The sequence below is a fragment of the Thalassotalea sp. G20_0 genome, assembly GCF_017744175.1.
GTDB lineage: Bacteria > Pseudomonadota > Gammaproteobacteria > Pseudomonadales > Endozoicomonadaceae > Endozoicomonas.
In genome coordinates this window covers 57,672-115,342 of sequence record NZ_JAGHQV010000010.1, presented here as the reverse complement: position 1 = coordinate 115,342, position 57,671 = coordinate 57,672, and the positions used below count along the sequence as shown (strand labels likewise).

Annotated in this window: 42 protein-coding genes; 22 read left to right on the top strand and 20 right to left on the bottom strand. The window is 48.7% G+C overall.

Going from position 1 to position 57,671, the window contains the following annotated elements:
* Positions 1–990: 990 nt before the first annotated feature.
* Positions 991–1,386: a hypothetical protein gene (locus J7438_RS08460; protein ID WP_209276204.1), complete on the bottom strand. Its 396-nt coding sequence runs from the start codon at positions 1,384–1,386 to the stop codon at positions 991–993.
* Between the two features lie 297 nt (positions 1,387–1,683).
* Between J7438_RS08460 and J7438_RS08455 the strand changes: the two genes are divergently transcribed.
* On the top strand, positions 1,684–1,899 hold the full coding sequence (locus tag J7438_RS08455) for a DUF4116 domain-containing protein (protein ID WP_209276203.1): 216 nt from the start codon (positions 1,684–1,686) through the stop codon (positions 1,897–1,899).
* Between the two features lie 1,361 nt (positions 1,900–3,260).
* Here J7438_RS08455 and J7438_RS08450 read toward each other — a convergent pair.
* From J7438_RS08450 to nagE, 6 genes are all read right to left on the bottom strand, one after another.
* Positions 3,261–3,644, bottom strand: a complete 384-nt coding sequence (locus J7438_RS08450) for a hypothetical protein (protein ID WP_209276202.1) — start codon at positions 3,642–3,644, stop codon at positions 3,261–3,263.
* Between the two features lie 394 nt (positions 3,645–4,038).
* A complete protein-coding gene (locus tag J7438_RS08445) occupies positions 4,039–4,887 on the bottom strand; it encodes a dimethyl sulfoxide reductase anchor subunit family protein (RefSeq protein ID WP_209200680.1) in 849 nt (282 codons plus the stop codon).
* Positions 4,888–4,889: 2 nt separating this feature from the next.
* Positions 4,890–5,525: a DMSO/selenate family reductase complex B subunit gene (locus tag J7438_RS08440; RefSeq protein ID WP_286196471.1), complete on the bottom strand. Its 636-nt coding sequence runs from the start codon at positions 5,523–5,525 to the stop codon at positions 4,890–4,892.
* Between the two features lie 15 nt (positions 5,526–5,540).
* Positions 5,541–8,033, bottom strand: a complete 2,493-nt coding sequence (locus tag J7438_RS08435; RefSeq protein ID WP_286196470.1) for a DMSO/selenate family reductase complex A subunit — start codon at positions 8,031–8,033, stop codon at positions 5,541–5,543.
* A 230-nt stretch (positions 8,034–8,263) separates the two neighbouring features.
* Positions 8,264–10,843, bottom strand: a complete 2,580-nt coding sequence (ptsP, locus tag J7438_RS08430) for a phosphoenolpyruvate--protein phosphotransferase (protein WP_209276201.1) — start codon at positions 10,841–10,843, stop codon at positions 8,264–8,266.
* On the bottom strand, positions 10,840–12,615 hold the full coding sequence (gene nagE / locus J7438_RS08425; protein ID WP_209276200.1) for an N-acetylglucosamine-specific PTS transporter subunit IIBC: 1,776 nt from the start codon (positions 12,613–12,615) through the stop codon (positions 10,840–10,842). Before nagE ends, ptsP begins: the two co-directional genes overlap by 4 nt.
* 244 nt (positions 12,616–12,859) lie before the next feature.
* Here nagE and nagB point away from each other — a divergent pair, with 244 nt between their 5' ends.
* The 5 genes from nagB to J7438_RS08400 all read left to right on the top strand — a co-directional run bounded on the left by nagB (position 12,860) and on the right by J7438_RS08400 (position 18,232).
* The gene (nagB, locus tag J7438_RS08420) at positions 12,860–13,660 is read left to right on the top strand and encodes a glucosamine-6-phosphate deaminase (RefSeq protein ID WP_209200675.1); all 801 of its coding nucleotides are present in this window, start codon (positions 12,860–12,862) and stop codon (positions 13,658–13,660) included.
* Between the two features lies 1 nt (position 13,661).
* Positions 13,662–14,852, top strand: coding sequence for an N-acetylglucosamine-6-phosphate deacetylase (nagA, locus tag J7438_RS08415; protein ID WP_209276199.1), 1,191 nt, complete (start codon positions 13,662–13,664; stop codon positions 14,850–14,852).
* Positions 14,849–16,066 (top strand): ROK family protein, encoded by a 1,218-nt coding sequence (locus J7438_RS08410; protein WP_209276198.1) that lies wholly within the window; start codon positions 14,849–14,851, stop codon positions 16,064–16,066. Before nagA ends, J7438_RS08410 begins: the two co-directional genes overlap by 4 nt.
* Before the next feature lie 256 nt (positions 16,067–16,322).
* Positions 16,323–16,739, top strand: a complete 417-nt coding sequence (locus tag J7438_RS08405; protein WP_209276197.1) for a hypothetical protein — start codon at positions 16,323–16,325, stop codon at positions 16,737–16,739.
* Positions 16,740–17,020: 281 nt separating this feature from the next.
* Entirely contained in the window at positions 17,021–18,232 is a 1,212-nt protein-coding gene (locus J7438_RS08400) for an ankyrin repeat domain-containing protein (protein WP_209276196.1), read from the top strand.
* Between the two features lie 94 nt (positions 18,233–18,326).
* Here the strand turns inward: J7438_RS08400 and J7438_RS08395 are convergent, their stop codons facing one another.
* Entirely contained in the window at positions 18,327–18,758 is a 432-nt protein-coding gene (locus J7438_RS08395) for a hypothetical protein (RefSeq protein WP_209276195.1), read from the bottom strand.
* Between the two features lie 247 nt (positions 18,759–19,005).
* Here J7438_RS08395 and J7438_RS08390 point away from each other — a divergent pair, with 247 nt between their 5' ends.
* Positions 19,006–20,259, top strand: coding sequence for a sterol desaturase family protein (locus J7438_RS08390; protein WP_209276194.1), 1,254 nt, complete (start codon positions 19,006–19,008; stop codon positions 20,257–20,259).
* 180 nt (positions 20,260–20,439) lie between these two features.
* Complete coding sequence (locus J7438_RS08385; RefSeq protein ID WP_209276193.1) at positions 20,440–20,934, top strand: hypothetical protein; 495 nt, start codon at positions 20,440–20,442, stop codon at positions 20,932–20,934.
* Here J7438_RS08385 and J7438_RS08380 read toward each other — a convergent pair.
* Complete coding sequence (locus J7438_RS08380) at positions 20,929–21,657, bottom strand: hypothetical protein (protein ID WP_209200667.1); 729 nt, start codon at positions 21,655–21,657, stop codon at positions 20,929–20,931. The genes J7438_RS08385 and J7438_RS08380 overlap by 6 nt on opposite strands.
* A gap of 38 nt (positions 21,658–21,695) precedes the next feature.
* Positions 21,696–23,834 (bottom strand): dihydrolipoyl dehydrogenase family protein, encoded by a 2,139-nt coding sequence (locus J7438_RS08375; protein ID WP_209276192.1) that lies wholly within the window; start codon positions 23,832–23,834, stop codon positions 21,696–21,698.
* Positions 23,835–24,008: 174 nt separating this feature from the next.
* On the opposite strand from J7438_RS08375, the gene hemB reads away from it, so the two are divergent.
* Together hemB and ppk1 are read left to right on the top strand one after the other, a co-directional pair.
* On the top strand, positions 24,009–25,016 hold the full coding sequence (hemB, locus tag J7438_RS08370; protein WP_209276191.1) for a porphobilinogen synthase: 1,008 nt from the start codon (positions 24,009–24,011) through the stop codon (positions 25,014–25,016).
* Between the two features lie 222 nt (positions 25,017–25,238).
* Positions 25,239–27,428: a polyphosphate kinase 1 gene (gene ppk1 / locus J7438_RS08365; protein ID WP_286196469.1), complete on the top strand. Its 2,190-nt coding sequence runs from the start codon at positions 25,239–25,241 to the stop codon at positions 27,426–27,428.
* Positions 27,429–27,561: 133 nt separating this feature from the next.
* Here ppk1 and J7438_RS08360 read toward each other — a convergent pair whose 3' ends face one another.
* Positions 27,562–28,365 carry a carbon-nitrogen hydrolase family protein gene (locus J7438_RS08360; protein WP_209276190.1) on the bottom strand — a complete coding sequence of 268 codons (804 nt, stop codon included), beginning with the start codon at positions 28,363–28,365 and terminating at the stop codon, positions 27,562–27,564.
* 83 nt (positions 28,366–28,448) lie between these two features.
* Here J7438_RS08360 and J7438_RS08355 point away from each other — a divergent pair, with 83 nt between their 5' ends.
* Together J7438_RS08355 and J7438_RS08350 are read left to right on the top strand one after the other, a co-directional pair.
* Entirely contained in the window at positions 28,449–29,234 is a 786-nt protein-coding gene (locus J7438_RS08355) for an NRDE family protein (protein WP_209276189.1), read from the top strand.
* A gap of 41 nt (positions 29,235–29,275) precedes the next feature.
* Positions 29,276–29,701: a DUF2541 family protein gene (locus J7438_RS08350; protein ID WP_209200661.1), complete on the top strand. Its 426-nt coding sequence runs from the start codon at positions 29,276–29,278 to the stop codon at positions 29,699–29,701.
* Positions 29,702–29,805: 104 nt separating this feature from the next.
* On the opposite strand, the gene ruvX is transcribed toward J7438_RS08350, so the two are convergent.
* The 4 genes from ruvX to gshB all read right to left on the bottom strand — a co-directional run bounded on the left by ruvX (position 29,806) and on the right by gshB (position 32,927).
* Positions 29,806–30,255 carry a Holliday junction resolvase RuvX gene (gene ruvX / locus J7438_RS08345; protein ID WP_101748125.1) on the bottom strand — a complete coding sequence of 150 codons (450 nt, stop codon included), beginning with the start codon at positions 30,253–30,255 and terminating at the stop codon, positions 29,806–29,808.
* 18 nt (positions 30,256–30,273) lie between these two features.
* Positions 30,274–30,846 (bottom strand): YqgE/AlgH family protein, encoded by a 573-nt coding sequence (locus J7438_RS08340; protein WP_209200659.1) that lies wholly within the window; start codon positions 30,844–30,846, stop codon positions 30,274–30,276.
* A 70-nt stretch (positions 30,847–30,916) separates the two neighbouring features.
* Positions 30,917–31,807 carry an energy transducer TonB gene (locus J7438_RS08335; RefSeq protein WP_209200658.1) on the bottom strand — a complete coding sequence of 297 codons (891 nt, stop codon included), beginning with the start codon at positions 31,805–31,807 and terminating at the stop codon, positions 30,917–30,919.
* A gap of 160 nt (positions 31,808–31,967) precedes the next feature.
* On the bottom strand, positions 31,968–32,927 hold the full coding sequence (gene gshB / locus J7438_RS08330) for a glutathione synthase (protein WP_209276188.1): 960 nt from the start codon (positions 32,925–32,927) through the stop codon (positions 31,968–31,970).
* Between the two features lie 171 nt (positions 32,928–33,098).
* On the opposite strand from gshB, the gene J7438_RS08325 reads away from it, so the two are divergent.
* The 6 genes from J7438_RS08325 (at position 33,099) to traF (ending at position 39,691) form a co-directional block, all read left to right on the top strand.
* A complete protein-coding gene (locus J7438_RS08325; protein WP_209276187.1) occupies positions 33,099–33,710 on the top strand; it encodes a hypothetical protein in 612 nt (203 codons plus the stop codon).
* A 77-nt stretch (positions 33,711–33,787) separates the two neighbouring features.
* Positions 33,788–35,398 (top strand): AMP-binding protein, encoded by a 1,611-nt coding sequence (locus J7438_RS08320; RefSeq protein ID WP_209276186.1) that lies wholly within the window; start codon positions 33,788–33,790, stop codon positions 35,396–35,398.
* The gene (locus J7438_RS08315) at positions 35,398–36,204 is read left to right on the top strand and encodes a hypothetical protein (RefSeq protein ID WP_209276185.1); all 807 of its coding nucleotides are present in this window, start codon (positions 35,398–35,400) and stop codon (positions 36,202–36,204) included. The genes J7438_RS08320 and J7438_RS08315 overlap by 1 nt, the downstream gene beginning before the upstream one ends.
* 4 nt (positions 36,205–36,208) lie before the next feature.
* Positions 36,209–37,480: an aminotransferase class I/II-fold pyridoxal phosphate-dependent enzyme gene (locus J7438_RS08310; protein ID WP_209276184.1), complete on the top strand. Its 1,272-nt coding sequence runs from the start codon at positions 36,209–36,211 to the stop codon at positions 37,478–37,480.
* Positions 37,470–38,324, top strand: a complete 855-nt coding sequence (locus J7438_RS08305) for a DMT family transporter (RefSeq protein WP_209276183.1) — start codon at positions 37,470–37,472, stop codon at positions 38,322–38,324. Before J7438_RS08310 ends, J7438_RS08305 begins: the two co-directional genes overlap by 11 nt.
* Positions 38,325–38,530: 206 nt before the next feature.
* Positions 38,531–39,691: a conjugal transfer protein TraF gene (gene traF / locus J7438_RS08300; RefSeq protein WP_209276182.1), complete on the top strand. Its 1,161-nt coding sequence runs from the start codon at positions 38,531–38,533 to the stop codon at positions 39,689–39,691.
* Positions 39,692–39,804: 113 nt separating this feature from the next.
* Here the strand turns inward: traF and J7438_RS08295 are convergent, their stop codons facing one another.
* Positions 39,805–43,155, bottom strand: coding sequence for a SidE phosphodiesterase domain-containing protein (locus J7438_RS08295; RefSeq protein ID WP_209276181.1), 3,351 nt, complete (start codon positions 43,153–43,155; stop codon positions 39,805–39,807).
* A 421-nt stretch (positions 43,156–43,576) separates the two neighbouring features.
* Here J7438_RS08295 and J7438_RS08290 point away from each other — a divergent pair, with 421 nt between their 5' ends.
* A complete protein-coding gene (locus J7438_RS08290; RefSeq protein WP_209276180.1) occupies positions 43,577–44,656 on the top strand; it encodes a hypothetical protein in 1,080 nt (359 codons plus the stop codon).
* Positions 44,657–44,708: 52 nt separating this feature from the next.
* On the opposite strand, the gene asd is transcribed toward J7438_RS08290, so the two are convergent.
* The 3 genes from asd to J7438_RS08275 all read right to left on the bottom strand — a co-directional run bounded on the left by asd (position 44,709) and on the right by J7438_RS08275 (position 48,422).
* Entirely contained in the window at positions 44,709–45,587 is an 879-nt protein-coding gene (gene asd / locus J7438_RS08285; RefSeq protein ID WP_503003893.1) for an archaetidylserine decarboxylase, read from the bottom strand.
* Between the two features lie 233 nt (positions 45,588–45,820).
* Positions 45,821–46,654 carry a sulfurtransferase gene (locus tag J7438_RS08280; RefSeq protein ID WP_101749016.1) on the bottom strand — a complete coding sequence of 278 codons (834 nt, stop codon included), beginning with the start codon at positions 46,652–46,654 and terminating at the stop codon, positions 45,821–45,823.
* A 145-nt stretch (positions 46,655–46,799) separates the two neighbouring features.
* Positions 46,800–48,422 carry a hypothetical protein gene (locus J7438_RS08275; protein ID WP_209276178.1) on the bottom strand — a complete coding sequence of 541 codons (1,623 nt, stop codon included), beginning with the start codon at positions 48,420–48,422 and terminating at the stop codon, positions 46,800–46,802.
* Positions 48,423–48,830: 408 nt separating this feature from the next.
* On the opposite strand from J7438_RS08275, the gene J7438_RS08270 reads away from it, so the two are divergent.
* Entirely contained in the window at positions 48,831–49,586 is a 756-nt protein-coding gene (locus J7438_RS08270; protein WP_209276177.1) for a hypothetical protein, read from the top strand.
* 159 nt (positions 49,587–49,745) lie between these two features.
* Here the strand turns inward: J7438_RS08270 and J7438_RS08265 are convergent, their stop codons facing one another.
* Complete coding sequence (locus tag J7438_RS08265; RefSeq protein WP_209276176.1) at positions 49,746–50,969, bottom strand: ADP-ribosylglycohydrolase family protein; 1,224 nt, start codon at positions 50,967–50,969, stop codon at positions 49,746–49,748.
* A gap of 504 nt (positions 50,970–51,473) precedes the next feature.
* On the opposite strand from J7438_RS08265, the gene J7438_RS08260 reads away from it, so the two are divergent.
* Entirely contained in the window at positions 51,474–56,543 is a 5,070-nt protein-coding gene (locus J7438_RS08260) for a SidE phosphodiesterase domain-containing protein (protein WP_209276175.1), read from the top strand.
* Between the two features lie 143 nt (positions 56,544–56,686).
* Positions 56,687–57,493 carry a hypothetical protein gene (locus tag J7438_RS08255; protein ID WP_209276174.1) on the top strand — a complete coding sequence of 269 codons (807 nt, stop codon included), beginning with the start codon at positions 56,687–56,689 and terminating at the stop codon, positions 57,491–57,493.
* Positions 57,494–57,671: the final 178 nt, after the last annotated feature.

Sequence of the window (57,671 nt, the reverse complement as noted above, 5' to 3'; positions counted from 1 at the left end):
CTCGAGTCCCTCACCGCCATACCCTGTAAAACCCTGAGTTCATGGTGCATGGCGGTTAGTTCGGGTGTGCATGGTGCAGGCAATTCCCGGGGGGCATTACACGGCTATTTTATCCATTGGTTCCTTTTCATCTGGAGTTACTGCCCATTCGACAGTTGTTAGTACAGGAGCCTGAGAAATAATCAAGGGCATCCCGGGCTGTTTGGGCTGTTGTGTGATCACTCTGGAGCCAATGGGAGGTGGACAACGAGTACAACCAGTAAATAACAAGTTGTCACAGACCACGGCTGTAGCCATAGTTGAAAGGCCTGAAATAACCCCTCCTGCCCCGAATTCCAGAGCGCTGAGAAGAGCTGGACCGAGAGGTCCTTTCGCCGCACAAAGCAGACCACAAAAACAACCTATCGCTCCACCTGCACCAGCACCAATCTTGTATGCAAGGTGAGTGTCAGGGGGGTATAAGCAATCTTTAGTAGCAGCACATTGGCCTAATGAGATCATATTTTTTACCTTTTCAGAAATTTATCAGGATTCTTCACTGCTTAGACCTCACTTTTTCTAAAAAGTTTTTGCAAATTCTCTTAATCTGTAAATTAATTCCCTACTCTGTAACCACAATTCCTGTACGATAGAACTACAAGCACCGCAATACCACGAAAAGACTGCCAGTATGTCGTCAGATTCACTCGTGTGGATAGAAGCTATGGTCTTGTGCTGTCAGACTATGAGCAACGGAAGTTCAGGGAATTAGAAGAGCAGAAATGTCGCGGATAATTCATGCTATTTATCTGTCGTTTAATCCCGCCATTGTTTAACTGCCTGTGGGTAAATGAGGTTGTCTAAAAATCCTGAACAACACTTCACGAAGGTCAATTCCCATGCGCACCCACAGGGGATAACAGCCGACTCGAGTCACCACCGCCATACCCCATGAAACTCAGAAATCATGGTGCATGGTGCTGGCAATTCCCGAGGGGGGCATAACACGGTTTAGTTATTGATTGATCCAACTTCACCTTGAATTTCTGTCGGTACGCCAGTTACTTCAGGAGCATGAGAGATAACCAAGGGCGAACCGGGCTGTTGTGTGATCACCTTGGGGTCAATGGAAGGTTGGAGAGCAATTCGACGCTCTCCTAAATTGCAACAGGTAACGACTCCACACATTGCTGCAAGGCCTATAACACCTCCTGCTGCCCCGCCCCCAAAAGCGCCGAGACAAAAATGACCGATAGAATAACCGGCAGTTTCTACCACACTGGAACAGGCACCAAACCCACCACCAATAGCACCTACCGTTGCACATCCAATGGAAGAAAATAAGTATGGTTTTTCAGTGCCGGGGGGGCAGAAAAAACTTTTAGCAGTTGAGCATGATACGTCCATAAAAATTACCTCTATAAAAGTTTATCGGAATATTTCACTTTAATAGACTTCATTTTTACTAAAAAGTTTCAACACTGTTCTTAAGGTGTACGTTACTTATCTACCCCGCCCAACAAAAATGATACGAAAGCACTAAATTTACCTCAGCACCAGGAAAAAACGGCAAAGTAAATATTGCAAAAACCTTGTGATTTTCGTGCTTATTATTACGTTAGTTCCAAAAATAGTTCCTGTTTCTTCCAGTAAATATGGCTGTCTTCTTCCTGTGCCAGTGGCGCACTTCAGGATTGTCCGGAAGTGGTCAAACTTGCCCTGCAACAAAATCCGCTGGCGCTGGAGTTTGCCAGTGACAAATGCCGTAATGATCCAGAACTGGTCAATATCGCCTTGCAGAACAATGGTAATGCCCTGCGGTACGTTGGTGATTCTTTACAAAACAAACCCGAAATCATTAAGGTAGCCATAGATAGTATCGGGCCTGTTGCGGTGAGGTATATTCAACAATTCAGTTAATTTAACAGAGCCTCTCATACCAATGCCGCCTTCTGAATATGAGATGGAATAAGCCATTTTGGGCAGCAGGGCAAGGCGGAATGACGAATAATAGCAGGGCTACTTGTGCCTTGGGAGGCAGTCCGGGAATAGCGCCCGTCTAGGCGACCCCGTAGCGAGGACGACAGAAAATTGAGGATAAAAATTCGGTTTTGTGAGGTGAATAGCGGTGCTATTTGCCGAACAAAAGCGGAAGTGCCGCGGATAACTCATGCCATGTGCTTATCGTTTAATCTCACCATCGCTTAACTGCCTGTGGATAAGTGAGATTGTCGTAAAATCCTGAACAACACTCCCTGAAGGTCTGTTCCCATGCACACCCACAGGGCATAAAAGCCGACTCGAGTCCCTCACCTCCATACCCTGTAAAACTCAGAGATCATGGTGCATGGCGGTTAGTTCGGGTGTGCATGGTGCAGGCAATTCCCGGAGGCATTTCACGGATGTTTTATTGACTGGTTCCTTTTCACCTGGAGTTTCTGTCCATTCGACAGTTAGTACAGGAGCCTGAGAGATAATCGAGGGCAACCCGGGCTGTTGTGTGATCACGTTGGAGTCAATGGTAGGTTGACAAAGAATACACTCAGTAATTAAGTGGCAACAGGCCACGCATGTGGCCACTGATGAAAGGCCTGAAACAACTCCTGCTGCCGTGCCTCCAAAAGCGCCGAGAATAAATGTACCGAGAGGTTCTCTCGCCGCACAGACCATACCACCAAAACAACCTACCACTCCACCTGCACCAGCACCCCACTTGTATGCAAGGTGATTTTCGGGGGGGCATAAACAATCTTTAGTAGTAGCACATGGGCCTGAAGAGTTCATATTTTTACCTTTTAAGGAATTTATTAGATTTTTTCACTCTGATTGGACATCATTTTTTCTAAAAAGTTTCTGTAACTTCTCTTAATCTGTAAATATTAATTCCCTACTCTGTAACTGTAATCACGATTCTTGTACGATAGTATTACTAGCACCGCAATACCAAGAAAAGACTGCCAGTATGTCGTCAGATTCACTCGTGTGGATAGAAGCTATGGTCTTGTGCTGTCAGACTATGAGCAACGGAAGTTCAGGGAATTAGAAGAGCAGAAATGTCGCGGATAATTCATGCTATTTATCTGTCGTTTAATCCCGCCATTGTTTAACTGTCTGTGGGTAAATGAGGTTGTCTCAAAATCCTGAACAACACTCCCCGAAGGTCTGTTCCCATGCGTACCCACAGGGGATAACAGCCGACTCGAGTCACCACCGCCATTCCCCATGAAACTCAGAAATCATGGTGCATGGTGCTGGCAATTCCCGGGGAGGCATAACACGGTTTAGTTATTGATTGATCCAACTTCACCTTGAATTTCTGTCGGTACGACAGTTACTCCAGGAGCATGAGAGATAATCAAGGGCGAACCGGGCTGTTGTGTGATCACCTTGGGGTCAATGGAAGATTGGAGATCGATTTTACGCTCTAATACATGGCAATAGGCAACGACTCCACCCATTGCTGCAAGGCCTACAGCACCTCCTGCTACCGCCCCCCCAGCAGCACCGAGACAAAAATAAGCGAAATCTTTTGACACCGTAGCACAGGTACAAAACCCACCTAGAAAATAACCTTCCGTTGCACATCCTGCGCAAGACAATGCGTAAAGTCCTTTACTGCCGGGGGGGCAGAAAAAACTTTTAGCAGTTGAGCATGATACGTCCATAAAAATTACCTCTATAAAAGTTTATCGAAATATTTCGCTTTAATAGACTTCATTTTTACTAAAAAGTTTCAACAACTGTTCTTAAGGTGTACGTTACTTATCTACCCCGCCCGACAAAAATGATACGAAAGTACTAAATTTACCTCAGCACCAGGAAAAAACGACAAAGTAAATATTGCAAAAACCTTGTGATTTTCGTGCTTTTTATTACGTTAGTTCCAAAAATAGTTCCTGTTTCTTCCAGTGAAATATGGGCGTCTTCTTCCTGACTATCCTGAGTAGCTATGACCAGGGCCTGATCAGGCAAAGCTGGTAATAGCTGTTGTGCGTTCACGAGTCCGTAGTTTTTGAATAGTTCCTCCTTTTATTTATGAAGGAGGAACTTTGTACTTATTTACATGCCACTGGCAAACATATGCAGGTCATAGAAGAAGATACGACCACACAGTTCAGCCGTGAGCACCAGGACGGTACTCACCCCTGCCAGACCTGCCGCTGAGTTATTACCACGAGTGGCAGCCATCACCCAAACGCCCAGACCAGCAAACAGCAGACCGAGACGGGCCAGCATCAGACGACCGTGGTAGTCAAACAGACCCAGCGGGTTAGCAGGCAGGTCAACCTGACCCAGCCAGAACAGGTACAGCGGGTATCCCACCAGCACCAGACCCAGGGTGATAAAACCCAGGGTGGCCAGTGCACGATCAGCGTTTTTCTGGAATGCACCCAAAGAGGCCGACTGACTTCTCAGCATCAGTGCCGCCGCAGGGATACCCACCACAAAAGCAGTCATAACAAACTGGAAGATGGTCCAGCCGCTGTTCCAGGCGGGCACCGTGGCCAGGGTGTAAACATTGGCAATGGCCAGCAGTAACAGAATGCCCAGAACCATGGCTCCGGCCAGTACCAGCTTCTGCAACTTTGCCAGGATACCGAAGTGCACCATGGCCGCATAAGTGAAGACAGCACCACCAAACAGCGCAGTGGTGATGATCTCAACACTCAGCGCCGACAGATGCTCCAGACCAAAGATCACGTTTATGGCACGCAACGGCTGCCCCAGGTGAGTCATGGCCGCAGCGCCGGAGACACCCAGCAGCACCAGAACCACCATCAGCAGTTTATTCAACAGCTGCTGACGGTTGGCATCGCTGTTCGCCATCAGCAGGCAGGCCAGTACCAGGAACAGGCCAACGGTGCCCTGTGCCAGCACCGTAAAAAATACCAGTGGCAACTCATGCATGGTTATACCTCCCGTGTGTTCATAATGCGTCCGATTTTGTCGCCGGAAGGTTTGGCATGACGGCTCGCCTTCATCACCAGCGACGGTTCAGTCAGAGAAGAGTCCGGCAGTGGCGCGATATCCGCTTCCGTGCCGTATTTGGCACGCAGTTCTTCGATCAGACCAAAATCCAGGGCACGCAGCGGGCAGGATTCGATACAGATCGGCTGCTTGCCCTGCTCAACACGGTCGAAACAGCCATCACACTTGGTCATGACTTTCTTCTCGGCATCAAACTGCGGTGCACCGTAGGGGCAGGCCATTTCACAGTAACGGCAGCCAATACAGACATCAGCATTGACAACCACCAGACCATCCTTGTCACGCTTGTGCATGGCACCGGTTGGGCAGGCCTTGGCACAGGCGGGTTTGGCACAGTGGTTGCAGCTGATGGAGGTGTAATAGGCAAACACGTCCTGGGCATAAGTGCCGTCTTCGTTCTGAAACCAGCTACCACCGCCGTATTCATAAACCCGGCGCCAGTTCACGCCGACTTTCAGGTCATTCTTATCTTTGCACGACAATTGACAGGTTTTGCAGCCCGTACACTTGGCCGTGTCGACGTAAAATCCCAGTTGTTTTATCGAGGGTTGCTTCATCGAACTTTATTCCTGTTATGCCTTGGCAATTTCAACCAGATTACTGTGCTGGGGATTGCCCTTGGCCAATGGTGACGGGCGCTGGGTGGTCAGGGTATTCATACACGCGCCACGGTCCACGCCGCTGCGGTCTGGTGCGTACCAGCTGCCCTGCCCCATGGCGACCACGCCAGGCATAATGCGCTCGGTCACTTTCGCGGCAACACGGATCTCGCCGCGGTCATTCCAGACCTTCAGCATGTCGCCGTCTTTTATCTTGCGCTTGTGGGCATCAACCGGGTTGATCCACACTTCCTGGCGGTTGGTTTCCCGCAGCACATCGACGTTGCCATAAGTGGAGTGAGTACGGGCTTTAAAGTGGAAACCAAACATCTGCAGCGGATACTGTTCAGTGTGGTCTGCCTCATGCCCCTCCCAGGAAGAAACGTATTCAGGCAGTGCCCGAATAATATCGCTCTCCCCCAGTGTCCAGCTGGAGGCAATATTTGCCAGGCGTTCAGAATAGATCTCAATTTTACCGGAGGGGGTATCCAGTGGATGCTTTTCAGGGTTTTCCCGGAACTCACGGAATTGAACATGAGGTTCACCGGGGTTCTTCTGCTTGACAATGCCCTGCTCACGGAAGGCCTGAAAGTCCAAGTCCACCAGTGTCGGATTCATTCTCTGGGATTCTGCATAAATATGACGCAACCAGGCTTCCTGGTCCCGACCTTCGGTGAACTGCGCTTCTACCCCAAGACGTTTGGCAATACCTGTACACATGTCGTAGACCGAACGGCATTCATACAACGGCTCAACCGCAGTATCACAGAAAATGGTGTAACCCATATTGCCGCAGAACCCGTTAGGGGCGAAATCCGGTTGTTCAGCCGCAGTCAAATCAGGCAGCAGAATATCCGCATAGCGTGCACTGGGCGTCATGTGGTTGTCGATCACCACAATCATTTCACACTGGCTGTCATCCTGAAGAATGTCATGGGTGCGATTGGTGTCCGAATGCTGGTTGATGATGCAGTTACCCGCATAGTTCCAGATAAACTTGATGGGCTGGGTCAGCTTTTCGGCACCACGAATACCGGCGGTCAACGCGGTCATTTCATCATGACGGTAAATGGCATCCGTCCAGAGGAACATGGGAATAGAGGTTGATACCGGGTTGGTCAGTGTCGGAAAGACCGCAAAGGGCATGGAGTAGCTGCCTTCACGGGCACCGGTACCACCACCGGGAATACCCACATTACCGGTCATCACCGCCAGCATACAGATCGCCCGGCTGGCCTGCTCACCATTGGCGGTGCGCTGCAGACCCCAGCCCTGCATAATGTTGCAGGGTTTGGTCATGGCAATTTCACGGGCCAGACGGATGATGGTGTCTGCCGGGACACCGGTTATTTTTGCCGCCCATTGCGGGGTCTTTTCAACACCATCATCGCCTTTGCCCAGAATATAGGATTTCCAGGAAGCGCCTTTCGGTGCGCTGGCTGGCAGTGAGTTTTCATCGTAGCCGATGGTGTACTTGCCAAGGAATTCATTATCCACCAGATTTTCGCTAATCATCACCCACGCCATACCGGCTACCAGTGCGGCATCGGTACCTGGTCGCAGAGGAACCCATTCATCATTGGCACCCAGGACCGTATCGGTCATGCGCGGATCAAAGGTGATCATACGTGCGTTACTGCGTTGTCGGGCTTCGGACAGCTGATAAACAATACCGGCACCACTCATACGGGTTTCAGCCGGGTTGTTGCCAAAGTTGACCACCAGCCTGGTATTAACAACATCTGACGTGCAGTTATTATCCACCCAGCTGCCGCCGTACAAATACGGTAAACTCACGGCAATCTGAGCCGTACTGTAATCACCATAGTGGTTAAGATAACCGCCCCAGCAGTTCATCAAGCGGGCGATCGGTGTGGCGGCTGGCGGCCAGGATTTGGACACCGTGCCTCCCAGCGTACCAGTACAATAGTTGAGATAGATGGCTTCATTGCCATACTCTTTTTTGATGCGCTTCAGGTTATCAGCGATGGTGTCAAACGCTTCATCCCAGCTGATGCGCTCAAATCGACCTTCACCACGCTTACCCACACGCTTCATCGGATATTTCAGACGGTCAGGATTGTAGACGCGCTTGCGGAAGGAACGGCCACGGAGACAGGCGCGAACCTGGTGGTCACCATAGGTATCGTCACCGGTGTTATCGGTTTCGGTATGAATGATCACACCGTCTTTTACCTGATGGCGCAGTGCACAGCGGGAGCCGCAGTTGACCGTACAGGCAGACCAGACTGACTTGATCTCTTCATCAGCACGTTTGGCCTCTGTCGCATAAGCTTTCACCGGCAGTGTGTGCGCAGCAACCACTGCCGCACTGCCCGCAGCGGTTCCCCACTTCATAAACGTTCTTCGCTTCACCCTGGAAGCAAGCACTTTATCCACAATTTCTTTCATTGATATCGCCAACCCATGATAAATACCGGTCGTGATCACAGACTGCTCAGACAATTATCAGATTCTGCTTTCCCTGCAGACATAAAGGTGTGAACAAAAAGTGCCGCCAACCAAATGGTGGGCATGATAATTGGACAGTAATTAACCGGCAGATGACCTGAATCAAGACCTTGTGATTTATAGGACAACTACGTATCAGCACAGGAAAACTACATATTTCAGACAGCAATAAAAAAGCCCCATGGCCAAAACCAGGGGGCTGTCAGCAAGATGATCGTCTGCGATCAGGCAGTCAAACGTCTTACGTCTTCTACTGAATCCAGAGTCAGCGCTTCACGGGCCAGGCTCTGGCACTGCTTATAGTTCAGGCTGCGAACACGGGCCTTAACCACCGGAATGGCAGGGACACTGATGGACAGTTCCTGAACGCCCAGACCCACCAGAATGGGCACTGCATTCGGGTCACTGGCCAGGCTGCCACAGATCCCCGTCCACTTGCCTTCTTTGTTGGCTGCTTTCACCGTCATATCGATCAGGCGCAATACCGCAGGGTGAAGACCATCGACCCGTGCCGCCAGTTTTGGATGACCACGGTCAACGGCCAGGGTGTACTGGGTCAGGTCATTGGTACCGATAGAGAAGAAGTCCACCTCTCTGGCGAAATGATCGGCCAGCAGTGCAGCGGACGGCACCTCAATCATAATACCCACTTCAACGGTGACACCCGTCGTCTCCTGCTCTTCCAGCACCAGCTTTTTCACGGCACGGAATTCATCCAGGGAGCTGATCATCGGGAACATGATACGGGCGTGACCGGCATGAGCCGCCTTCAGGATTGCACGAACCTGCTTGCGCAGCATGGCCGGACGGTTAATACCGATACGCACGCCACGTTCACCCAGGAATGGGTTCTCCTCTTTTGGCAGGGGCAGATAAGCCAGAGGCTTGTCACCACCGACGTCCAGAGTACGGATAATGACCGGACGATCTTTACCCATAGCATCCAGAATACCTTCGTAGGCTTTTATCTGCTCATCCATGGTGGGTTCGGTAGCACGCTCCATATAGAGGAACTCGGAACGCAGCAGACCTACCGCTTCAGCACCCATTTTGACCGCTTTTTCCGCATCGTCCTGGTTGGCGATATTGGCAGCGATCTCAACATGGTGGCCATCCAGAGTCACTGCAGGCTGGTCAGCCACTTGCAGCGCCGCTGCATGCTCAGCCGCCGCACGCTCCTGGCGGGCAACGGTTCTGTCGATCTCTTCCTGAGTAGGATTAACCAGCATGTAACCCTTGTTGGTGTTCAGGATAACATCGGTACCGTTCTCGTACTGACGAACACTGCCCGGTACGTTGACCAGGTAAGGAATACCCAGGGAACCGGCCAGAATCGCCGCATGGGAAGTCGCGCCACCATGCAGGGTCACGATACCAATCACGCGCTTGCGATCCAGAGTCACCACTTCGGAAGGGGTAATATCTTCCAGACAGAGAATGGTGTTTTCCGGCAGCTGATCGGTGCCACCTTCAACGCCCATCAGGTAGCGCAGAACCCGAAGACCAACGTCTTCTACATCGATGGCCCGGGCCGCCAGCAGCGGGTTATCCAGCTTGCGCATTTCATCCGCTTCCGCCAGAAAACTTCTGTGCCACGACCACATGGCGCTCTTGCCTGCTTCAATCAGTTCACGGGCACGGTCACTGATTGCCGGGTCTTCCAGTAACTGCTGATGGGCAACAAAAACTTCCGCATGACCACCCACGTGATCCGCTTCCATTTTGGCAACCAGCTGCTGCAGGGACTCCCGGGCTTTCTGGATACCGTAGCCAAGCTGACCCAGCTCATCGCTGACACCAACACCCTCTTCCGGGTAGCTGGGCAGTTCATGAACCAGATGGTGCAGCTTACCAATGGCCATGCCCGGTGCCGCTTTCACGCCGGGTAAACGACCATCGGAGCCTTCTACCGGTCCAAGCAGTGGCGCTTCCTCTTCCATGGCTTCATCTGCAACCGGCAGCACGTCGGCAACGGCTTCACCCAGGCCGCTGCGAAAACCATCGAGGATGGCTTCCATCGCCTCTTTGGCATCAGGGCCGGTGACGGTGATTTGCAGGTTAGAACCCAGCACCGTTTGAAGCCCCATCAGAGCAGTCAGACTGTTGGCCTTGCTTTCTTTGCCATTATCTTTATTCAGAATCATCACGTCAGAATTGAAGCGTTTGATAATCTGAATCAGAGTGGCAGAAGGACGGGCATGAAGACCCAGTGGGTTCTTCAGCACAAAATCTTCTGTCAGGGTAATGCTGTCCTGACGGCTGTATTTGCTCTCGGTGGACATCTCCTTTTCAGGCTCAGCCCCAATGGCAAATACGGTATCCTGCCCCGCTTTTACTTCGGTGCGGGGATTAACAACCACACCGGTTTCACCGGTAGTGATCATAATCGCGGTCTGCAGGCTGGCCGCCCTGGCTCCGACAAACTCAGGATCAAACGACAGCAGCTGCTGACCAACAGTCACTTTGTCGCCTATTTTGACGTTGGTCTCAAAGCCTTCACCACGCAGAACAACAGTATCGATGCCCACATGGATCAACACTTCTACACCGGAATCTGTCTTGATAGCCACGGCATGTCTGGCGTCATGCAGCTGGCTGATGGTACCGGCGCACGGTGCCAGCACCACAGAATCCGTCGGGTTAATCGCAATACCGTCACCGATCAGCCGACCAGCAAATACCGGGTCAGTGGATTCCTCGATGGATAACAACATTCCGGACAAAGGCGCAACCAGTGACAGTTGGCAAGGTTTGCCCTCTTTTTTGTCATCTTGCTTTTTGTCATCTCGATCACAGAGCGTCATGCAGAAACCTCAACATTGGCAAGATCATCCGTCACCGGGATCTTTTTCATTTCATCAGCAATCATTTCAGCCCGGGGACCGACGACGATTTGCAGGTTCTTGTCACCCACACGAACCACCGCCGCTGCCCCCAGCGCCTTAATACGATCATCACTGACGCTGGCAGTATCTTTCAGCGTCAGACGCAGGCGAGAGACACAGGCATCAATCTGAGTCACGTTTTGATGGCCACCCAGCACTTTCAGGCACTGACGGGCGAACAGAGTAGTATCTTTTACTTCCACTTCTTTTTTCACTGTCTTCTGAGAAATAGCCGCCGCTACTTGCTGAGCCTGACCTGGCAACTGGATAGCACTCAGATCTTCAGTAGCTGCAATTTTTTTCATCTTACCGGCAATGATTTCCGCCTTTGGACCAAGAATAATCTGCAGGTTCTTATCACCGACACGAATCATACCGCTGGCACCCAGTGCCTTGATGACACGCTCATCAGCCACAGAAGGGTCTTTCAGGGTCAGGCGCAGACGGGTAATGCAGGCGTCGATATTGGTGATGTTATCCAGACCACCTATCGCTTTGGTGAACTGGCGAGCCAGATAACCATTGTCGCCCATCCCCTGCTTGTTTATATCTACCGCCGCCACACTCTCAATTGAAGAATCGTCTTCATCTTCACGACCCGGCGTTTTCAGGTTAAACATCTTGATGGCGAAGTAGAAAACGCAGAAGTAGATGACAGCGAATGCCAGACCAATAACCACCAGAGTCCATGGCTTCGTTGCCAGACCCCAGTTTAGCACCATGTCAAACAAACCAGCGGAAAAGCCAAAGCCCGTCAGAACGCCCATGGCATTGGTTACCACAAGGGAAGCACCGGTCAGCACAGCGTGAGCAGCATACAGCCCGGGTGCCAGGAACATAAACATGAATTCCAGAGGCTCGGTAATACCGGTCAGGAATGCCGTCAGGGCAACCGAGAAAAGCACACCACCAACCTGTGCACGACGGCTCTTATCAGCCGTCAGGTACATGGCCAGGGCCGCTGCCGGCAGACCAAACATCATCACCGGGAAGAAACCGGTCATAAACACCCCGGCCGTCGGATCACCGGCAAAGAAGCGATGCAGATCACCGTAGACCACGTCACCGGCAGCGTTGGTAAAGTCACCCAGACCAAACCAGAAATAAGAGTTCATAACATGATGCAGACCGAAAGGAATCAGGCCACGGTTCAGGGTACCGTATACAAACTGGCCAACCGCACCAGAGCCGGCAACACCGTGACCAAAAGCATCAATACCATTTTGAATACCAGGCCAGATATGACCACAGGCCCAGCCGATCACCAGCATAAACAGACCGGTCATGATCGGTACCAGACGCTTGCCGCTGAAGAAGCCAAGATAAGCTGGCAGCGGCACCGCATGAAATCGGTTGTAGGAATGACCGGCAACGATACCGCTGATGATACCGCCGAAGAAGGACATATCGATATCTGGATTAATGGTTGCTGTCGTGGCTTTCAAAATAAAAAAGCCAACAGCACCCGCGATCACTGCAGCACCAGCGCCGTCTACCGCCAGGCCTAAGGCGATGCCCATGGCGAACAGCAACGCCAGATTACTGAAAATCGCGTTACCCGCCTGCGCCATAAAGGGAATATCCAGCAAATCAGGCTGGCCCAGACGCAGCAGCAAAGCTGCGACAGGAAGAACGGCAATAGGCAGCATCAGCGCCTTACCGAGTTTCTGCAAGTAACCCAAGATGTTCATGACTGATCAACCATTTAATTCTTTATAGTGAGAGTGTGTCTCGTTCTGTGTGGCGCGGAATTTTACTGATTTATTTTTCAAAGAAAAATAAAAAAGCGAATACATTGACCCAGATCATCACTTAAAGACATTTTCTACCCGTTGAGCACATTGCCAACCGCCTTTATTTTCCATCAAAAAATAAATAAGCTATGATGCATAACATCATCCCCTGAGCAGATTAGAGAAACCTGGAGTTTACGACATGCGCTTTATACCTCTGAAAGACAAGGCAGCAGTTGGTCGTTGGGCTGCTCGATACATTGTCAGCCGGATCAAGGCATTTAATCCGACTCCTGAACGCCCCTTTGTTCTCGGCCTGCCAACCGGCGGCACACCCATCCCGACGTATCAGGAACTGGTTCGCCTGCACAGGGAAGGGGAGGTAAGCTTTGCCCATGTTGTTACCTTCAACATGGACGAATACGTTGGCCTGCCTGCCGATCACCCGGAATGCTACCGAATGTTCATGCACCGCCACTTCTTTGATCATGTGGATATCCCGGCAGCGAACATTAACTTTCTGGACGGTAACGCAGAAAATCTGGAAGCCGAGTGCCTGCGCTACGAAACAGCGATTAAAGGTTATGGCGGCATTGAGCTGTTTATGGGTGGTGTCGGACACGATGGGCACATCGCATTTAATGAACCCGGTTCTTCACTATCCTCCCGTACCCGCCTGAAGACGCTGACCACTGAAACCCGTGAAGCCAACGCACGCTTCTTTGATCAGGACATCAGCCAGGTACCAAAACTGGCGCTTACCGTGGGTGTCGGAACGGTTCTGGACTCCCGTGAGCTGATGATTCTGGCCACTGGCTCTGATAAATCCCGTGCGGTTCAGGCCACGGTTGAAGGATCAGTAAACCATATGTGGACAATCTCAGCCCTGCAGCTTCATCCAAAAGCGATGATGATCTGTGATGACCCTGCCACCCTGGATCTGAAAGTTCGCACTCTGCGCTACTTCCAGGATATTGAGTCTGAAAACATCAAGGACTTTTGAAATGTCTGCGGATCTGGCCATCAGCCCGGAAAAGAGTTACGCACTGGTTAATTTCAAACCGTTAACCGGTGACCCGGAGCAGTCGTCGTTTGATACCATCATTATAGAGAATGGCCGAATTTCGGCCATTGGCAAGGCAGAGGATATTGCCGGTGATCATCAGGGTACCGATAGCCTGAAAAAAGTAGACATCGGCGGTCTTACGTTAAGCCCTGGTTTTATCGACCTGCAATTAAACGGCTGTGGTGGTGTTCTTTTTAACAGTGATATCTCCACCAATACGCTGGACATCATGCACGAGACCAACCTCCGCTCAGGTTGTACGGCATTTCTGCCTACGCTGATTACCAGCAGTGATGATGATATGCGACAAGCGGTTAAGGTCACCCGTGAATACATGGCCAGGCATCCGGATCGCGTACCCGGCATTCATCTGGAAGGCCCTTACCTGAACCCTCAGCGCAAAGGCATTCATGATCAGGACTTCATCCGTACGCCCTCTTGCGCAATGATCGACTTTTTCTGTGACAATGCCGACGTCATTGCCATGGTGACACTGGCACCGGAAGTCTGCCCGGAAGGAACCATTGAAAAGCTGAGTAAAGCGGGCATTATCGTGTCCATCGGCCATACCAATGCCACCTGTGAGCAGGCTAAAGCGGCAGAACAAGCGGGTGCCACCTTTGCCACTCATCTCCATAACGCCATGAGCCCCCTGGGCAGCCGCGAGCCTGGTGTGGTAGGTGCCGTTTTTGACAGTCATGCTCTGGGTGCCGGTATCATTGCTGACGGTCTTCACCTGTCCTGGGAAAACCTGCGTATCGCCCATCGTCTGATGCAGGACCGTCTGGTGCTGGTGACCGATGCAACCACTCCCGCTGGCACCGATATGGAAACCTTTGTCTTTGCCGGACAAACTATCTATCACAAAGATGGCAAGTGCTCCAACGCGGATGGAACCCTTGCCGGCTCCGCACTCACTATGATTGCAGCGGTTGCCAATAGCGTACGGGCGGGGATTGAGCCTCAGGCGGTGATTCGCATGGCTACCGTCAATGCAGCAAAAGCCATTCATGTTGAAAGTCAGATGGGCAGCATTGCGGTTGGGCAGTTTGCCAACCTTGCCATTTTCGATGACAACTTTACCCTGCTGGGTACGGTGAGCGGTGGTGAGCTGAAACTACAAAAATGACGACAGTAATTGCCAATCTGGACTTCGTAAAAGAGCGGAACATTTCTGCGGTTTACCAAGCGATTGTTGATCATGGCTCCATCTCGAGAATTCAGATAGCCAGACAATGTCGTCTGGCTGCCGGTAGCGTGACCCGTATCACCCGACAGCTGATGGAAGTCGGCCTGATTGTTGAACAGGAACAGCAGACCTCTGAACGGGGGCGTCGGGCCATATCGCTGGCTCCAAGGCAGGGCCAGATCCAGATTCTTGCAGCAAGGGCAGGCAGAACCAAACTCCACCTGGGGTTGTGTGACCTGTCAGGCAAGCTGCTGGCAGAATACTCAGAGCCGATTCAGCCTTTGAATCAGGTGGAATTTTCCAGGCAGCTGATTGCCACACTGAGAAAATTTCTCAAAACCCATAAGAAGCATATTCGTTGTCTGGCTGGTGTTGGCATAACAACACCCGGCCTGATCAATTCCGCCAAAGGAATTATTACTTTCATGCCCCACCTTTCTGTCAGCAATCTCCCCCTGGCAGAGCAGGTGTCTGACGCATTGGGGCTTCCCTGTTTTATCAACAACTTTATTTCGTCCATGGCGCTGGCTGAGTACCACTTTGGCGTCAGCCGTGGATTTAAAAATAGCCTCTTTGTCAGCGTCCATAACGGGGTGGGGGCTGGCATGATTCTGGACGACAAGCTCTATGAAGGCAGTACCCTGACCGTTGGCGAGATTGGCCATATTCAGATCGACCCGCTGGGAGAACGGTGTTACTGCGGTAACTATGGCTGCCTGGAAACTTTGGTCTGTAATCCGGCCATAGAAAAGCGCTGTCATAAACTGCTGGCGTCTGGTGTTCCCAGTCTGTTAAATATCAGCCAGACAAAAAAGGCGGATATCCTGGCAATCTGTCATGCCGCGAACGAGGGCGATCAGCTGGCAAATGATCTACTGAAAGAAGCCGCCGGTAACCTTGGCAGAGCAATAGCCATGAGTGTCAACTTGCTGCGGCCGGACACAGTGGTGCTTGCTGGTGAAATCTGTGCCGCTGCCACGATTATCCACCCGGTGATCAAACATTGTCTGAAAACGCAGACGGTTTCAATCAATGAAAACCTTGAAACCAGCGTCGTTTACTCAACGCTTTACGACAGCCCATGGTATGGCGGGTTTACCCTGGTAAGAAGGGCGCTTCTGGAAGAGGGGCTACTATTGAAACTTATCCGGTAAGAAAGCGGGGAAGGGAGATATTGTTACTGTGAGCCAAGCTCGATTTTGCGATGCTACCAGGAAAAAAGCTGGCTGTTAAAGCCAGCAGTCAGTGCATCGAAGGGACCCGTCGTTGGCCATGAGGGCCCCAGCGAAGCCGTGAGGGCTTACGGCTTCCATAATTAAACACCTGTCGTTAATTTGGATCATCAGGCTATTCCATTTTCAAATAATCGAACTTATTTAGTAGGTTGTTGTCTGTTGTTGTCGATAAACAATGGAGGATATTAATGCAATGCAACCTATACAAGGCACTTCATCAGCGGCAGTTACATCGCCACAGGAACAAACCAACTCTTCAACATCGAATTCAGGTGCCTCACTTGGCCCTCACAAAGTCTCCATTGCAGGACTCGATAAAGCAATTGTATTAATGGCTTTATTCAATAATTCAAAGCCTCAAGGTAATGGGGCTTATGCTCCCAGAGCTCTGAAAAATATGAGTATAGAAAGAGCCCAACAACATACTGAAAGAAACTTACGCTTGAGTTTTGACTATGTTGATGGACGGATAATTAAAACCAATATCAGTGGTGATGTTGCTGATACCAGGCTATACGATCGAGATAATGGGGATAATGCTGGTTTGATAGCAATCGAAATGGCTAAAAGAATCATGAATTCCGTTAAGTAGCAATATTGTGCCTGGTTTTTCAAGACAAACAGATTTAGTAAACAGTAGGGCTTGATCTGTCGATCGCTCAGGAAAAATCATGCAGGGATGATGCAGAATTTTTGTCAGCCAATTTGCCAAGAGAAAAGCACCGGTATGCTGAACTTAAGATTCTGGAGTCTTTAGAGCGCTTTCTTGAGCGATTTGGTAAAAAATCCAATAACCAATAAACCAGCTACTGACCATACGATGAGTTTCAAACGTTCTTCATCCATTTCATCCATGCCACCAGGTTAATAGTCATGAATACGATCCAGAGTGAAAGTGTCCCTTCCAGCTCCCATCCACAGCCTGTCGAGGAGGTCCCTTTGCAGGATCTGGCGGCACCGGATACCGGGATCAGCGATGGTGATGACCGCTCAAATCCGTTGAACGAGGCACCAGTACTGGCCGCCTGCCGCAATAATAACCTGATCTGGCTCCGGGAGTTACTGACCGAAGACCCGGATCTGGCGCAACGGACAGCCCCGTCCGGCGTGACTGACCACCCGGTTTCTCCACTCCATATCACTGCCCAGGACGGGCATAAGGAGGCCACAGAACTCCTGTTGAATACCGCCTTGCAGGATGCACCGGCGGCAGAAAAGGCAAATGTCGCCATCAGGCTCATGACACACCGCCATAAAAAAAAAGGCGTGACGCCGTTTTATCTTGCCACTCAGAATGCCCATGAGTGGGTCGTGGCAACTTTCCTGAACTACTTGATGGCATTGCCTGAGGCAGATATTCCCCGGGCCCTGGTGGCAGTCATGAATGCAGCCCACAAAAATGGCCAAACCCCACTGTGTGAAGCGATCATAAGAGGCGATGACCGAATGGTATCCTGCTTCCTGCAGGTCTTGGAATCCTCGCCGGAGGCCAAAAGAGCCGATACCATGATTGAGGTGCTGGCCCCTGAAAAGCAGAGCAAGGGCAAGGGCGAGAGGCAGCCGCTCCATCTGGCTGCCCGCATGGGCAATAGCAGGATCATACAGTTACTGCTGGAGTCTGTTTCAGCGGTACCGGAATCAGAGCGGAGCAAGGTAGCCAGGCAGGTGGTGAATGCCACTGACGCTCATGGTGCTACTCCGCTATTAATTGCTGCACATGGTGGGTTTGTCAGGATTGTCCAGCACATATTAGCGTTCATCAGTAAAGTGCCGGATTCAGCAAGAGCCGAGCTTGGCAATGCCCTGGTGAATACCGCCAGCAAAGACGGGGTGACCCCGCTCTACGCTGCAGCTTCGACCCCATACAGGCCTATTGTGTTGATGCTGCTGGAGCACGGTGCTGACCCGGAACAGGCAAAGGTTGGCTGCGTCCTGGGAACATGCCGGAGATCGAATACCCCCCTTCAGGTAGTCGGCCAACGTGGCGACAAGGGTATTGCTGCCTTGATCAATAAAGCGATTCACTCACGCAAGGCGGCAAGTCTGCAGTCAGGAAAGGAAAAGGAACCGGCCGCTGCTCTATAGGGAAAAATACTTTACGAAGATGAAAGCATTCTTTAACGGTGAGTAACAGGAAAAATAGCGCCATATAACATAATGACGCTCTTTTCTTTCCTCGTTATTTTGTAAGGCTTTGAATAGCCATTGCACCGACACCTTCGCCATTATCTCTGTCATATCGACGTGTATCTATGACATCTCCTGATATATTAGTTTTAATTGCTCTGCCCCGGACATATTCAAGATTCAGCGTTTCAGAAACCAGTGGACTCGCTTCATCAAGAGACATAAATTTATCAGAATCCTTAATCTTGAAGGTATACATGTTTGGAGGGTATTCGGGCGTAGGATTATGTGACCCGGAAGGGCTATAAAAACTGCTCATCGGGTTACGGGCGTAATTATATAAAGCCATCAAGACTTGCGCCTTCTCCAAATTCACTATGGAGACTTTATGCCCTCCAAAAGCAGTGCCCGCAGCAGGAACCTGAGAATCGCAGGAAGTATTTTTCGGAGTCGCCCCAGCAGCCTGGTTTGATAAAGGAGTCATAAATCACACCAACATGAGTTTTTTGGGTTACCTGTTTGACCAAAAAAAACAGAAAAGTTCATAAATGGGAATTTAAAATTTCAGACAACCGTAGCTGTCTAACCGGTCAACTTCCGGCAAGAGGCTAATTCTGGTTCCAATCTAAAATCTGGGCAGCATAAGACGTGTTCAATTGATGAAAAACCATGCTTTTCATTGGGACTCATGTTAAAAACAGGCCTACAACAATAATAATCAGGCTCGCCCCATGAATCCGATTGTGTACGCCATACCAATCTTCTTGCTGATGATCCTTATTGAAGTGATCGCCACCATCATTCGCAAGAAGGATTACTATCGAGTTAACGATGCCATAAACAGCCTGAGTACGGGGATGCTTAACGTCACCACGGGTGTTATTTTCAAACTGGGTATTTATACCCTTATTTATAATCATGCAGCGCTCTTGTCACTGGATAGCAACGCCCTCTGGGTATGGGTCCTTGGGTTTGTATTGCAGGATTTCTTCTATTACTGGAATCATCGCAAAGGCCATGAAATCAACCTGCTCTGGGCTGCCCACTCCGTGCATCACCAGAGTGAGGAATACAATCTGACAACGGCTCTGCGCCAGACCAGCACCGGCTTTCTGTTCTCATGGGTGTTCTACGTGCCCATGGCCATTGTTGGCATCCCACCTTATGTCTTTTTGACGGTAAGCCTGATGAATCTGCTTTATCAATATTGGGTGCATACCCGCCATATTCCAAAGCTTGGCTGGTTTGAACGGCTGTTTGTTACCCCCTCAAACCATCGGGTTCACCATGCCAAAAACCGGAAGTATCTGGATAAGAATTATGGCGGGGTATTTATTATCTGGGACCGACTGTTTGGCACCTTTATCGAAGAAGATGAAAACTATGAGCCCATCCGCTACGGCACGTTAAAGCCTCTGAGAAGCTGGAACCCGGTATGGGCAAACCTTCATCTTTATACCGGGATGTTCAGGGATGCCATGAATACCAAAAACTGGAAAGACAAACTCACACTCTGGTTCAGACGCACAGGCTATCGACCTGCGGACATCGCCGCACCGATGAAGATGCCGGATATTCACGGCTATAAGAACTATAACCCTGACGTCAGTATGGGTCTGAAAGTCTATTCACTGATCCACTTTGCCATGCTTGTGCTGGCAACCACGGTATTTTTAGCCATCAACCACAACACACCTTACGGCTTCAATGCACTATGGACAATGGTTCTTGCACTGAACCTCATTGGTATTGGCTGGTTGCTGGAAAAATTCACCGGATTGATCGTTATGGAAGCCATACGCTTTGTATTTACCGGGGCAACCATTGTTGTATCCAATGGGATATGGATTGATCTGATGCCAGACTGGACCTGGCAGTTTGTTTTAGTTAGCGGAGTTATGTCACTGCTGGTGCTAAAAACCAGTGGTATTGCCAGCCCTTCTACCTACTCTATGATCCCGGACCCCACTGAAGCCCAGCCTTAATCTTTGTATTACCCACAGAACACTTTATGCCTCCCGGCCTATCCCGGCAGAGGGGCATCTGGAACTTTCCAAGCCGTACACCGTCTAAGTCGAAAAGCGGCGTTCTCTTAATAAATCACTCCCTGACAAAATCTTTTGATATTAAAGGACGCATTATTATAAATTTTCGGAATTCATATCATGATTAGTAATTCGATTGAAAATATTGCTCATTATGTTAAGGCAGCGGTAAAACTGCCATTTGACGCTGTGCGTTGGTTTTGTGGAAGAGTGGTGGCCATTGCCACCAATATCTTCAATTTCCTGTCGAATCGATCAGAGCAATCTAACGATTCCACCGTGCAACAAAAAAGCATTTCCGATCGTACTGTTTCATCAGCCGACTCTCAGCCTGGTTACGGTTACCATGAAAGGGAGACAGTAACTACTGCAGTCTTTCCTTTTGGCAACCTGGAAAAAATACTGGAATGTCATAGCGATGACTTTGAATCTGCCGAAGCATTTGCCCAGGAAAAAACGAGGCTTCTAAAGGAAGCGGAGGATCTTCACTTATGGTGGAATGAGACTGACATGTTATGCCTGAAAATAACCACTAAAACGAATGCTGAAGGGAAAAAGGTAACTGTTAAATTGAACAAAGTAGTTGATCGAACCAACAGCAGAAACCAGTCATGACCGTTGATTCTGCCCATACAGCCGATATGCTTCCAGGGCTGATGCCTCATCCACCAGCATTTTCTCAAATTGCCTCAGCTCCCCGGCCAGGGGAGAAGACGCTTTAGGTGCCTGCAGCTCAATTTTCAGATCATTTTCATGAATGATGGATAACTTGAGATCATGAACGGCCTCAACGTAAGCCTCATCAGCCTGCCTGAAGTCACTGGCAACGTCTGCGGCAACACAGTCCTTGAGACAGTCAACCACCCGTGCCCGCTCTTCAGTAACCTTTGACTGCCCACGGCCTTCCAGCAGGTCCAGCCAGAGCTGCGACTGCTCACAATCCAGCTGTAGCTTGCGCAACGCCTGATCACAGACACCCTCAGCCTTGCCTTCTCCCAGGCGCTGCCAGGCCATTTGATTTTTTTGCTGGACCAGCGCAATCATCGTTCCAATCTTTTTCTGTTTATCAATGGGTTTGAGACGGGAGACCATCTTATAGATAGAAGTTGGCAGAAAGTTTTTTATTCTTGCCAGAAGACTTTTGTTATTGGTTTTGAGACTTTTCCGGGAAGAAGGCTCAGCCAGCATAACACTTCGGTTCTTGAGGATTTTTTTCAGCTCTTGGAAGATTTTCTTATCTTCGCTGATGGCAGCCGACGCTAACCTTGGGCTGTTATTTACAGAATCCTTTGAGGGATCCTCTGTCGGGCCACCATCAGACGGGTCCGGGTCACTCATTAAACATCCTTATGCTTATAATGACCCCTTAATGATAGTCAATGGCGCATCCATGCGTGGTATTTTTCCACCAGCGACAATACCCCCTGGGGTGCATGGGCTTTTTTCCACTCACCCGCAGCATATTTGTTGGCTTCGCTCAGTGTCGGGTAGATATGGATGGTGCCCAGAATTTTATTCAGACCCAGACCGTGTTTCATGGCACTGATATACTCCGTAATCAGCTCACCGGCATGATAACCAACAATGGTGACTCCCAGGATCTTATCCTTGCCCGGCACGGTCAACACTTTCACAAAGCCCCGTGCCTCTTCATCCGCTATGGCCCGGTCCAGATCATCAATACCGTATTTGGTCACTTCATAGGCAATGCCCTGTTCCCGAGCCTCCTGTTCATTCAAACCCACTCTGGCCACTTCCGGATCGGTAAAGGTACACCAGGGAATCACTGAATAATCCACCTTGAACTTTTTGAAACGGCCAAACAGTGCATTCACCGCACAATACCAGGCCTGATGTGCCGCCGTATGGGTAAACTGGTAAGGTCCCGCGACATCGCCACAGGCATAGATATTGGGGTAACGGGTCTGCATATAGTCATTAACCTCGATGGTTCCCCGCTCAGTTAACTCGATACCCAGCGCTTCAAGGCCAAGATTTGCCGTATTGGCTTTGCGACCCGTGGCAAACAGGACGATATCAAAGTCAATTTCTACTGTCTGACCGGCAAATTCCGCTGCCAGAAATTGACGCTCTGCTCCGGTGTCCGGATCCTGCAACTTATGGAAAGAACGGGCTTCGTGTTTCAGCCTCAGGTCGACGCCATCCTGAATAAACTGATCCATCACCAGTTTTGAAACATCTTCATCTTCACGATGCAACAGCCGGGCTCCGTGATCCACCTGAATAACCTGAACACCCAGCCTGGTGAAGGCCTGAGTCAGTTCACAGCCAATAGGGCCACCGCCAATCACCAGCATCCGGCCGGGCTTCTTGCGCAAGTCCCAAATGGTGTCCGATGTGTAGTATTCAATTTGCTCAAGGCCCGGCAGAGGTGGCACATAGGGACGACCACCACTGGCAATGACAATATTTCGGGACGTGATTCTTTTACCATCCACTTCTACTTCCCAAGGGCTGATCAGCTGGGCAGAACCACTGATGCAGTTAACCCCCAGGCCGGAATAACGCTCCACAGAGTCGTGGGGCTCAACCTTGCCAACAACCCCCTGAACCCTCTCCATCACTTTGGAGAAATTGACCTGCCCGGACGCATGTTCAATACCGAACTCATCGGCCCGCTTCAGGTAATGGGCCATTTTGGCGGAGCGAATCAGGGCTTTGCTGGGTACACACCCGGTATTCAGGCAATCGCCCCCCATTTTATGCTTTTCAATCAGTGATACTTTGGCCTTAACCGCCGCAGCAATATAGCTGCTGACCAGTCCGGCAGAACCGGCACCAATCACGGTCAGGTTATTATCAAACTGTGCAGGCTGCTGGTAGCTGCGATATAAACGACGACGTCTCAACCACTCCATCACCATTCTGGCAATCCAGGGGAAAATACCCAAAAGCACAAATGAAGCGATCAATGGTGGCGTTAAAATCCCTTCAAGAGACAGCTCCTCCACCAGGCCAAGCTGGGCACCGGCATTGACGAACACCGCCGTGCCCGGGAGCATTCCCAGCTGACTGACCAGACTGAAGGTCAGGACCCGCATGGAGGTCAGCCCCATCACCAGGTTGATCACAAAGAAAGGCACGGCCGGAATCAGTCGTAGCGTTGCCAGATAAAAGGCTCCATCCTTGTTCACGCCGTTGTTAATGGTCTCCAGATAACCGGAAAACTTTTGCGCTACCCAGTCTCTTAATAAGGTTCTGGAAAACAGAAAAGCCAGGGTGGCTCCCATGGTGCTGGCAAAAGAGACCAGCAACACGCCCTGAAACAGGCCAAAAATGGCCCCCGCCACCACCGTAAGCACTGCCGCTCCGGGCAGGGAAAGGCCGGTAACCGCCACGTAGATGATAAAGAAAGCAGCAGCCGTCAGTACCGGATCATCACGATAAAGGCCCTGAAAGAAATCACGGGTCAGGTATTGCTGGCCGTCCAGAGTGTAAAACGCACCAATTGCTACAACCAGCACTGTCAGCAAAAGCCATTTCTTGTTATTCATAACATCTTCCAGTAGCTACAAACATCTGTTTGATACAACAATCCCTGCAAAATCATACGTTTTTTCCCGTATAATGCCAGCCATTATTGTCAAATTAGAAACTGTGGCTGTTTGGCCTGTTGACGCTTCGTTGCGAGGCTTCCGCCCCTTACAACCTCAAAAGGATAAAGAAGTATGATTCACCGCCCTTTTCCTGCTGCCCGCCCAAGACGAATGCGCTACAACGACTTCTCCCGCCGCCTGATGCGCGAAAGTCAGCTTGCCGTGGACAACCTTATTTATCCACTGTTTATTGTGGACGGTCATCAGCAGCGCCAGGCCGTTGCGTCCATGCCCGGTGTTGAGCGCCTCAGCATTGATTTACTCCTTGAGGAAGCCGCTGAGCTGGTGGAGCTGGGCATTCCGGCCATTGCCCTGTTTCCAGTGACACCCGCTGACAGGAAGTCCGAACTGGCGGAAGAAGCCTGGAACCCGGAAGGCCTTGCCCAGCGCGCGGTCCGGGCGCTGAAAAACCAGTTCCCGGAGCTGGGTGTGATTACCGATGTAGCGTTGGATCCCTTTACCTCCCACGGTCTTGATGGCCTGACCAATCAAGATGGTTATGTGGTCAATGATGAAACGGTTGAGGCCCTTGTCCGTCAGGCCCTGTCCCACGCAGAAGCCGGCGCAGACATTGTTGCCCCGTCAGACATGATGGATGGCCGGATTGGTGCCATCCGCCAGCGTCTGGAAGAGGAAGGCCATATCAATACCCGCATTCTGGCCTACTCGGCCAAATATGCCTCCAATTACTACGGCCCGTTCCGGGATGCGGTGGACTCAGCCGGTAACCTCGGCAAAAGCAATAAGTTCAGCTTTCAGATGGACTTTGCCAACAGTGATGAGGCAATCCACGAGGTGGCTGCCGACCTGGCAGAAGGTGCCGATATGGTGATGGTAAAACCTGGCATGCCCTACCTGGATATTGTTCGCCGGGTTAAGGATGAATTCAAGGTACCGGTCTTTGCCTACCAGGTCAGTGGTGAATACGCCATGCACAAGGCGGCGGCGGCCAATGGCTGGCTTAATGGCGATGCCGTGATGCTGGAATCCCTGATGTGTTTTCGCCGGGCCGGTGCGGATGCCATTCTGACGTATTTTGCTAAAGACGCTGCAAGAGCGCTCCGTAAAATGAACGCTTGATAAAACAGGCAAACGTTCATGCCGGGAGTAGTCTTTATTATTTCTGTTAGAATAAAATGAATAATGCGACATTCTCCCTGCCCTATTACTTCCGCTCCGAGAGTCGCCTGTTTACCGGGCCATTGGTTGAATCTCTGACAAACGTCACTGACAGGATCCATGACAAAAGCCACTGAAACCGGTCATCATAAGCCAGTGCTATTTTGCTGAGAAAGAGGTCGTATGGATAACCCCCAACAGTCGGATGTTCAGGAAACCCGGGCCCAATCATCTGAGTTTGCCGAGCCAATGGTCAGCAAGCCCCCAAAGGTCAGTGATTATCAGAACCCTGACTATTACATTAATCGTGAACTCAGCCATCTGGCGTTTAATTTCCGGGTGCTGCAGCAGGCGTTAAACGAAGAGTACCCGCTGCTGGAGCGCTTCCGGTTTCTGCTGATTTTCAGCTCCAACCTCGATGAATATTTTGAAATCCGGGTCGCGGGCCTGATGCAGCAGATCGACTTCTCCCGTGAGCAGGTGGGTCTCGATGGCATGGGACCACAGCAGGTCCTGAAAGAGATCAGCCAGAAGGCCAAAGAATACGTTGAGCTGCAATACCAGATATTGAATGAAAGCCTGTTACCTTCTCTGAGAAGAGAGGGTATTCGCTTTCTGCGTCGCAATGAGCTGACGGAAAAGCAGCAGGCATGGATCAAGCGCTTCTTCTACCATGAAGTGATGCCCATTATCAGCCCTATCGGGCTGGACCCTGCCCACCCGTTCCCAAGGCTGGCAAACAAACTGCTTTGCTTTATTGTCTCCCTGGAAGGCAAAGATGCTTTTGGTCGTGATACCGGTATGGCCATTATCCCGGCACCCCGGTCGTTACCACGTATTGTCAAAATGCCTGAAGATATCTGTGATGGCCGGGAGAATGATTATGTATTTCTCTCTTCGATTATCCATCGCCATGTCAGCGACCTGTTCCCCGGCATGGATATCAAAGGCTGTTATCAGTTCCGGCTGACCCGTAACAGCGACCTGGATCTTGAAGATGAGGTTGAAGACCTGGCCAAGGCACTGCAGGGCGAACTGCTCTCCCGTCGTTATGGTAAAGCGGTACGGCTGGAGGTAGCCGACAACTGCCCACAACCGCTGGTGGATTTTCTACTCAATGAATTTGGTTTGACCAATGAAGACGTTTACCAGGTCAGTGGACCGGTCAACCTGACGCGCATGATGTCCATCTGCGACACCAATGACAAACCGGACCTGGTCTTCCCGCCGTTTACCCCAGGCTACCCGAAAGGTCTGCACAGTAAACGGAAGCACAGTAACAACGTGCTGGATCTGGTGGCCAAACAGGATATCCTGCTCCATCACCCCTTTGAGTCATTCACCCCGGTGGTGGATATGCTCCGTCAGGCCGCCAAAGACCCTGATGTGCTGGCCATTCGACAGACGCTGTACCGCACCGGTGCTCACTCAGAAATGGTGGATGCCCTGGTAGAAGCCGCCAGGCAGGGCAAAGAGGTGACGGTTGTGGTGGAGATCCGTGCCCGGTTTGATGAAGAGGAAAACCTGGCCCTGGCCCGTCGCCTGCAGGAAGCAGGAGCCGTCGTCGTATACGGTGTCGTCGGCTATAAAACCCATGCCAAAATGATGTTGATTGTTCGTCGTGAAGGACGGCATATTCAGCGTTATGCTCACCTTGGCACCGGTAACTATCATGCTGGCAATGCCCGTCTCTATACCGATTACAGCCTGCTGACCTGTGACAAGATACTGACCAACGACGTCCATAAAATCTTCCAGCAGCTGACTGGGATGGGACGTGCGGTTCGTGTCCGTAAGCTGTTCCATGCGCCTTTCACGCTGAAGAAGAGCCTGATTGATCTGATCAATCAGGAAACCAGTAACGCCAAAGAGGGAAAACAGGCCCGGATCATCATCAAAATCAACTCACTCACTGAGTCTCATATCATTAAGGCGTTGTTCAAAGCGTCTCAGGCCGGTGTTGAGGTGGATCTGATCGTTCGGGGCATCTGCTGCCTTAGGCCCGGCATTGAAGGGCTGTCGGAAAATATCCGCGTACGCTCCATTGTCGGACGGTTTCTTGAGCACACCCGTATCTACTACTTTGAAAATGGTGATAATGACGCACTGGTCTACTGTTCCAGTGCGGATGCCATGATCCGAAATCTGGACATGCGTATTGAGACCTGTTTCCCCATTGAAGACCCGAAACTTGCCGCTCGCATCAAAAAGGAATTGGACTACTACCTCACCGACAACACCCGCAGCTGGCAGCTGCAAAGTGACGGTGAGTATGAGAAAAACCGGCCGGTTCGGAGTCAGCGTCGACGTAATGCCCAGGAACGGTTGATGGATGCGTTGGCGATTATTGCTAACAAGCCGTCTACTGATTAAGGGGCTGTCATTTGATAACTTTGACATTTTAGTAAGCGCTTCCCGCTTCCCGCCACCCGCTGCCCGAAAAAGACAGACTGCTTGTGCTTTTGCGGGCAGTGGGCAGCGGGCAGCGGGCAGCGACCTTAACAACTCACTGTCTGCGATGGTTTAAGCACGGCATTCGCCGACGAACTCTCGCCAGTTCATCCAGATCCAGTTCTGCCGTAATCACCGAAGCCCCTTCCGCAGGGGCTTGTGCCAGAATATCTCCCCAGGGTGAAATGATCATACTGTGCCCATAGGTCTGTCGGCCATCAGGATGAGTACCCGCCTGATTGGCTGCCAGCACATAACATTGGTTTTCAATAGCCCTGGCTTTCAACAGCACTTCCCAATGGGCTGCACCGGTTACTTTGGTGAAGGCAGAAGGTACGGTTAATATGGTTGCTCCCTGCGCCACCAGAGTACGGTATAGCTCTGGAAAGCGAAGGTCATAACAAATTGACAGGCCAATCTTTGCCTCACCAATATCCACCAGCCCTGGCCCGGCTCCGGGGATAAAATCATCGGATTCTCTATACCGCCCTTTACTGTCAGATACCTCTACATCAAACAGGTGCATTTTGTTGTAGCAGGTGACTTCATCCCCTGTCGGGCTATAAACCAGGCATGAGGCATGGTTGCGCCCGTCACTAATATCCGGGACAGGCACTGAACCGCCCACAAGCCAGCTACCCAATGTTCTGGCTGTTAATGCCATCCATTCCCTTATTTCATCAGCCTGCAGAGCCGCTTCAGCCTGGGGGCCTCCAAGCATGGCAAAGCATTCGGGTAATACAATAATGTCTATTTGCTGTTGTTGATAAGCCATTAGCTGACTTTCAATATCAGCAAGATTTTTTGCAACAACCCGGTCCGAGCAAACCTGAACCACCGCTGCCTTGAGTCTACTCATTATTATTTGCCTGTGCTTTTTCGCTGGATGGATGATAATTTATTTCTCGCGTGACTTCATAACACCACAAGATCGTCAACAACATGTGCCTTATTGTTTTTTCATGGCAGCCTGATAGCCAGTATCCCCTGATTCTGGCAGCCAATCGAGATGAATTTTATCAACGCCCGACACAGGCAACCGACTTCTGGAACGATTCGCCGAATGTATTTGGAGGCCGGGACCTGGAAGCTGGCGGCAGCTGGTTGGCCATTAACAAAAATGGCCGCTTGGCTGCCGTTACCAACTACAGGGAAGTTCCCAGCCCTGCTGGCTTATACTCCAGGGGGGCGCTGGTGGCCAACTTTGTCACAGGTGCCCAGTCAGCATCTGACTATTTACAGGCGGTTCAGCAACAGAGCGACAAATGGTCAGGGTTCAATCTCCTGACTATGGATTCAACGGGCCTTTATTACTTTAGCAACCGCACAAAAGACCACGGCATTGCTCCTCTTCCCCCCGGGATCTATGGTTTGAGCAACCATCTGCTGGACACACCATGGCCAAAGCTTATAAGAGCACGTAATGGCTTTACCAGGGCAATCAAAGAGTCCATCCCCCCCAATAGCAAACAACTTATTGAGCTGATGCACGATAATTATCAACCACCGGAGGAACAATTACCGGATACCGGGGTCAGTAAAGAGGTAGAAAAACTGATTTCCAGCTGCTTTATTGCCAGCAAAGAGTACGGTACCCGGAATACCAGCGTATTGATGATTGATCGCCACCATCAACTGCAATGGGTGGAACAGGAATACCTGCCGGAAGGAGCTGTCGGTGAACAGCGTCAGTTCAAATTCACACTGGAGCAGAATCAGCTAAGCTAGTACATCAATTGCAAGTTGCCAGATTGAACCAAGGATTTCCTATGCTTAACCGCTTTTGCCAGTTAATACTTCTCTCTTTGTTGGCACTACCGATCAGCACCTTGGCTATCGATAACTGGATAGCCGTTGGTTCAGCGAAAGCCAGGGTCAGTGAAAATACCTTAACCATTTTTCCCCAGATGGAAGAGTCCTACAGCAAGCTTCGTTTCCATATATCCAATGGCGATATCATCTTGCGTCAGGCTCGTATCTATCTGGCTAAAGGCGAGGTATTTCATATCAACCTGCAGAAAACCATCCGAGGTAAAAGAAACGGTGATGAGGTACAGGATTACTCAAGGACAGTGCCACTGAGCAGTTCACAGCAGAGCCCCCTGGCGAAGATCAAAGTATTCTATAAATTCAAACAGCAGCAATTGGCAACCCAGCCGGTCATTGTTGAGCTGCTTGGTGTGCCTGTAACCTGACATAGGAATAAGTGCTGCCCGTAAAAGACAGATTACTTGTACCTTTGCGGGAAGCGACCTTAACAAGCCTCAGTCAAATGCGGAACTTATTGCGAGACAATGTCTTAATGACTCATAAGGTGTTCATTCTGAGGGTCATTCAGCCAGGCTTCCAGGATAATCTGGGCGGCCATGGCATCCACCGGGTTTGATCCGTAATGCCCTTTATGGCCAAGCTTGCTGGCCCATTCTTTGGCCTCAAAAGACGTCAGTCGTTCATCCGCTGGATAAAATGGCAGGTTGAAGCGTCCATGAATCCGGTTACCAAACTTTCTGGCGCGGCGCGACATGTCCGATTCTGAGCCATCCATATTCAATGGAATACCGACGACAATGGCATCGGGTTTCCACTCCATGATCAGGGCTTCAACCTGACTCCAGTCCGGGATTCCATCTTTTGCTTTTAACGATGGCAGGGCAGAGGCGGTTCGGGTAATAACCTGCCCGGCCGCAACACCAATGTTACGGGTTCCGAAGTCAAAACCCAGTACGGTACTTAATTTCTTATCGGTCATTGCTTTTTCAAAAGAAACTTATGCATGGCCAACCTGATCAGAAATCAGGTTGATATTGACACCCAGTGTACTGGCAGCTGCACTCAGTCTCAGGTGGTAAGGCGTATCGAACACAATGGATGGATGGGCCTCACAGGTCAGCCAGACATTCTCGGAAATTTCCTTTTCCAGCTGACCCGCGCCCCAGCCTGCATATCCAAGAGCCACCAGTGCCTGCCTCGGGCCTTTGCCTTTTGCCATTGCCACCAGTACATCGGTTGATGTAGCCAGTTGCAGCCCGGGGCATATCTGCAAGCTGGCATCCCAGCTGGATTCCCCTGAATTCAGCACAAAACCTCTCTCCTGGGATACCGGGCCTCCAGAGTATACCGCGTGCTGACTCACGCCTGACTGCTCATGGTGATCAATGCCAATCTGTCGGAATATCTCGCTCATCGGCAGAGTGCTTGGTCGATTCACCACAATACCCAGGGCACCTTCCGGGCTGTGCTCACAGATAATGGTCAGCGTTTCAGCAAAGGAAGGGTCTGCCATGCCGGGCATGGCAATCAGGAAGTGGCTTTTGAAATTCTGGAAAGGGACGCTGCTCATAGCGGCAGTATCAGGGTAAAGGGCATTTATGGCAAGTCTTGAACCTATATTCCCGCAATACAACAGGCCTTTACTGACTGAACAGTCGATCCCCCGGCTCAAAGCGCCAGGTACGGATGATCTCGACGATATCATAGCTCTTAAGCGTGTCGTCAAAAGGGGCAAAGGGCGAAGCCATTCTGACAATACGCACCGCAGCATCGTCCAGAACCCGATAACCCGATGAGTCCAGTATCTCAACATTTGACAATGTGCCATCCCGGTTGATGGCAACCATTAAGCGCAACTCGCCATAGAGCTTCTGCCTACGTGCCTTTTCCGGGTAGTTGATGTTGCCCACCTTCTCAACCTTCCGCCGCCAGGACTCTTTGTAAAATGCCCCGGCCTCCTGCAAGGTTGAGGCCGCTGTCAGCCTTTTGATACGAGGGCGTTTGGCAAACTCCTGGCGCTGCTGATGGAACTGGGCTTCAAGGCTGGCAATTTCATTTTTCAGGTCAATGTGCTTGCGTGGCTTGTCTTTTTCAACGGCAATGGGTTCCTGCTTTTCACGGTCGTCGGTTGCCGAAACTTGCTGCTGGCTCTTTGCCCTGGTGGTAATACGGGTCTGTTCTGTTACGGCTTGCTCTGGTTGAGCCGCGGTTTGTGACTGTGGCTGGACTTCCTTGATGGTGTCTTCCTGAAACTGTGCCTGCTGATCACTGGAGGGCAATGCTTTTTCATCCAGAGTACCGCTGCCCTGTTGATTGATCTGGGCCAGGTAGTCGGCTTCTTTGGGTTTCTCTTTGCTTTGATAGCTGGCCAGAGTCACTTCCAGGGTTGGCGGAGGGGCAGGCTTGTCATTAAAGCTAAACGTTACGCCCAGCACGATCAGAACGTGCAGAACCCCCGCCATAAAAAGGGTAAAACCCAGACGGTCTGCCGTCGATACTGCTGCTGATGAAATGGTCGCTGGCTGAGTCATAGCTTTCTGATTACTGCTTTCCCTGGTGAAGCCCGATAGCAGAGCCGTCCTGATTACTACAATATGAGCCCTTTTATCAAGGGCTCCCGGGAGGCTAACCAACTTAAGACTATAGGCAAGATTCTGCTGGAAAAAAACAGTCTATAGAATAATCGTCTGGTCAGGGCCTGGCCTTGAGCTTTTCCTCAATCTTATCCATCAACTGACCGGCGATATTGAGTGTAAACTGGTTGTCCAGCTCACGGATACAGGTCGGTGAGGTAACATTGATTTCTGTGAGGTAGTCGCCAATAACATCCAGCCCGACAAAGATCAGGCCTTTCTTGCGCAGCTCTGGCCCTACCTGACGGGCAATCCACAGATCCCGCTCGCTCAGGGGCCGTCCTTCACCGGTCCCGCCTGCGGCCAGGTTGCCCCGGAGTTCCCCGGCAGCCGGAATGCGCGCCAGGCAGTAGGGAACGGGCTCCCCATCGATCATCAGGATGCGCTTGTCTCCGGATTTAATATCCGGGATAAACTTTTGAATCATGGCCTGACGCTGGCCCATTTCCGTCAGGGTTTCCAGGATCACGCTTAAGTTCGGATCATCTGTCCGGGTCCGGAAAATAGAGCTGCCGCCCATGCCATCCAACGGCTTCAGCACCACATCGCCATGTTCTGCCGCAAACTCTTTCAGCAGCCTTGGACTGCGGGAAACCATCACCGGAGGTGTGCACTGTGGAAACAGTGTGGCAAACATTTTTTCGTTGCAGTCACGGATACTGCGGGGGTTATTCACAATCAGAGTGCCTGCCGCCTGAGCCTGTTCCAGCAGGTAAGTGCTGTAAATGAATTCCATATCAAAGGGCGGGTCCTTGCGCATCAGGATGACATCCAGGGCATCCAGCGGCATCTCCCGGCGCTCATCCAGTGCAAACCAGTTTTCAGGGTCAGCATTGACGGTTAACGGCTTAACGCTGCCCATGGCAATACCTTCTTTCTGATAAAGGTCGGCCTGTTCCATGTAAAACAGCTGCCAGCCTTTCTGACTGGCCGCCAGCAGCATGGCAAGGGAGCTGTCTTTTTTGTAATTGATGGAGGCAATAGGGTCCATCACAATGCCGAGTTTCAACGCTTTCACAATATATACCTTTTATACTATCCAGCAGGATTCAGGTTAACTTCTCTATTTCCAAACGTCATGAACATAAAGACATTGCGTTTCAGTGTCTGCTGAGCGTTATTGCTATGAACTTTTTGGCGAGTTGTACTGTCAGACAAGCAACGAAAAATAATCGAGTGCTACTGGCCGATGATGGATTCACATATTGCTAAAAATATGCTTAACAGTCAATCACTGCGGTTGACAGCCCCTTATTTACAGCATGAGTCAGCAGTTCTGCAAAATCTTATTGTTGGCGATACAAAAATAAATAACATGGTGGTAGTCGGATCTGGCCCACTTACCTTTCAAAACCTTGCTATTTTACATGACATAGGATATTACGCTGTAGATCCATTTTATCGTGTTAATAGTGATACAAATGTAATCAACAACATAAATTTACACTTTGAATCCATTACCAGAAGTCAGATTACTTATGAAAATGTAATGTTTGTGTTTTGGTTTAATGTTGCATTTTATATCAATGATTTTGCTGAATCAGTAAGACGTATTGTTAGAAAAGGGGATATCCTATTTATTTCATCATGGGGGAATGGAATAGAATCAAAGGCACTGTTAAAAAAATACCTGCAAAGTGTTTACCAAACCCAAGATGAAGGTACGATTGAAATCATGGTTAACAAAATTTTGAAATTCTGCCCTGTTGAGACCTTGTCAGATTGGCTGTGTGAAAAGAAGTACAAAATTGATCAATACTCAAATACCTTCAATGATATAAACATTATTTTTACCGATTGAGTGCCAAAATTTGGATCAACAGGTGTTATTGTTAAATGAACGAAAAACCACAAAGCTTACTTCACACACCCGTATTAATGGCAACTGATCGGTACACTGATCATATTGCCGTCATTGAAGAGTCAGGCTTAAAGGTTACCTATCGGCAATTGAATCAATTGCTAACTGGGTTTACCAGGCTAATCTGTGCGCTTAATCCTAAAAATACAAACTTAGTACCACTTATTGGTGTTCTGTCTCCGGTTAATCATCTGAGCATTTCAGCGATATTGGGTATTCTCAATGCCAGATGCGCTTACGTACCACTGGATGATCAATCCCCACCAGAAAGGCTGAACAAAATAATAGATAATACCCAAATGAAATTATTGCTGGCTGATGGAACCCTGCTCAGCAAATTTCCTGAATTGGCAGGCAATGACAATATAGAAAGAATAGTCACCTTTGGTGACTCAGCACTGAATCCGGGGAATTCTGGAAATCATGAAAATTCCTCTGAAAAAATCATCTGCTTTTCAGATTTTATCCAATCACCATCCACTGACATAGACGAACAACCCCATCATTTGTCAGAGTCACTTTGTGGTCATAGTGACGATTTAGCCTATATCCTGCACAGTTCAGGATCAACCGGCGTGCCGAAGGGAATCATGTTGTCCCATGGCAACGCCAGGGCATTTACGGATTGGATGCAAAAGGAGTTTTGTTTGACCTGTGGTGATGTTGTGATATCCAGGGCTCCGCTGAAGTTTGACCTGTCCGTTTTTGATATTTTCAATACCTTATCCGTTGGTGCAGCCCTGGTCTGTTTTGACTGGCAAAAACAACGTTCTTCTATTGAAAAACACAGGGACTATGTCTCATTACTCAGGCGGGAGCGTGTATCCATATTATATACAACACCCTCCACATTAATAACGCTTGCGTATCGAGGAGGGCTTGGCCAAAACAGCACCAGTCTTCGTCAGATTATGTATGCCGGTGAGCCATTTCCGGTGGCTAAACTGCGTCACCTGATGGAATCATTACCGGATACCCGGTTCAGCAATATTTATGGCCCGACCGAAACCAATATTATTACCTGTTTTCATATTACCCCCGGAGATTTGGATAAACACCAGAACGCTATACCTCTGGGTACCGGGGCAGATCACAGTGAAATTCTCGTGGTCGATGAGGCCAGTATGAGGGTGTGCCGGACTGGCGAGGCTGGTGAAATATGGTGCCAAGGTCCTACGGTATGTCATGGTTATCTGAATATGCCGGATCTGACCAGAAAAAATCTGGTCGTCAGTCCTTTTGCCCAATATCCGGGCAGGTTCTGGAGAACCGGTGATTATGGTTTCCGGGACAAACAGGGGTTGCTGCACTATCGAGGTCGACGGGACCTGATGATCAAGATCAAAGGATATCGTATTGAGTTAGGAGAAATTGAAGCCGCGTTTGCCAGTATTATTGGAATATATGAATGCTGCGTTGTTTTTATAAAAGACCAATGCCAGATACATTGCTTTTATTCAACCATCAATAACCTGCCGATGGCGGAAAAAACAGTCATTCAACAATTAAAAGAACAACTCCCAATCTATATGATTCCCGCACATTTCCATTACCAACCGGATTTACCCAAAACATCTTCTGGAAAAATAGACCGGGTATTACTCAGTGTAGAGGCATTATTAGTGTGATGAACAATAGCAAAATTAAAGAGGTTATTTTTACTGCTAACCAGGCATGGAAATTACTCTGCTTTGATGAGCTTCATAGTTACGACAATTACCAGATCTCCTGGCTGCAATATGCTGACCGGCCATATTACAACTGTATACATATTCATGACGCACTGGCATACAGTGAATTGCAGACAGCTGAAGCCTATTTCACAGAACGATCAAGCCTTCCGAGAGTTTATACTCATACTGGCACTGACAGTGAATATATCAAATTTTTAAAGAGTGAAGGTTACATCGAATTACCTGAAGAAGAAGAGCTTTGGTATGAGTTCTCCATAGAAAACATGCATGCACCGTTGGCGCTGGGTGAATTTTACAAAAAGTCATTATCTGAAATTGATATCAGGAAGATTGATACTGAAAAAGATGAGTTGGATTACTTTATGAAGCTAAACCAGGATCGAAACAACATTCCTTCATCACTGGCAGAAAAGTTCACCGAAAAAATCAGAAAAAACAGCAGGGATAAGAATAATTCCCTGGAATGTTTTGCTGCCTTTTCCGGGGATCATGTGATTTCCGTTGGCACCATGAGCTGCATCAACGGGTTGGCCGTTCTATCAGAAGGTGCAACAGATACCCGTTTTAGCCGACTGGGTTTGTACTCAACTCTATTAGCATTTCGAATTAATCTTGCTTATCAAAGAAAGTGTCGGTTTGCATACGTTCGCTGCGATAAAGAGGCATGGTCTAATCAGGGGTGCATGAAAGTGGGTTTTTCTCGATTTCTCAGTCGTCAATTGTGGGAAAAAAGGAAATAACATTATGAACCTAGAAGATGAAATTATTGAAATTAATCAATCAGAGAATCGTCGGGCTCACATACATGCCATGCTGGGTAAAATGAAACAGTATGATTTAACGGCGGTGAAAATTGAGGGACGAAGAATCTGGGTTGATGAAGATCACTCGGTGATTGATTTTGCCTCATGTAACTATCTGGGATTGGATCTGGATGAAGAGATGCAGGACGATATCAGCGATGAAATCGTGAAATGGGGAGTGCATCCAAGCTGGTGTCGTCTGGTGGCCAGCCCGGCAATTTATCAACAAATTGAAAACCAGCTGGCTACGTTGATTGGTGTGGAGTCTACCTTGATTTTTCCTACCGTGACACTGATCTCCATCGGCGTGCTGCCCGCACTGGTGGGTAGGGGAGGAGTGCTTATTCTGGATAAATCCGGTCATGAAACCATGTACGAAGCGGCGAAAATAGCCAGAGACAGCGGGGCAACATTACTCTCCTTCCCACAAAATGACCTTGAAACATTAGAGTTACACCTCCAGAAGCACCAGAACAATAAGCGAAAAGTCATTATGATTGATGGCGTTTACAGCATGAGTGGTGATTTTGCCAGGGTACCGGCTATTGTTGCGCTTGCTAAAAAGTACGACGCCATTGTGTATATAGATGATGCCCATGGATTCGGTGTCGTGGGAGAAAACCCCACATCAGCAATGCCCTACGGGCAGCGAGGCAATGGTATCGTCCGTTATTACGGGCTTGACTACGAAAACATTATCTATGTGGGGGGATGCTCAAAAGCTTACTCATCCCTGGCGGCGTTTGTTGGTTGCTCAAAAAAAATGCAGAGCTTTATCAAGGGTTTTTCAACGCCTTATGATCTTTCCGGCCCCTGTCCGACAGCTTCACTGGCCACCTTGGCGAAAGGTCTGGTGATCAACGAGCACCGGGGAAACCAATACAGGGAAAAACTGTTCGCTTTAACCCACAAGTGCATTAATGGTCTGAGGTCAATGGGTTTTGAGGTGATAAATCAATCCTGGTTTCCGATTATTTTTGTCAGGATAGGTGATAATCAGGACACCATAGAAACTGCAAATCTACTGTTTGAGAAGGGCATTCTCGTTACCGTTTCACCCTATCCGATGGTGGTTATTGGCCAGGAGGGGCATCGTATTACGTTAACGGCTGCCAATACGCCGGAAGAAGTTGAAGAACTGCTGGCCTGCTTTCAAAACATTCGGGATTACCTGATCAACAAACACAGTAATAATGCTATTTATGAAACCTGAAAGAGCAAAAGGCATCCTGCTATGTCTTGCAAGTGTTCTGTTTATGCATTTAACCGATGTTGTTATCAAGCTATCGGGTAATAGCCTGTATTTAAGTCAGGAGCTGTTCCTTCGTTTTTCCTCATCAGCACTGCTATTACTACCCTTCATTTTTTATAACAAGCAGTATCGTCAGTTAAAACCTGCAAATGCATTCCTGTTAATACTGAGAGCAATATTAATTTATTCCGGAACCTTTTTCTGGTTTCAGGGAGTGCAACGCAATCCTATTAATCTGGTAACTGCAGTATCTTTTTCAATTCCACTGATGACATTGCTGTTTTCTTACTTGATTTTAAGTGAACCATTAAGTGATGTGAAAGTCATCGCTAACTTAATCGGTTTTTTCGGGGTTTTAGTCGTGATTGATGGTGGTTTTGGCAGCCTTGGCCCGGGTTCTGTAGTTTATCTTCTGATAGCGGCTGTCAGTTACTCCCTGTTCGCTGTGGTTAGTAAACAATGTGCAAATAATGAAGATGTATTCAGCACTTTATTTTTCACCTCACTATTGGCTGCACTTCTTGCTGGCTCAATCACCCTTTTTCAGTGGCAGGAACTGACGACTATGGCTATTGGCAGAGGCGCATTACTGGGCTTGCTTGCCAATCTCACCTCCTTTTTTCTACTAAAAGCATACACTTTGGCAGAAGCGTCATATCTGGCACCTTTTATCTACAGCGAGATGATTTTGTCATTAATTTCCGGTTATTTTTTATTTCATGAGGAGATATTTATGCTCACTTTAGCCGGAACTGCGCTGATTATGCTAAGCAATCTACTGCTTTGCTGGAAAAGTGAACCATGAGATGAGGGAATAAACATGGGCTCGAAGGGGGACTGATACAGTCTTTATTCAGGGTATGGCGTTGATGCCCTTCTACTCCGCTCAGGACCAACGGAGTTTGGAGATCAATGATAGTTACCTTGAAACCCTCGCTGCCAATACTCTTTGTGCCGTGGTAGTCTGGTAATAACGGACAACAATAAAACTAACAAAGCAGGGAGCATTTCATGAAACTTAACAAAATAGCCGTTGCGACCACAGCCGTCTTTCTCTCCGGAGCTGCTCAGGCGTTTGATGCCAGGACAATAGCTCAAGGTGGAGCTGGAGTGGCTGTCGGGGATTACACACAGCACATTCTAAACCCTGCGCATTTGGCTTCCTTTGATCAAGATGATGATTTTGGTGTGAATCTTGGTATTGGTGTGCTTTTACAGGATAAAGATGATCTGGTCGACACAGCCGACAAAGCAGCTGATGCCGTGAATGCACTTGCTGACACGACGGGTAATTATCAGGCAAAGGCGCAACTGGCTCTGGACTCTTTAGATAACCTGGCCAATAAATACCTGAGCGTCGAAGCTGGAGGGAATGGATTTATTGCTATCCCGAACAGTGTTATGCCGACAAGCCTGTATGTTAGCAGCGCCCTGAACATGTCGGCAGGAGTTGGTGAGATTAGCGCTGGCGACAGGGGTGAGATACAAGATGCCATAAACAACGGTAATAGTAGTGCTGTGACAATTGATGATCTGGAAACTCAGGTTGAAGCCAGCGCAGTAATGACTGTTGACGTTGGTATCGCTGTCGCCAATGAAGTAGACACCGCCTTGCCTGGCAAGTTAAATATTGGTGGGGTGCTCAAATACCAACAAGTAACGTTGATCGACTACAGTGAGGCAGTTGCGGCATTCGATGATGATGCTCTGCTGGATACAGAGTCCAGTCACAGTAACTTCAATATCGACCTTGGAGCAGCCTATCAACTTAATAACACACTGTCTTTTGGTCTTACGGCAAAAAACCTGATTGGCAAAACCTATAAGTCAAAAAACTCAACCTCTGAGTATAAGGTAAAGCCTGAGTTAACGGCTGGTGTGGGTGTAGAACACGGTATCGTGTCCGTAATGGGCGACCTGCAGCTCACCTCGACCGGTGGCTACGGTGCTGTTCAGGAGAGTCGCTATGCAAGTCTGGGCGTTACCCTGGACTTCTGGGAGCATGCACGCCTCTCGGCAGGCTATCGGACTGACCTTGAAGATAATTCAGCGGATGTGCTGACGGCCGGTGTCGGTTTGTCGCCATGGGATATATTTGGCCTGAATGCGGCGGTTATGGTGGGCGAGGATAAAACCTACGGCGCTGCGTTGCAATTCAGTGCAAAATTCTAAGCCAGGGCCGCAATTTACCTTCACAACATGTGAAAGGATGAACCCCGGGAAAATGCCACAGACGTACACTATCGTGTAACGTCTGTGGCATTTTTGACAACTAATGAAATATATCAAGGCATAATTACAGCGGACGTTTGTATGAAGCCACTCCTCCGTCGTTTAGGGGCAGGGCCGGTATTGTGGTACCCGGCGTCATTATCAGGCTCGGCGCATTGCCTTTTGCGTCGTTTTGGCACCATTCGGTAAAAGACTCTCCCTTCATGGTCATCAGCCACCACCGCAAGCTCACGCTCATTAAGTATCTTAGCGCCGACACAGTCCGGTTGTTTGAGTATCTGCTCCAGCTCAGATTGTCGCGGCGTGCCAATGGCAGGCAGGATGCCCTTCTGTTGCAATCGCCTGATCTCTGCCTTAAGGGCCCTGTCGGTAGCTGACGATAGCCATTTTGTTTCCAGACTGGGCAGTTCCTCGGCAACGACAATAATCTTTTCCTTCAGGGTCATGGTGGGTAAACGAACTTGCCGCAGCTCCTGCTCATTGTGCAGCTTTCGATAGGCACCGGCGAAGCCGATACCCGGGTCCCAACAATCCGGTGCTGGAGTACTATCCTTGTGCCTGGAATGCTCCGCAAAGCAGGGCTGGACCCCGGCTTTTTGCGCGATAACGAGCCGCACCAGGTCATCCAGACTTTCGCGCAGGCACACATAAGGCTCGGGTGCCCGTTCAATCCGTAACCGTCGTTTATCGTTATCAACCGACAGGCCGTATTTACGTGAGAACGGGTTGACCTCGCTGTGGTTATGCCAACCCCCGGTGATGCTGGCCAGATTCCGGAACGTCAACAGTGCTGCCTGGATCAGCTGCGTGAACTCTGGATGATTGACCACGCCCAGCAGCTCAATGGCTTCCGGGTGAAAATAGCCGTCATTGAGTGTTGCAGCAGTCAATTTTGCTGACCCCGCTGTCTGTTTAATTGCGGGAAAGTCGGGCCTGGGCGGATAAACCCGCATGATGTCAACGGTATCACCAAAACGCAGCACCCGGCGCAGTAGTAATTCCTCTTCCGGGCACTGGTCATCGGCGGTGAAGGGTGCCGGCACCGGGTGCATTTTATTACTGTTTTTATTGCGCAGCGCATCGGCCACCAGGGCAATCAGCGGTTCGGGGTACTGCTGCAACTCCCTCATATCGCGCAGAAACAGTTCGGCGGCACGCAGCTCTTCATTTTCTTTGGCTTCAACTTCAGCGACAGCGTCGTGGTACAACTCGGCAATCGGGAGTAACTCTTGCAGTGGCTGATGCAGCTTCAGTAATTTTTTGAAGGGCAGGTGAAAGTCGGTGAGTATCTCCAGCAGAAATTCAGTGGCCAGTTGCGTACGCAGGGCGTGATCCAGGCCATGAAAATGACGATAACAGGGATTTAACCCCTCAGCGATGATGGCTTTTGCCTGACTTGGATGGGGACTCTGATAGTAGTGCTGGCCAGCCTCCAGGGTAAGCGCCCGATAGCGCCCCATGCGTTGAGACTCCCGTTGATCAAAGATCGGCGGTGTGGCCAGCAACGCCTCCAGCCAGTCGAATCTGAAATCCTTGCCCGGAAATCGGTTGATAGCCCTGTACTTGTCTATTAAGTACAGTTCATCCTGATAAAAGATAGTACCTTCATGCAACCGACTCATGGTAGATGATATACAGCGTACATAATCCCACAACGCTTTATCGTTGTATCGCTGGGTAGACAAGCCCTTTTCCAGTACCTGCTTCAGGGCCAGACCGCTGGCTTTTTTAGCCAGATAAAATGATGTGTAAAGTTCATCACTGAAGATTTGCCGACACTGTCGTTGAACCCGGCCGGCAGGGTACCGCTGCTGCAGAACTCTTGCCAGAGTATTCACCAACTTGCGAAATCGCTTCAGGATTTTATCAGGATCAGTAACAATAAACGTGGTGGAATTAGAAACGATTTGCCATAACGTCTCGTAACGTATGATCTTGAGTTCGGCCTCGGACAATAGGTTTTCCCGATAAAATTTCCTGGCGGCTATTATCGGAAAAAGGCTTATACTCACCTTAAACCCCCAGCCAGCGAAATTAATTCGTGAGCCATTAGCAATCAGCAGACAACATACCAGCGGGTTATATAAGGAATCTTCGCCTTGCAATATTACCGGGACAAATACATTCTTTTTTAACAGTGCTCTGCAGATCTTGCCTTGCGCGGCAAAGGTGGTCCGCATTAACTTCCGGGAACGATTCTTGCCAATATGGTGCCGGAAAAAATCATCAATATCAGGATACTTGTAATCTTTACAATCTTGATAGGTAAATACGGGATTATAAGTCAATTGATCCATGAGTGTTGTCGGTAAGCCGATGCGGTTAATCAATTCATCATCTATTTCGGACAGCATGGTAACGGCTTTGTCGGCTTCCAGATTAACAATGGCCTGCTTGATACTTGCTATATTTATGGGTTGAGGTGTATTTGCTACAGCATTCACGCTATCAGGAATATTGTTCATCAATAGCTGCAAGAAGCGCTTATAGCCTGCGTGAGCCAGCAAATTAAAGAGCTTGCGTTCTTCGTCAAGGGATCGGGGGTAGCGGGTAAATACTCGGGCGTTGTCTGCTATTTTTTTGAGCAAAGTACCATTAAGTTCTACCGGTGGCAGCAGTCCCCCCCGAAAGCTGTCATACAGAAAAATAACTGCGGGCTTTGGCATTTGACCAGCATCGTCACCGGATTCAAGGAGTAAAATATTCTCCATAAACCTGGCGATATTAATAAAGCACTGCTCCCTTCTGAAATCCAGCAGATATCCGCAATGGGTCTGGTCAAAGTTATATGGGCAGATGATCTCCGGGTAGTCGTTAGCATTCTCAACCTTCTGCAATAATGGCTGATGCAGTAAATAACCATCACGACCAACATGACCTGAGGAGCGAGTCAGGAATAATGATTCATCCCGGCATTCCATTGTTTTATCTTTCAATGTGGCAAAATCGGTAATTTTTTTTAAGCCTGCATGAGTCGTTTCCCCTTTTTTGTCAGTCGCGCCGTCCCGTTTATAAGCCCACTTCATAATGCCATCAGCTATCGGTTTATGAACGGTTACCACCCCATTGATCACGATATCTTTCCATTCATTCAAATCAGAAACCGGCTTTACAACCACACGTTTACTGCCGGGGAACAGGCAGCTGAATGGCCTGAATTTTGTTGACCTGGCATTAATTTTTGTTCTTTCAGCCAATATTTTATTTACATCAACAACACGTATGGTCAAGCCAAGGTTACGATAAAATGAAGAAACCAGGGTGGATGCTTCAGATTCACCATGGCATAAATATTCCGTATATTTTCTGGAGTTAATCCCGTTTGTAACTTCTACTGATGGCAGAGCACCGCCACCCGTTGCGGTATTAACCAGTTGAAAGTTTGCCTTAACAGGTAGAGACATAACAACACATACAATCTCGAATAATAATATTTTCTACTTAATGGAATTTGAAAAAGCAGATTAATTGGTTGATGCCTTGTCGGCAGGTTTGAGGCGGATGATAATTAGTTAAGTCAGAAAAGGCAATGAATGGAGCTGTTTTAAAGGTGAACGTTGGTAATAAATTAGAATTTCAAATTATTCCAATTACCAGATTTCATGAGGAAAGTAATTAATCTCTATACTACACTGTCTTTATTTGTGCATTTGAAGCCATCTGTATTTAGCATTCCCTGATGTTTAATGGATGTAAAAAAGTAGAGGTGCTTCAATTATTTATCAGGATAAGTCACTATTATTTTCATTTGGCTGTACATTTTGGTCCGGAACTGATTGGTCCAGAGCTGACTGACAATCAAATAACTCATTTGGTAGAATTGTTGTGGATATTCGAGCAGGCACATCATCTCTGACAGAGAATCATCAGGCCCCTGGTTCAGATAAGAATTTTGCGGAGGTTAAAGGTTCAAAAAATATTTCAAGCCCTTCATGCTTCTCAGGGAGAGACGTTGAAGTAACTGCTCAAAAAAGACTGAGAGATTCCACATGCGATCCTCTACCACTCACTAAAATCGCTAAAACAATGGCAGAAACTGACGTTTTGTCAGGAAAAATTGAGCCGTTACACGTTAAACAACATACGACAGTTTCTTTTCAATCCCCAATATCATCTTCTGTTGTGTCAGGACAACCGTCACAAATCCCTGCCCGGAAAATGCCCAGCTCTCACTCTTTATTGTTATCACCAAAGGAGTTGACCGATCAAATCCGGCTCAAGACCTATGAAGAGTTAAAGGCATGTAAAACCTTACCGGTATTTTATGTCAGCCGTTCCTGTCAAGCGGTCCGTTTAACTGAGTCAGCAAAACAACGTATGTATGACGATGGTCTCTCTACTGACGACGTGAACAACGCTCTCCATCTCACCACTGGTAAATCTGCGCTCAATCAAATACCTCCACTGAGTTTTGACCGTTTTTATTACATCGCTAATCACAAGGTAATCGTTCATCTTATGAAATATGCCGAGAATAATATTTTTAAACCCACTGTATTTAAGCCCGGGATCGACGTGTTTGAATATTTCGATGAATATAAACAACAATGGTTACCTGCCGAGGCAGATAGGAGTTTTGATTATCCTGAACCGTTAATCGACCCAAGATACATTCAGATAGAGGAAATTCAACATCTTGAAGTAGATAAAATTTTGGTTACAACGGATGATGAAAAGTATTTAGCCGATAAAGTGGCCGAGTGCTTAACCGGAACTTTTGGCGTTATTTGCCATACCCTGCATAGCCCTATGCCTGACAGCGAAAAAGTTGCCTTCCTTAGCGATTTGATCAATCCGGAAACAACGACCCCTTCCCCGGAAGATGATTCGGTCGAATGTGGCGGGATGCAGAACAAACGTCTTTCAGCAACTGAGTTCCTTACACGGATTCGTTACGCTCCCTGAGGTTCTGAATACCAGACTCTATGTGATAAAAATCTCCACTATAGAGAAGGCACTATTTGATGTCAGGAGCAATATTGACCCGGGCCAATGCCTCCCCCATCTTGATCGACAGGCCGGCTTGCCAGTTTTCCAGCCACTCAACCTGATTTTTGCCAAAGAGCACAATCGCAGTGGAACCGAGTTTGAAGCGGCCCAGTTCCTCACCACGGCTTAATTCAACCGTCTGGCTCGCCTCACCATAGGTGGTGGTAGCAACCTGCCCCCTTTGTGGTGTCACCAGACCGGCCCATACGGTCTCAATACTGGCAACATTGATTGCCCCAACCATGATGACTGCCATGGGACCGTATTCTGTATCAAAAATACTGACCACCCGTTCGTTCCGGGCAAAGAGATTGGGGATATTCTCAACAGTCCCCTGGTTTACAGAGAAAAGGCGTCCGGGCACATGGACCATCTTATGCAGGGACCCGGCCGCTGGTATATGGACACGGTGGTAGTCTTTCGGGGAGAGGTAAATGGTGGCAAACTTTCCACCCATAAACTCCTGCCCAAGCTCCAGATCACCACCGAGCAGTTCGACCAGACTGTAGTCATGGTCTTTGGCCTGAAATATTCTGCCGTTCCTGATGTCCCCTATCTGACTGATGACACCATCGGCCGGGCTGACAATCATCTCCGGGTCTTCGGGTAAAGGACGGGCTCCATCCTTTAATGACCGGGTAAAGAAGTCGTTGAAGTGGAGGTACTCTTCAGCGCCTTCCCGTTTTGCTTCACTCATATTGACGTGGTAGTGATCAATAGCCCAGCGAATCAGGCCATTTTTGAACCATGGAATCTGGCATTCCACAAAATAGTACACAGCCCTGGAGATCAGGTGATGGGGCAGTACATACTGGACAGCAGCAAACAGTTTTTCTTTCACGGTGATGGAATATCCTGTAGTTAAAATAGGTATCTGATAAGAGCCTGTCGTCTATTTGTAAGGGATCATGTCAGGCTCTGAACGTTGTTCAAATGAATCATTGTCAGACAATGGTTCTCGAAAAACAGGAAAGTGGCAGCCATTGTAATTCATGGCATGACTGCCTGCACCTTCGGTGATTATATCGGTGATTGCTGTGTTTGCTTAGTCAGAAAATACGATTGCATTTGGTTAACTACTTAAGCAACCGGCGTATGAGGCAGGTTCCCCCATTCAGACCATGAGCCGTCGTAGGCTCTGACCGACTTGAATCCAAGCGCTTTGGCCACAAGGTAGGTAAACCCTGAACGGTGATGGGCCTGACAGTGGGTGATGATTTGTTGATCTCTTTTAATACCAAGGGCATCAAGCTCCGCCACCAGCCCTTCTTTAATTCGATAGTTCTTTTCCGGGTCCATGGCTCGAGTCCACTCAAAATTAATGGCTCCGGGAATATGGCCAGCTTTCTGTGCCATGACCTTTTCTCCGCAGTATTCTTCTGGAGAGCGTGCATCCCAGATAGTGAACTCCGGGCTCGCCAGTGTTTCAAGGATGAAGTCGCAGCTGGCAATAACACGGTCATCAATCGTCAGGGAAACGTCGGTGGAAGCTCTCACGTTGGCCCCGGACTCTCTTGGATGGCCTTCTTTCAACCAGGCATGGATTCCACCATTGAGATACGAATATTTCCGGTGACCAATAACATCCAGCGTCCAGATAAAGCGCCCCGCCCAGCCACCGCCTTCATCATCGTAAACAATAAAGTGCTCTTCGCCGGTAAATCCCAGCTCACTGAACAACGATTCCAGTTGGCTGAGCGCTGGCAGTTTGCCACGGGCCGGTTGCGTTCCTGCAACCAGCTGATGGGGTTGCACATTGATGGCCCCGGGAACATGAGCCTGCTGATACAGCCGGGGATTACCAAGATCAATAATAATCAGGCGCTCTTTTACTGACGCATGGTCTTCAGCAGTGAGTATGGATTCCAGAACATCTGGTTCAAGGATAAGTGGCAGCTTGTTATTGTCAGTCATATTACGTCCAGGGCGTTAAATATAAGGGCCTGTGTTTTGGCTCTCTGCATTAGAGGCTCTTATGGTGGCCCGAATGTCAACCTGATAGATAGCTATGTCTGGCAATTCTGCCTGAACAACCCTATACAGTACCAGCGTATTTTTCCTAGAAAAAATTAGGAAGTTTCTTTGCTTTCAGAAAACGGTCAATTTTATTTTTCTGTGACTGTTTTAATCCGTGGAAACGTTGCGGATTATCTGTCAGCAGTTTTTGCAGCAGGTCGACGTTGTCAGCATTAATGAGCTGTTTGCATTGTCTGGCAAATGTTATTGGCGAGCTGCTGTTGTCTGCCAATGTGCTCAGACATTCCCCGGAATTGTTTTTGCCAGCCTCTGATGGCGTAAGTGTCGATGGCGCAGCAGGTTTGTTGCAGGAGCGCGCGGCTGCGGTCTTTTTGTCTTTTTTTTGCTTTCGCTGTGTTTTGGCAGGCGATGGTCTTTGTTTTGCTTTGGCCAGATCATCAGCGGCTTTTAAACTGGCAAGCGCCTTAATGGTTTGCTTCAGGCATTTTTTTTGCCGGGTAACACTGCCTTCCAGTATGCCGATCGGGCCGCTGTCAAGCTGGATCTTGGCCAGGGCCTGCTGGAATGGGTGTTCTTTGGGGATAATTCGCTCCATGCTTTTGAAAATACTCATGGGGCGAATCTCTCCTTTAGCCGTTTTGACTTTCGGGACAATCAGTTTGTCGTTTTGTTGCTGCCAGTAGCCGAGCTGCTCGAATAACCGGATAATCGCTGGCTCAGAGCCGTTTGGCGAAGGCCGTTGTTCCGGCTGATAGTATTCACACAGGGAAAAAAGCAGGGTGCTCACAAAGTTGCTGCTGGCCTCTACGCCCTTAAAAACAACACAATGGATAATAGCGAAAGTGTCACCACCATGGCTGAGAGGATAGGAGGCCTGTTTAAGAATCAGCGGGATGTTGTCGGGATAACTCACACCGATCCTGGTATATAAATCCCAGCTTTTCTGGTTCAGCTGCTCAAAGGTGAACGGATTCGGTTCTTCCGGACTCTGGCCATTCACCCGTACATCATCACTGCTTATCTGGGTAATACGTCGGCTTATTGCGTTCAGGTAACTTAGCCAGAAATGGTCCACCAGCTGATGATCCCTCTGGCTACTGTCATCAGGTGCGTTTTTCTGGCCAGCCGGTTTGGTGTGGTGCGTTGAAGACCACCCCGATGGCTGACATCCCATGGTGGATCTGGAAGGTTCTGATGCCAATCCCCCAAGTCGCTGAAGCAATATTTCCCTGAAGGCCTCGACCAGTTCGCCGGTTTGCTGGAAACTGAGGTCTTTGGGGAAGCGGTGGCTTAGCGCAAGCCATTGCTGGCAAATATCGTGCAGCTGTTCGGGAATCTGTTTTTTGACAACAGGCGAAGTTCCGGGCAAAGAGAGCCCAACACAGGAAGCAGCGTCTGGAGCTGCACCTGTCTCCTGAACAGCACCTGTCTCCTGAACAGCAACTGTCTCTTGAACAGCGATGACCTCAGGAACAGAAACTTGCTCAGGAGGAACTGTTTCAGGAACAGTAATTGATTCAGGAACAGCAACTGTGAGTCGCTCGGGGAGCCGCGTTGGCTTAACAGTGTTCTGGGGTTGACTCTCATCCGATACCACCAGGGGTTTGACCGAAGAGCCAATACTGAATCTTTCGTCATGTTCCACCGGCTCTCTTGCCGGAGACTTGAACCGGTAAGATCCACAGTCTGATGTTAATGAGTTCATTGCAAATTGCCTGAAAAGAAGTGAACCATCATGTTAGTTGTTATTAAAAGGTTGGATTCAATTTTAAAAATTTGACTGATTTTTATGCTTAGAGTTCAATTTTTGAAGACCTGCGTCCAAAGCGCAAACCTGTGGTGGTTCTTGATTCTTGAATTTGTTCAGAAAAACACCTGACTCTCGACACTGTAACTGCGTTTATAAACAACCATTGTACTAAAAATAAAAATACAGCAGTAAAACTTTTCCACCAAGAAGCCAGAATTATCCATCATCATAAAACTTTCATTTGGATTAGTGGTCAGATCAATAGAGTGTAACCTTGTACCAGGGAATTATCATGAGCGTTGGAAACACTTTGAACATAACCCCTTGTCATCAACTTAATTATTTAGAATAAGAGTAATTTTTATGACTTCACCCATATCAGCATCAACATACCCAAAAATGGCATGGCAAGAACAACAAGATCCTGAAAAAACCAAGGATGCCACGGAAAACACAGGTGTCAGAGCAAAGTTTAAGAATTTATCGGTTGAAGAAGTTGTGCCACAGGCTTCTAGCGAAATACCGACACCTGATTTACACCCATTCAAGTCACAGTACGAAAAAGATTGCATTGAAAAAAGCATGTACATGCAATCAGTTACACCATCATCAGGTCCTCCTCCGCTTGAATTCAGGCATATGAGAAAAATTGAACGCCAGCACAATACCCTTATGCATCAGGACATGATGAAATACCAACTGTCACTCGATGGAATAGTGCAGAAAGAGAATTACTCAGAATGTGACAATACCGTGAAAGAGTTTACAGGTGTTTATGTTTTCAATGATATTGATTTGAATCATGGCCGCCAACTTCGTCCCCATAAAAATTTTGGTCCAAAAGATCCACATTCAATTCATGCTGGTCAATTTGACGATGGCACATTTTTCCTTCTGGCGTTGAATCCGACCCAGTGTGAAAGGCTTTTTAAAGCCGATTCTCACAATAATGTCGGATACTGTGGTGAATCATATCTTGCCACGAGTGGCGGAGAAAACACCCATTCCCTCTATTGCGGAAAGACCTATAAAGAAGCATTAGTAACGTTTGAGTTGGCTTGTAGAGATACCATTGTAGCTAACAACATCAGGAAATCGCTGGGATTTGAGTCTGACTGAAAATGTAATCAGGCAATAGTGCAAAAAAGTGTTAATACCGCACAACCCGTTCATCCTGAAGCTTGTCGAAGGATGGTGCCACCGTAATTCGACAAGCTTCAGCACGGTATGGATAACAACGCTCAACCTCCCGGGGAGCAGTTGCCGCAGTAGGGCAGCCTATTCTCGGTCAGCCTCCTGGTGATTTTGACTGGCTACCTCCCTTGCCAGCTTTTCCAGCTCGTCACCATTGCGTAAATCCTTTAACAGCCGTTGCGGTATATTGCTGATGCCGTTTATGGCTCCGGCGATGGCTCCGGTCAATGCTGCCCTGGCCATATTATTGCCGCCGCCATTGCTGGCAGAGAGGGTAGCCATCTCAAAATCATTCGGGAACCGATACATCAGGTAGTAAGCAGCGGGCAGCAAGTGCATAACCTGACAGTCCATACCAAAGAGATGACTGACGTACTTCGGTTCTGGAATACTGACCAGTTCCGGACGGCGGGCAATGCTGCCATTGACCGGGGTTATGAAGCGGTCGAAGCCACCAACAATAGGGGCAATGGCAGGATGGCGAGCCATCGGTCTCAGGTAATCTTCCAGCTCATCAACAGTGATGCCATTGATCAACGCCTGGATAACCAGGCCGTAGACGATATGGTTACCCCTGACAAAGTCATCCCGGTAAAACACCCGCAGCAGCTGGTCCGCTTCACGGGCAAAAAGTTCAGGGTCGGAGATGGTGGCAGCAAGGGGAACGAGCAGCAATGCGCCGTCAGATGTATCATTGGTCGGGACGAACGAATGCATGTTGTCCCAGCCTATACCCCGGGCTCGATATTTCAGCAGGATTCTGTGAAGACTATCGGTGTAACGTCCTGAGAAGGGCTCCCCACTGAGTGTGGCGTATAAGGTATCCAAACGCTGGAAGAAGTCATCGTTCACAAGCTGTTTTTTTTCTTGCAGGCTCTCCAGCAACAACGTGTAAACCTGCCCTGTCTGGGAGATATCACCGGCGCGTAATCCCTGCTCGTAGCGAAACCGGCTGACATTAGCGAACCGGTGATCGCCGTCGGGTTTGGGGTCAACGTAGTGGTCAACCCAGGTGCCGTGCTCCCGATGCAGGGCGTCCATATCATAATACCAGTGCGTCCCCAGCCCCAGTGCGTCACCAACCAGGACACCCATGATGGCACCAGCGGCCCGATTGATTCTGGCCAGATCGTGAGGATCTGCTGACGTGCTGATCGACTCGTTTTCAACAGCTTCAGCGATGTTGTTGATGTTGTTTTCTGGCGTCTGGGTTGCTGTGGCAACTATAGCAAGGGGCAAAAGGATGAGTAGCAGCCATCGTTTGATGACGATGTTTATGCTTCTGAAAGTAGTTATTTTTGCCAACATGAGTTACTCCCGTTACTGATAGATGGTTGCAATAAATTAGTGTTTACGGCTTTGTTCGTGTGTGGTTCAGAATGAAAAGTTTTAACATTAACTCCAGGCATTTAACCTAACCATCAAGTAAGCAGGCCTGACGAAATCCATCCGAACATTTTGCAGGTGCTCCTCAAATTTAAGCATGGATTGCCCAATGCGTTTTTTGGACGGGAACTAATTATTGAGCGATTGGTCAAATCCGGTGTTTTATAAACTGCCGCGAATCTCACTTACGACCACATGGATGTGGGAGCCAGGGTGACGCAGGATGCTAAAGCCGAGGACTTTGTCACTCCCGGAGCGGCAAAGGACAAGCGAGATCAGGAGCACGTTTATGAGATATCCGGGCTAAAACTACAAAAATTTATGGCCGAGTAATTCAGAAACCATAGGAGGCTGACCGAGATTAACACAGGTCTATTCTCGGACAGCCTCCTTAAAACAGGACCGGGAACGATAAAGGTGAACTTAATGATTAATTCGGCCAGCCCCAGAAGTTTGAGCGCCCCTGATAAACAAATCAATGGCGATGTTGATATGCCAGACGGTAACGACATACGACGAATGACGTTCACCAGAACGGTCCGGGTTAATGACAACATAATGCCCTCAGGTGCCGACCTTTCGAATAAGCCTGAAAACTTTATTTCCAATGATCAGTGCACACCCGATACCAAGGCGGTTAGTAACGCTCATCGGAAAATCAGTCTAATGGCTTATGAAAAGCCGACACCGACGACTGCTGAAAGCACATCGGTCCACCATACAACCAGAATGGAAACGTCCAGCTTTCCAATAATCGACCTACCGTTTATCAAATCCATTGAGATTCCGGTAAAAACTGCCCTGCTTCAGGAATATCATCCATCCAGCTTTTTACCACCATCCCAGACCATTGCGCGTCCCATTCATGGCCTCCAGCACAGCTGCCGGACCGCAATCTGGGCGCTGGCGATACTGCAGCAACGCAAACAGCAGCAAGATCCCCGGGCCCTGAACTTTCCTGAGCACCTGGTACCGTTACTGGTCAAGGCCTGTCTGTTCCATGATTCGGGCCGTGAAGGAGATGGAAAAGACACCACTGAATGGGAAAAGGCCAGCAGTGACAATTTGCAAGAGCACCTGCGTAACTGTGGCATAGAGCAGTCCCTGGCCTGGCAGTGCGGTGAAGCAATTCGCCACAAGGATCGGCCGGATGCCTGCAAGCACTTGCCCTGGGAGATACAGACACTGCGCAGTCTGCTCCATGATGCCGATACGCTGGAGGTTATGCGGGTCAGATCTTACTTTTATATTGACAAGCTGGAGTGTTTTGCCGCCTGCCATGATGACCAAAGTCGTGAAGCGTGGCGCTTACTGGCCAGAGAGGTCTGCCGGGTGATTGCCGGTCAGGGCGACCTCTGGTCTACCATCGACTTGCAAGACAACGCCAAAACAGTCATAAATTTTTTCAGCCAAACCGCTACCGGGTGTGTAAACACGAAAAAGCAGTGGGAACACCATCCTTCGCCATTGGAATATCAGTTATTTACTATAAGCACGCAATCCGATTTCATCAGCAAGCTGATCACTCCTTTTACCGGTCTCCCGGTGGCACCAGAACCCACCTTTTCCCTGGCCAGGCTGAACCGGCAGAGTGAGAGCCTGGGAGGGAGCAAGATTGGGCAGCTGTATAATGATCCCGTTCAGCAACAGTGCTACTACATCAAAACAGCGGTCTCTGTGGAAAGCGCCTGCAATCAGGCACTGATGGCCAATCTCGCCCGACTGCTGGGCGTTAATGCCCCCGTCACCTTTGCCCATCAGGAACAGGGTTGCAGTTATGTGGTCAGCGAAGTTCCCGCTGACTGGCCAGGTAACCTGAAAAGTGGGAAAGCCCCCCTGCAATCCCTGCCTGCAAATCAGTGGGCCAGATTGCTACTGGTCAATACCATCGTTGGTAATGAAGCCATGGTCAACGAAGACTGGGAGAACATTGAACTGACCCCACAAGGGGAGCCGGTGATGTTAAACTGGGAATTCGCCGGGATGGCCACACGCTATCCCTGTCCGGATAAACCAGAACCCACCTCCAAAGAGGATGATTTTTCCTCCATGCCGGTGCTGCTGATAAAACTGCGGGATCCCCGGGCACCAGCAATGAACTCCCACGTTATCCACAACCCTTGCGTGGCTATTCTGTCACAATTGGACGATGAGCTGCTGGGGCAGACCCTGAAAACGATGCTGCGCGAAGTTGACTGGCAAGCGCTGGACCAGCAGATCGAACACAGCGGCTTCCTGCCCGGTGACCGTAGCTGGTTACGGCAGACGATTCATGATCGAATCGCCTGGCTCACCACCCGATTTGCCAACAGCGTCGAGGCCGGTGAGCGGGTATCCATGGCAGAATATCAAGCCATAGCGGCGGCGGGTATCCGCGGGGGCTGGTTGCAGGTTAAGGGCCCGGATATCCGTGGCGGACAGCTCTGCCTTACCCAGCGACTGGATCAGGACGGCAAGCCGATTACCCGGATGACTCTCCAGCTGGCCCGGAATGCCAGCAACCGACTGGCATACAACCTCGCCCTGGAACAGGGATTGCACCATCTGAACACATGGATCAATTACCTTCAGTGCCACCACCAGAGCGACAGTTACCGGGACTGGCGCAGTGACCTGGCCAGCCTGGCCGATGAGTGTGACCAATTGGCGCAGCAGTTGATCCGGGATAAAGAGCGATGGAACCCATCTGATCACGACACCATCGACAAGGCCATAAAGAACCTGCAAACCAATGTCGCCACATGCAGGGAGTCTTTAGAGGCAGACAGGCTGTCTATTGGCGAGAACTCCCTGAACTTAATCCAACTGCCTGAACCCGCCTTTCCTGCGCGGGTCTGTTCGCGGGCTGCTGAAAATATTGAAGCAAAAGTACAATTAGCTGAATTCAGTCACGGCTTTGCCAGGCAAACAGGCCAGAGCGCCAGTTATTTTAACAAGACTCAGCTTAATTATGCCGGCCTGCATGCCTCACCTGTCCGGGTGGCTGAACTGAAACCAGTCAGTCAGGAGGGGCACATTGAGTTTATACCCGAGTGGTTGCCTGAGGCCCGAGCCTTGCAAAATAGCCTGGCGCTGACCTTGCCCGGACACGATAAATCAGTGGTTGAAGCGCTGTTCAGTGAGTTGGCAGGGCTGGGCATTCATTGTCAGCGGCCGGATGCCAGCGACCTGGAGGAACGATGGCTGGACGCCCTGGCCAACTATCATGGCTGCCTTGGTGATATGAACCGTGCCGCGGCAGCAGATACTAACGCGGATGCTTCGGTAATCGCCAGAAAAAAAGCGTTTCTTGAAGAGCTGCTTAAACAGCCGCTTAGATACGAGGAACAGCTTCGTTTTCGTGCAGGACGACTGATATATTTCCTTCCAGGGCTGCCACATGACATTGCCGAAAACCCTGCCCGGTCGTTCTGTCCCGGGCACAATGTCAGTTTTCTTGGCAAAACCGACAGTAAAGAGACTGTCATGGCTAGCCTGAAAAATTATGCTACTCTGTGTTCCTTTGAGCGACGGATGGACATTGGCTTGGAGCCCGTTACCAAGGATATGAAGCGTCAGGCTAATGTTGACGCCCGAGATGTGTTTGCCCGTATCCAGCCTGTCGAGCATAAAATCGGGCATAGTCTTTATGGGGGGCAATTGTCCGCGCTGTTCAAATCTGAGACGCTCGGCCGTCTGGATCTCTGTGCGATTAAAGATCATTGTATTTATCACGATTTCCACCCCGGTTTGGAGACCTTTCGACGTAACATTAAAACCATTCTGCAGTCGCATGGTGACTATCAGGAAGTAATGAAAGCCCCATATCATGAGATCTTCTTTACCGACTCTTTGTCATTGTTTGATGAACTGAAAACGCTGCACGTCAGCTCTTCAGAAGACCGGCTAAATCTGTTGCATGCCCTCAAGCGACGCTACAGTCACTGGCCCGACGGACGACCGCTGGAAGCGCTTTTTCAGTATTCCCGGTCAACCCGTTACTATGAGTTGATCTCTGTATACAGCCGGATTCCCGGGAACATCAAAATGCTCATCAAAGCCTTTGGCGAAGAAGGTTTTGAGTTGCTGCTTCAACAAAATCCGGGACTACTGGAAGGAAAATTGCAGTCTTTGGATGGTTTGAAAACAACGACTGACACATCGCGCAAGCTTATAGGGTTGGATTTCAGAGGCTGCTCAATGAATGATACCGAATTTGAAAGAACTAAATTCAAGCAATGTAAATTCACTATGGAGCATTTAAACAACGCAAGTCTTGAAAGTACTTTTTTTAAAGGCTGCTCTTTTGAAGGTGAATGTTTTTCATTATCAGTGTTAAAAAACGCAAAATTTGAACCTGAAAGAATAATTAATAATAAGAAAGTAACAGACAATATACCAAAGCTCTCCCAAGCTATATCGCAATCATGTATCAACAGTCAGGGTCAGTTCAATCTGGAACTATGGCTGGACGTGATGGAAAAAAATAATTACTTGCTGCGTCCCGTGGTGAAGAAAGATCTTTTTTGGACTCACATCATTGGCTGGTCACCTGCGGATGAAACAACCAAAAAAATCCTCGAAGAACAGATTGACAATATAATCAGAATGCATCCGGAAAGACTTCAATTTATTGTTGAAAGCTTCTTTAGAATAAAAATGAACAATGTTGAAAATATATCAAATTTTGTCAAAAATAACCCGAAATTCTATGAACGTAAAATTGTAAATGTCAGGGATTTTTACTTTGACTTCAAAACCTCCATCCATAGAGAAGAAGGCGAAGAAAACCAAGAGTATAAAAAGCGTTTTGCCAGTGAAAAATGGTTTTTTCTGACCGATGTATTATATTTGACTGACCCTTCAAAAGATGTGTGTAGCCATGCACCCAGAGAAGAGGTTCTGGCTTTAATTGTAAATATTATAGAATTTGTCATGTTTCCTCTTGAACACGAATACATAGAATTTGGCATCAACGCAAACGATGGGGGGAATCAGAAATCCGGAAAAAATTTCAGGAGCACGGAAAACAATACAATGTCGTGTTTTGAATTAGATCATGAATATCAAAACATGATGGATAAATTTAAAGCTGAAATTTGTTATCAACATATTCTGGAAAAATGCAGAAATCACTTTACAAAAATATGGGAGAGTTGCTCAGATGAGACTCGATTAGAAATAGCTAAATGCTGCCTGAAAAACAGGATAATAGCTGTTAGCCATCTTACAACTGTGGAATTCATGAAACTATTGATCATTAATCAACAAGGAAAACATTGGCTGGATGACTTTACAGCGAATATGGACAAACATAAAAAGAATGAACATGAGTGCAATTTATCAATGAAGAAATGGTTATGGGGTATCAAAGATTATGACAGCACAAAAATAGATCAATCATTAAAGGCTTTTGAGCAATGGATAAAGGCAGAGGCACCCGATTTCACCAGAAGGCTGTCCGGGAACGATCTACCCTACTATGGATCTGAAAATTCGCTTTTGTTCAGTGAATAGTCACGCTATTCAACTCACATTTGGATTAGTGGTCAGAACTGACAAAGTTCCACCTTGAGCCGGGGAATTCTCACGAGCGTTGCAAACGCTTTGAACATTCCCCCTTGCCATCAACTTGATTATTTAGAATAAGAGTAATTTTTATGACTTCACCCATATCAGCATCAACTTACCCAAAAATGGCGTGGCAAGAACAACAAAAGCCTGAAACAACCAGGGATGCCACGGCAAACACAAGTGCCACGGCAAACACAAGTGCCACAGCAAACACAAGTGCCACAGCAAGCACAAATGCCACAGCAACGTTTAATAATTTATCGGTTAAAGAAGTTGTTCCACAGGCTACCAAAATACCACAACCTGATTTTTACCGATTCAAGTCACTGTCGGAAAATGATTATTTTATGAAAAGCCACTGCATGCAATCAGTCACATCATCATCAGGTCCACCTCCGATTGAGTTCAGGAATATGATAAAAATTGAACGTCAGGAAAATACCCTTATGTATCAGGACTTGTTGAAATACAACCTGGCACTCGATGGATTATTGAAGAAAGATAATTACTCAGAATGTGACAATACCGTGAAAGAGTTTACAGGTGTTTATATTTTCAATCCTATAGATTTGATTCATAGCCGCCGATTGTGCCCACATAAATATATTCAACCAAGCGATCCACATTCAATATATGCAGGTCAATTTGATGACGGCACGCTTTTCCTTCTGGCGTTGAATCCAATCCGGTGTAAACATTTTTTTGAATACGATTCTCACAATAATGTCGTGTACCGTGGTGAAATACTTCCCACCAAGAATGGTGGGGAAAACACTCATTCCCTCTATTGCGGTAATACCTATAAAGAAGCATTAGAAACGTTTGAGCAGGCTTGTATAGGTACCATTGTGGCTGACAACATCAGGAAAGTGCTGGGATTTGAGTCTGACTAAAAAATGTAGTCAGGCTTTGTTAAGCCTTTTTCTTAGGGTAGACATTAAGAATTATCTATTAATTCCAGAAGCAAAAGCTTTGAACCACGAAGCACACGAAGAGCACAAAGGAAAAGCAAAGCTCTTCTTTGTGCTCTTCGTGTGCTTCGTGGTTCCAATTCAAGACCCGCAACACGTA

Bases quoted from the DNA above. Each gene is read 5' to 3' on its own strand.
- J7438_RS08385 (WP_209276193.1), top strand. From the start codon at position 20,440: ATGATTAGTAATTCGATTGAAAATATTGCTCATTATGTTAAGGCAGCG.
- hemB (WP_209276191.1), top strand. From the start codon at position 24,009: ATGATTCACCGCCCTTTTCCTGCTGCCCGCCCAAGACGAATGCGCTAC.
- J7438_RS08400 (WP_209276196.1), top strand. From the start codon at position 17,021: ATGAATACGATCCAGAGTGAAAGTGTCCCTTCCAGCTCCCATCCACAG.
- nagB (WP_209200675.1), top strand. From the start codon at position 12,860: ATGCGCTTTATACCTCTGAAAGACAAGGCAGCAGTTGGTCGTTGGGCT.
- J7438_RS08355 (WP_209276189.1), top strand. From the start codon at position 28,449: ATGTGCCTTATTGTTTTTTCATGGCAGCCTGATAGCCAGTATCCCCTG.
- J7438_RS08440 (WP_286196471.1), bottom strand. From the start codon at position 5,525: ATGAAGCAACCCTCGATAAAACAACTGGGATTTTACGTCGACACGGCC.
- J7438_RS08335 (WP_209200658.1), bottom strand. From the start codon at position 31,807: ATGACTCAGCCAGCGACCATTTCATCAGCAGCAGTATCGACGGCAGAC.
- J7438_RS08445 (WP_209200680.1), bottom strand. From the start codon at position 4,887: ATGCATGAGTTGCCACTGGTATTTTTTACGGTGCTGGCACAGGGCACC.
- nagE (WP_209276200.1), bottom strand. From the start codon at position 12,615: ATGAACATCTTGGGTTACTTGCAGAAACTCGGTAAGGCGCTGATGCTG.
- J7438_RS08395 (WP_209276195.1), bottom strand. From the start codon at position 18,758: ATGACTCCTTTATCAAACCAGGCTGCTGGGGCGACTCCGAAAAATACT.
- J7438_RS08280 (WP_101749016.1), bottom strand. From the start codon at position 46,654: ATGACTGACAATAACAAGCTGCCACTTATCCTTGAACCAGATGTTCTG.
- J7438_RS08295 (WP_209276181.1), bottom strand. From the start codon at position 43,155: ATGTCTCTACCTGTTAAGGCAAACTTTCAACTGGTTAATACCGCAACG.
- J7438_RS08305 (WP_209276183.1), top strand. From the start codon at position 37,470: ATGAAACCTGAAAGAGCAAAAGGCATCCTGCTATGTCTTGCAAGTGTT.
- traF (WP_209276182.1), top strand. From the start codon at position 38,531: ATGAAACTTAACAAAATAGCCGTTGCGACCACAGCCGTCTTTCTCTCC.
- J7438_RS08275 (WP_209276178.1), bottom strand. From the start codon at position 48,422: ATGAACTCATTAACATCAGACTGTGGATCTTACCGGTTCAAGTCTCCG.
- J7438_RS08390 (WP_209276194.1), top strand. From the start codon at position 19,006: ATGAATCCGATTGTGTACGCCATACCAATCTTCTTGCTGATGATCCTT.
- J7438_RS08375 (WP_209276192.1), bottom strand. From the start codon at position 23,834: ATGAATAACAAGAAATGGCTTTTGCTGACAGTGCTGGTTGTAGCAATT.
- J7438_RS08405 (WP_209276197.1), top strand. From the start codon at position 16,323: ATGGAGGATATTAATGCAATGCAACCTATACAAGGCACTTCATCAGCG.
- J7438_RS08265 (WP_209276176.1), bottom strand. From the start codon at position 50,969: ATGTTGGCAAAAATAACTACTTTCAGAAGCATAAACATCGTCATCAAA.
- J7438_RS08450 (WP_209276202.1), bottom strand. From the start codon at position 3,644: ATGGACGTATCATGCTCAACTGCTAAAAGTTTTTTCTGCCCCCCCGGC.
- J7438_RS08360 (WP_209276190.1), bottom strand. From the start codon at position 28,365: ATGAGTAGACTCAAGGCAGCGGTGGTTCAGGTTTGCTCGGACCGGGTT.
- J7438_RS08260 (WP_209276175.1), top strand. From the start codon at position 51,474: ATGATTAATTCGGCCAGCCCCAGAAGTTTGAGCGCCCCTGATAAACAA.
- J7438_RS08350 (WP_209200661.1), top strand. From the start codon at position 29,276: ATGCTTAACCGCTTTTGCCAGTTAATACTTCTCTCTTTGTTGGCACTA.
- J7438_RS08325 (WP_209276187.1), top strand. From the start codon at position 33,099: ATGATGGATTCACATATTGCTAAAAATATGCTTAACAGTCAATCACTG.
- nagA (WP_209276199.1), top strand. From the start codon at position 13,662: ATGTCTGCGGATCTGGCCATCAGCCCGGAAAAGAGTTACGCACTGGTT.
- J7438_RS08320 (WP_209276186.1), top strand. From the start codon at position 33,788: ATGGCAACTGATCGGTACACTGATCATATTGCCGTCATTGAAGAGTCA.
- J7438_RS08460 (WP_209276204.1), bottom strand. From the start codon at position 1,386: ATGGACGTATCATGCTCAACTGCTAAAAGTTTTTTCTGCCCCCCCGGC.
- J7438_RS08270 (WP_209276177.1), top strand. From the start codon at position 48,831: ATGACTTCACCCATATCAGCATCAACATACCCAAAAATGGCATGGCAA.
- J7438_RS08340 (WP_209200659.1), bottom strand. From the start codon at position 30,846: ATGAGCAGCGTCCCTTTCCAGAATTTCAAAAGCCACTTCCTGATTGCC.
- ptsP (WP_209276201.1), bottom strand. From the start codon at position 10,843: ATGACGCTCTGTGATCGAGATGACAAAAAGCAAGATGACAAAAAAGAG.
- J7438_RS08410 (WP_209276198.1), top strand. From the start codon at position 14,849: ATGACGACAGTAATTGCCAATCTGGACTTCGTAAAAGAGCGGAACATT.
- ppk1 (WP_286196469.1), top strand. From the start codon at position 25,239: ATGGATAACCCCCAACAGTCGGATGTTCAGGAAACCCGGGCCCAATCA.
- ruvX (WP_101748125.1), bottom strand. From the start codon at position 30,255: ATGACCGATAAGAAATTAAGTACCGTACTGGGTTTTGACTTCGGAACC.
- J7438_RS08310 (WP_209276184.1), top strand. From the start codon at position 36,209: ATGAACCTAGAAGATGAAATTATTGAAATTAATCAATCAGAGAATCGT.
- J7438_RS08380 (WP_209200667.1), bottom strand. From the start codon at position 21,657: ATGAGTGACCCGGACCCGTCTGATGGTGGCCCGACAGAGGATCCCTCA.
- J7438_RS08255 (WP_209276174.1), top strand. From the start codon at position 56,687: ATGACTTCACCCATATCAGCATCAACTTACCCAAAAATGGCGTGGCAA.
- J7438_RS08315 (WP_209276185.1), top strand. From the start codon at position 35,398: ATGAACAATAGCAAAATTAAAGAGGTTATTTTTACTGCTAACCAGGCA.